Genomic DNA, 56,467 nt, shown 5'->3' with positions numbered 1-56,467 from the left:
ACGACCAGCGGATAGCCCGCGCGTGGGCCGAGCTCATGAGCCGGCTCGGCTACACGCGATACGGCGCGGTGGGCAACGACGGCGGATCGTCCATCTCGGTCGAACTGGGCCGTGTCGCACCGGACCGGGTCATGGGAATACATGTGGCCCAGGTGTATTCGTTCCCGTCGGGCGATCCTGCCGAGCTGACGGACCTGAATGCCGACGAGCAGCGATCACTGGAAACCCTGAACTGGTTCGTGGCGAACAAGATGGGTTTCAATGTGCTGCAGTCACAGCAGCCGCAGACCCTCGCGCACGCCCTCGCGGATTCACCGTCGGGTCTGCTCGGCTGGAACGGACAGCTCCTGGGCCCGGACCTGGACGACGAGTTCGTGATCGCCAATATCGCCGTCCACTGGTTCACCGGTACGACGGGTTCGGCGATCCGGCACTACTTCGAGAAGGACAAGGCCCCCGCTCCCACCGCGCCGTCGACGGTGCCGCTGGCACTGTGCGGCTCGACCGGCGATTTCCACGGCATCCGGCGGTTCGCCGAGCGGGACCACCACATCGTGTCGTGGCGTACGCACGAAGTGCACACCCACTACCTGCACCATGTCGCGGCGGATCTCATGGCCGCCGAGATCACCGCGTTCTTCGGCGAATACCGCGGCGAGTGAGCCGAGGCCGTGGCGATCCGCGCACCACGGCGGATCCGCGGTGCACGTTGTGCGCAACGCCTCAGGAATGCTCCTTCAGGTACTCCAGGTAGAAGCCGCGCAGCGCCTCGGCGAGTTCACCGTCACCGGCGTGAACATAGTCGTCGAGCATCGGTACCACCCATTTGATATCGGCCTCGCTCTCCCCGGCCCGGCCCGCGGTGGCCTCCGCCGCCGGGATCCGGGTCAGTAGCTCCCAGAGGAAGCGGATATCACCGTGGCGCACCGCGAGCCTGACCGCGCGGTCGTGCAGTTCCTTCGACGAGAGCTTGTCCAACTCCTCGTACTGGGTCATATCGCCGACTCTAATCCCGGCGCCGCGTTCCGGCCCGGTTTCGGGCAGGGCGACCGGGCCGTCGCCGCGTGGCGTACCCACTCCGGGCCGATACCGTGCTGCGATGACCCGATGACCGACGAAACCCTCACCCCACCGCCCGGCTTCCAGGTCAAACGCGTCTACGAGGCTCCCGCGGCCGACGACGGATACCGGGTGCTCGTCGACCGCCTGTGGCCGCGCGGCCTGGCCAAGGCCGCGGCCGAGATCGACGAATGGGCCAAGGAGATCACTCCCTCGACCGAGTTGCGCCGCTGGTTCCACGAAGACCCCGACGGCCGGCGCACCGAATTCGCCGACCGCTACCGGGCCGAACTCGCCGAGCCCGCAGCCCGCGAGACACTGCACCGGTTGCGGGAGCGCGCCGAGGGCAGTCCGCCGGTGACTCTGGTCACCGCGGTCAAAGAGCCGGGTCACAGCCACGTTCCGGTACTCGTGGAGCTGCTGGGCGGCTGATGGCGCCCGCAGCGGGCGACACGTCGGTGAACCCGGAGCGAACACGCCGCCCCGGCGCCGGGATGCCGCGAATTGCGCCGATACCTGATCCGAATCGGTCGAGGATGGTCGATACCATGGCTGACCTGCGTGAAACCGGCCGAACCGGGGCCAGTTCACAGCGAATTCACCAAAGCCTCCCGCATTTCTCCGAGCGCACAAGGGTGGTGAGGAGGTAGCTTCGGAGTGGCGGGTCGCACGTTGCGGTTCGCTCGGGAGGTCCTGACCGTGACTGAGAAACTCAGTACGAGGGGGCCGGCACCCGGTCCTCGTGGCCACTGACGCACTACGTCGGCAGCCATCCGGACCTACCGGCCCAGCGAGACTGTCTGTGTGGGTGCCGCGCAGACCATAGGAGCCTACCGTGACTGATAATCGCTCCGTATCCGCCCCTTCGGCGAATTCTCGCTTCATCAAGAAAGGTTTGAAAACCTTCGTCATCGACACCTCCGTGCTGCTGTCGGATCCCTGGGCAGTGACCCGGTTCGGCGAACATCATGTGGTGTTGCCGCTGGTCGTGATCAGCGAACTCGAAGGTAAACGACACCATCACGAACTCGGCTGGTTCGCCCGCGAGGCGCTGCGCATGCTCGACGATCTGCGGGTGGCCCACGGCCGGCTCGACGAACCGCTGCCGATAGGTACCGACGGCGGCACGTTGCAGGTGGAACTGAACCACACCGACCCCTCGGTGTTGCCGGTCGGTTTCCGCACCGAGAGCAACGATTCCCGCATCCTGGCCTGCGCGTTGAATCTCGCGGCCGACGGATGCCAGGTGGTGTTGGTGTCCAAGGACATCCCGATGCGGGTGAAGGCCAGCGCGGTAGGTCTACGGGCGGAGGGATATCACGCACAGGATGTGGTGACCTCCGGCTGGACGGGCATGGTCGAGATCGACACCGCCTCCGAAGTCGTCGACCGGCTCTACAGCGAATCGGCCGTCGATCTCGACGAGGCACGAGAACTGCCCTGCCACACCGGAATCCGGCTCCTCGGCAGCAGTTCCAGCGCTCTCGGCCGGGTGACACCGGACAAGCGGGTGCAGCTGGTGCGGGAACGGGAGGCGTTCGGGCTGCACGGCCGCTCCGCGGAACAGCGCGTCGCATTGGATTTGTTGCTCGACGAGAGCGTCGGCATCGTCTCGCTGGGCGGCCGCGCCGGCACCGGTAAATCCGCGCTGGCACTCACCGCCGGTCTGGAAGCGGTGCTGGAGAAGCGCACTCAGCGCAAGGTCGTGGTCTTCCGGCCGCTCTACGCGGTGGGCGGTCAGGAACTCGGCTATCTGCCGGGCACCGAGAACGAGAAGATGGGCCCGTGGGCCCAGGCCGTCTTCGACACACTGGACGGCCTGGCCAGCCGCGAGGTCATGGAGGAGGTGCTCAGCCGGGACATGCTGGAAGTCCTCCCGCTGACCCATATCCGAGGCCGGTCGCTGCACGATTCGTTCGTGATCGTGGACGAAGCCCAGTCACTGGAACGCAATGTCCTGCTGACGGTACTGAGCCGGCTCGGCAGCGGTTCCCGGGTGGTCCTGACCCATGATGTGGCGCAGCGCGACAATCTACGGGTCGGCCGGCACGACGGTGTCGCCGCGGTGGTCGAAAAGCTCAAGGGCCACCCCTTGTTCGCGCATATCACCCTCACCCGCAGTGAGCGGTCGCCGATCGCCGCCCTGGTCACCGAGATGCTGGAGGAATACGGGCCCAACGCGTAGGGCCCGGCGCACGACACAGCCGTTCGAGAGCGCTCCACGGCGCTCTCGAACGGCGTCCGCATCATCGCGACCCGGCAGATCAGCGGCCGAAAATCGCCTTCGCGACCCCGATCGCGGTACCGCGCAGAAAGTTCTCCCAGCTGAAATGGTCGTGCCACAGCACGATCCGGCCGTCGCGCAACTCGAAGGTGCCCATCACCCAGAACGAGATGCGCACCGGCCCGAACCGCAGCACATCGGTGCGATCGGTGAGCACCACCGATCCGTCCGCGGCGATATGGTGCATCTGCGCCGAGAACCCGAACTGCTCCCGGTCCAGGCCCCGTAGCAACTTCGCGACCCGCCGCGCCCCGCGCACATCCGGCAGCGAGGTGTTCTTCCAGACGATATCGGGATGCACCAGCTCCAGCGCCTCGTCGAGCGCGCCGATCTCCATCGCGGTGAAGAACTCGCGGACCGTGGTGACCGCTTCCTGACTCAGATCGGTATCCATTGCCCGAGCCTAGGGCAGTGTTTGTCGGCGCGCCTCCGGCGCGCGGGGTCGAGCCCCCCTGGTCCCGCTGTTCAGGCCTCGAGACTCGCGGCTTCGCCGCATGCAATGTGCGGTGGTCCGACCATAGAGCGCGACCGTTGAGCACTTTCGGCCAAGGGCGGGACGGGCCTCGACCCTTTGTGGGCCTCGCCGAACTCGGCACCGGGAGGATGTGGGAATTACACCAGGTTCCAGTCCTCCAGGCCCTGGTACAGCGGGAAGTCGTTGGCGAGTTTCTTGACCCGGCCGCGCAGGGCGTCCAGGTCGGCGCCGCCGGCGAGGGCGGTGGCGATGATATCGGCGACCTCGGTGAACTCGGTGTCGCCGAAGCCGCGGGTGGCCAGGGCGGCGGTGCCGATACGCAGACCGGAGGTGACCATCGGCGGACGCGGGTCGAAGGGGACGGCGTTGCGGTTGACCGTGATCCCGACCTCGTGCAGCAGGTCTTCGCCCTGCTGGCCGTCGAGGTCGGAGTTGCGCAGGTCGACCAGGACCAGGTGGACGTCGGTGCCGCCGGTGAGGACGCTGATGCCCTTACCCGCGACGTCGGCGCCGGTCAGGCGTTCGGCGAGAATCTTGGCGCCGGTCACGGTGCGCTGCTGGCGTTCGGCGAACTCGGGGGTCCCGGCGATCTTGAACGCGACCGCTTTCGCGGCGATGACATGCATCAACGGGCCGCCCTGCTGCCCGGGGAACACCGAACTGTTGAGCTTCTTGGCGTAGTCCTGCTTCGCCAGAATGAGGCCCGAGCGGGGGCCGCCGAGGGTTTTGTGGACGGTGGAGGAGACCACATCGGCGTGCGGGACCGGGGAGGGGTGCAGGCCGGCGGCGACCAGTCCGGCGAAATGCGCCATATCGACCCACAGGTAGGCGCCGACCTCGTCGGCGATCTCCCGGAACGCCGCGAAATCCTGATGCCGCGGGTACGCCGACCATCCGGCGACGATCACCTTCGGCCGCGCCTCCCGCGCGATCGCCCGCACGTTGTCCATATCCACGCGGTGGTCTTCCTTGGAGACCCCGTAGGAGTGGACGTCGTACAGCTTGCCCGAGAAGTTCAGCCGCATGCCGTGGGTGAGGTGGCCGCCGTGGGCCAGGTCCAGGCCGAGCAGACGGTCGCCCGGATCGAGCAGCGACATCAGCACCGCGGCATTGGCCTGAGCGCCCGAATGCGGCTGCACATTCGCGAAGTCGGCGCCGAACAGCGCCTTGGCGCGTTCCCGGGCGAGGTTCTCGACCACGTCGACGTGTTCGCAGCCGCCGTAATAGCGACGACCGGGGTAACCCTCGGCGTACTTGTTGGTGAGCACACTGCCCTGGGCCTGCAACACCGCGCGCGGCACGAAGTTCTCCGACGCGATCATCTCCAGGGTGTCGCGTTCGCGGGCGAGCTCACCCGCCATCGCGGTGGCGAGTTCGGGATCGAGTTCACCGAGAGACTGGGTATTGACAGAGGCGGTCGTCTGCGTCACCACGCCAGTGTATGAGTCACCTCGGGGCCGCGTTCAATTGCCCCGCCTTCGGCGGGGCGTGCCCGCAGCCCTCGTGACCCCGAACGCCTGCCGTCGGGAAATGACGGGGCCGGGCCTCACAGGTGCACATGATCGGCCTCGGTAACCCACGACTTCGTCAGTGTTCACGAGACGCCGTGCGCGGGGTGCCCGGTCAGGCGGCGCGGAGGGCGGAGGGGATCAGAGGTTCGTCCAGCAGACGGCGGAAGCGGTCGGCGCGGTCGTCCTCGTCGGTGGCGCGGTCGAGCCAGCCGCCCAGCAACCGGTAGCCCTCCACGTAGGTGCTGATGTAGGCCCGCCACAGCGGTGAGGACAGGAAGCGCAGCGACTGGCGGGCACGGTCGGGGGTGGTCAGCGACCAGCGCTCCAGGAAAGCGGCCACCTCGTCGGCGTCCTTGCCCTGGTCGTGCAGCATGAGCGCGGCGTCCTGCCGGACCCCGAGCAGCTGTCCGGAGGCCTCGGCGAGCCGTTCGGCGCGTTCACCGTCGAACCGCAGTCCGAGGTCGGCGTAGATCTCCTGAGCCCACCGGCCCCAGCCGGGCCCGACGATCGAGCGCAACGCCAGGTCTGCCAGACCTTCGGCCATCAGGCACTGCGGGGTGTTGACCAGGAAGATCGTCTGTTCGGCCTGCCCGGCGGCCACCAGGCCGGCTTCCTTGCGGCAGTGCTCGGTGTGGTGCCCCGGGTAGGACTCGTGCGAGATGAGCCGGGGCAGATTCGCCATGTGCTGGCGCAGATCGGAGTTGATGGCGACCGTCGAACGGTAGTTGCCGAGGTAATAGTTGAAACCGGACCACGGCTTGTCGCCGACCACCTCGTAGGTGACGTGTTCGTGGTCGGGCAGCGGGTACCGGGCACGGACCAGTTCGCGCAGCGCGCCGGAGAACGCTTCGACGCAGGCCTCGAGCTTTTCCGGCGGGATCTCGTCGGCTTTGCGATGGGCCGCCATCCGCTCCGTCAACGGCCCCGATCCGCCCAGGACCTCGTCGATCCTGCGGTGTGCCTCCTGGTAGTCGGCGGGATCACCGGGCGCGATCTCGACGTCGAAATAGGCGCGGACCTCGTCGACGAAGCCGATATCGTCGCCGGCGAACTTGCGGCCCGAGCATTCCAGCGCCCGCAGATGCACATCGATGAACTCGGACCGCTGGGCGGTCAGGCCGGCGTTCGGCAGTTCCGCACGCAACCGCGCCGCCGTCCTGGCCAGATCCCGGGGTTCGGGCTTCGGCGCGTTCTCGACCTCGCGCCGCAGCCGCGGGTCGGCGGTGTAGGCGTCGACGAATCCCTTTTCGATCCGATCGAATGCCAGACCGAGCCGCAGGTATTCGATCACCAGGGGATGGGCTTCCATGGCCTCGACCCTAATGGGCGGAGGCCTTCGGCGATCCGCGTACGGCCGCAATGAGACAACATATGGCAGGTCACCCGCGCGCCGTCCCCGGTGCGGATTCGGCCGACGGGTACCGGCCGCGCGTCCCGGTTACCACGGGCAGCAGTTGTTATACACGACGGTAATGGACCCCCCGATCCCCCTACTCCCCGCCGAGGGGCAGAATTCAGCCATGAGGGCACAGCCAGAGCGCCGGACCCGCCGGGGTCGCGACAGCCGCAGCGGCGGAATTCCACGCGCGAGGCACCGCGAGCGCGAGTGTCCGGCAGAGTGGAGCGCTGAGTAGATGGCCAAGGCGAGCGAGCCGAGTCCGTATGTGGAATTCGACCGGAAACGGTGGCGGGAACTGCGCAAATCGACTCCGCTGGTGCTCACCGAAGAGGAACTGATCGGACTGCGGGGCCTGGGCGAACAGATCGACCTGGAAGAAGTGGCCGAGGTCTATCTGCCGCTGGCCCGGTTGATCCACCTGCAGGTGGCGGCGAGACAGCGCCTGTTCGCGGCCACCGCCACCTTCCTCGGAGAATCACATCCGGACAAACAGGTCCCTTTCGTGATCGGTGTGGCCGGTAGCGTGGCGGTCGGCAAATCCACTACGGCCCGCGTGCTGCAGGCACTGCTGGCCCGCTGGGATCATCATCCCCGGGTCGATCTGGTGACCACCGATGGATTCCTCTACCCCACGGCGGAACTCACCCGGCGCGGGCTCATGCACCGTAAAGGCTTCCCGGAGAGCTACGACCGCCGCAAACTACTGCGCTTCGTCACCGAGGTGAAATCGGGGGCCGAAGAAGTGTGCGCACCGGTCTATTCGCATATCTCCTACGACATCGTCCCCGGCGAGTTCCACTGTGTCCGCCAGCCGGATATCCTCATCGTCGAAGGATTGAACGTCTTGCAGACCGGGCCACGGTTGATGGTCTCGGATCTGTTCGATTTCTCCATCTATGTGGACGCGCGAATCGAAGATATCGAAACCTGGTACGTACGAAGGTTTCTGAGCCTGCGGGCCACCGGTTTCGCCGATCCCAAGGCCCATTTCCATCACTACGCCAAATTCACCGACACCGAGGCGACGGCGGCCGCGAAAGATATCTGGAACTCCACCAACCGCCCCAACCTGGTGGACAACATCCTGCCCACCCGCCCTCGTGCGACCCTGGTCCTGCGGAAGGACTCCGACCATACGATCAACCGGCTGCGCTTGCGGAAGTTGTGATACCGGCGGAGGCGGCGCCGAAGTATCAGGTGCCGTAGCGGCGGTGGCGGGCGGCGTAGTCGCGGAGGGCGCGCAGGAAGTCGACCCGGCGGAACTCGGGCCAGTAGACCTCGGTGAACCAGATCTCGGAGTAGGCGCTCTGCCAGAGCAGGAAGCCGGACAGCCGCTGTTCGCCGGAGGTGCGGATCACCAGGTCGGGGTCGGGTTGCCCCGAGGTGTAGAGGTGTTGGCCGATAGCGCTGACCGTTATGGACTGGACCAGATCCTCGCCGGTTTCACCGGCCGAGATCTCCTGGCGGACCAGTTGGCGGACAGCGTCGGCGATCTCCTGGCGGCCGCCGTAACCGATGGCGACGTTGACGTGGGTGCCGGTGCGTTCGCGGGTTCGTTCGGTGGCGGTGCGCATTCGTTTGGCGACCAGCTCGGGCAGGCCGTCGAGCGTGCCGACGATACGGACCCGCCAGTTCTGTTCGGGGGCGGCGAGTTCCTCGACGACGTCGGTGATGACCTCGAAAAGGGTTTCCAGTTCTTCCTGGCCGCGGCTGAGGTTTTCGGTGGAGAGCAGGTAGACGGTGACCAGCTCGATTCCCTCGGCTTCACACCAGCTGACGAGTTCGGCGACTTTGAGCGCGCCGACACGGTGGCCGTGGGTGATATCGGTGAACCCGTTCTCCCGGGCCCAGCGGCGGTTGCCGTCGCACACCACCGCTACGTGGCGGGGATGCTGTTTGTCCGCGAGCTTCTTGGCCAGACGGGCCTCGTAGATGCGATAGGGAAAGCCCCGCAGCCGACTCGGAAATTCCACGACGACCAACAGTACGCCTCTTCCGGTCGGCGTCCGTAGTTGTGGCGCAATGCGGTGGCGGGGTCACGGCCGGGGCGGAGACCGCCCCTATCGGCGAGTGAAGCGGTACAGTGGCCACGAGACAAACCTACGCTGCCGTAGGTTACCCACGAGTTCAGTATCGGCCCCCAGCGGCCCGCGGAGATATCCGCAGGCCCGCCCCAACGGCGGCCGTCGCGCTCCCGGCGGAAGCCGGGCAGCGCGCACTCGAGCCAGGAGGCAATGTGTCCGACCCGTCCCCCGGCGGTCCCCCGAACCCCCTCGACCTCGAGCCCACCGGCACCCTCGCCGGTGCCGCGGTCGACCCACGGAGCGGTCCGAACAACGACGATCCGGTCCCCAACCCGGCCGACTCACTGGTCGCGCTGGTCAAACCCCGGATGCGCGGCTGGATCCACACCTGGGCCACCGGTATCGCCGCGGTGGCCGTGATCGCGCTGGTCGCGACGGCGGCCAGCATCTCGGCGACAGCGGTCGTCGCGACCCTCATCTACGGCCTGACCATCTGCGCTCTGTTCGGGATCAGCGCCACCTATCACCGCGTCACCTGGCAGACGGTCCAGGCCCGGCTGCGGATGAAACGCGCGGACCACTCGATGATCTTCCTCTTCATCGCGGGCACCTACACGCCGTTCGCGCTGCTCGCGCTACCCGCTCCGACCGGTCCGATCCTGCTCGCCGTGGTGTGGACGGGCGCGCTGGCCGGAGTCGCGCTGAAACTGCTGTGGCCGCTCGCCCCCCGGTGGGTGGGAGTGCCGTTGTATCTGCTGCTCGGCTGGGCGGTGGTGCCGGTGGGCGGGGAACTGTATCGATCGGCCGGCCCGGCCGCGGTTCTGCTGCTGGTCGCCGGCGGGTTGGCCTACAGCATCGGCGCGGTGCTCTACGCCACCCGCTGGCCGAACCCGTGGCCGAGCACCTTCGGCCACCACGAGTTCTTCCATGCCGCCACGGTGGTGGCCGCCCTCTGCCATTACGCGGCGGTCTGGCTGGTACTGCTGGGTTGAGGGAGCTCGTTCCCGGACCGCTGACCAGCTACGTCGATTAGGCTGCGGAGTCGTGTCCTCAGATACCGGCCGCCCGCGCTCCAACGGCCACCGCGGGTAGCTCCCCGATGACCTACAGTGTCGGATCCCGGCCCCGGGCCGGGGCGCTCACCCGGCTCGTGCAGTGGACGGTCCTCGCCCGCTGGGGGCTGGCATCGGTCGTCATCGCCGCCCACCTCAGCGGTCTCGCGGTCATCGTGACCCAGCTGGTGCTCATCGGCTTTCCCGGTCGCGTCGGCGCCGATCAACTCAGCGGGCTGCTGCTGGTCACCGTCTATCCGATCGTCGCGTCGCTGGCGGGGATCGCGCTGGCCGTCCGCGACCGGATGAGCTATTTCGCCTGGCTGGACAACTCCCGAAAACCGACCCCCGAGGAGGCGCGGCGGATCCTGCACCTGCCGCTCGCCATCACCCTGCGCTCGCTGGTGATGTGGGCGCCGGGCGTAGTGGTCTCGGCGGTCCTGCTGGCCGAACTCACGACCGAGAAGGACCTCACCGTCCTGGTCGCGATGTTCACCATCGGCGGACTCGAATCGGCGGGCCTGACCTACCTGATCGTGGACCGGGTCATCCGGCCCGTGGTGCCGATCGTGGCCGGAGTGCTCGGCGCGACCATGCACTGGAGTTCGTCGGTGTTCGTCCGGGTGGCGCTGGCCTGGGCGGTCTCGGGCGCGATGCCGCTCAGCGCTCTGATCGTGGTGCTCGCCGATCCGGCCACCTCCATGGAACACCGGATCCGCACTGGTATCTATCTCGCCGCGATCAGTCTGATCGTCGGGGTCCTGGCCACCTGGGCGCTGACCCGGGCGGTGGCCTCGCCCCTGCGGACGCTGCGGATAGCGGTGGACCGGATCACCCGCGGCGACCTGGATGTACGGGTATCGGTGGGCAGTGCCAGCGAGATCGGCCGGTTGGAACATTCGGTGAACGAAATGTCGGCGAACCTGCGCGAACGGTTGCGCATGCGCGACGTGTTCGGCCGACACGTGGGCGAGGAGGTGGCCGAGCGGGCACTCGCCGGGGGTATCGATCTCACCGGTGACGTGCGGGAGGTTTCGGCACTCTTCGTGGACGTCACCGGATCGGTGGCGATTTCCACCGGACTCCCGCCGCAGGAGTTCGTGGCCAAACTGAACCGGCTCATGGCCACCGTGGTCGCCGCGACCGAGGACAACGACGGCCTGGTGAACAAGTTCGAGGGTGACGCGGCCCTGTGTATCTTCGGTGCCCCTATCGCGCTGGCCGACAACGCTACTCCCGCTCTGCGCGCCGCCCGCCGGATCCGCGACGAGGTCCTGGCGGCGGGCGAACTCGATATCGGTATCGGCGTGGCCCGGGGCCGGGTGTTCGCCGGGGACGTCGGCACCGACACCCGCCGGGAGTACACGGTGATCGGAGACGCGGTCAACGCCGCGGCCCGGCTCACCAGCCGTGCCAAGGAGGTACCGCGGCGCATCCTGGTCTCCCAGAGTGTTGTCGATGCCGCCGCGACGGACGAGCGCGCGGAATGGGTGAAGTACGGGGCCGTCGCGTTACGCGGTATCGACGCACCGACCCCATCCTGGACCGATCGCGAACACGAGGCGCCGAGCTGAGCACTGAGGGGTGTCGTGCACACGGCCTACAACCGTCGCGGCAGCTACTCCTCGGCGATGGCCGTCAGCGGGAGAGCCGGGTGGCGACCTCCGCGACCAGCGCGGCCAGCCCGAACTCGAACACCGCGGCGGCCACCGCGCTCGTGCCGCGCGGCTCGGTCGCGCCTGCCATGGCGACAGCGGTCAATGCCGGAAATCGCTCGGGCCCATCGAATTCGGCGAAAACGACGGGATCCAGCACCGGTCCCACGTGGGTGGGCGAGTCACACCCTCGCGCCGGGTCGACCTCTAGGCGGGTGACTCCGGAGGTGAAAGCGCTGACCGAGAGCAAAGTATCGGTCACCAGATGGGCCGGCAGCCCGCCGTCCAGCAGTGCGCGGGTGGCAGCTTCGCCCCAGGCAGCTTCGTTGGGACCGAGATAGCGATTACCGGTCCCTACGGCCAGCACCCAGGGATGACGCGTGTAGAGATCCCGCATCGCGCGAGCCCAGTGGTCTATGGCCCCCGCCCAGTCCCTCGGCAGCGCGGGTGGTGTGCCCATGGCGGCATCGAGCATGAGCGCCACCAGATCGTCTTTGCTCGGCACGTGCCGATACAACGACATGGTGGCCGCGCCCAACTGCTTGGCGAGCCGTTGCATGGACAGCGCACCGATCCCGTCCGCGTCGGCCATCCTGATCGCTTCGGCGACGATCCTGTCACGGCTCAGCGCCGGTCGCGGCCCACGCCCGGAAGGTTGCTGCCCCGACCACAACAGCCGCGCCAACGGCGCCATCTCGTCGCTCACCAGCCACTCCTCAAACTATTGCGTATGCCATACGCTACGCGTACGTTATACGCAGCATCTCGTTTCCTCGGCTCTCCCGGATGGTCCCTCATGACTTTTTCGACCCGGCGATCACCGCGCTCTGTCCACTCAGAGCCCCGCCCCACCTGGTGGCGGCGCCCGTGGACGGGGCCGCTCCTGGTGCTGGTTTTGGCTTTCGTCGCATTCTCACTTCCCCCCTATCTCACCTTCGACCGGTCGCTGTCCCGAGTGCCCGATGCGGGTTTCGCCCTGCATTATCCACTGCTGGTGATCCACGTGATCTGCGGTTCGGTGGCCATCCTGACCTGCGGATTCCAGGTATGGCCGTGGTTTCGGTCGCACTACCGCCCGCTGCATCGGCACCTCGGCCGCTGCTACGTGTTCGCAGGCGTCCTCCCGGCCGGTCTCACCGGATTGGTCATCGGCGCGACCAGCCCGTTCGGCCCGGTCGCCCGGGTCAGCAATGTGATGCTGTCGGCACTGTGGCTGCTGACGACGATCGCGGGCCTGCGCGCGGCCCGACAGCGCCGTATCGGCGACCACCGCCGCTGGATGATCCGCAGCTTCGCGCTGACCCTGTCCATCATTCTCAACCGCGTTCTCGGCGCGATCCTGCTCGTGACGCTGGAGCCCCTCTCGGCCACCACGTTCCACGGTGACGAGGAGCTTCTTGTCCAAACCATCGCGGGGATCGGCACCTGGCTGGGCTGGACCCTGTCACTGCTGACGGCACAGTGGTGGCTCGACCGGCGGCCCCGCCCAACAGGTGCGCGATGACGCCGGGCCGACCGGGCCGCACGGCCGATCAGGAACGCGTTCATCGGCACTTGCTCCGGGGTCGCGGACTACCGGAGTCGCCGACGCGCGCCACCCGTGCCGTGCTCGCCGAACTGCGCGCTCTGGGATTGTTGCGCGACGACCTGACCGCCGTCGCGCCGGCCGAAGCTGTGGAAAAACTGGTCCGTCAACGCCTTTCGGACGCCTTGCACCAATTGTCGGGACTGGCCACCGCGTGGGAGGTGCTCCAGGATCTGGGCGAAGAACAGCGGACGGGCCGCCCGGTCGAGCCTGTCGAGGTCCTGGAGAGCTACGACGCGCGACGACGTATCCGCGAGCTGTTGCTCCGGGAGCCGGGGGAGCTGCTCGCCGCGTGGGGCAGACCAGGCCGGGAACCGATCGAGGCGGCGAGTGTCGAAGCGAACCTGGTCGCGGTCCACCGGGTGCTGGTGTCGCCCGAGGCGATGGAAGACCCGGGGCAGGCCGACTATGTGCGCCACGGTGCCGTGCTCGGTGTGTCACATCGGGTGTGCCCGCGGCCGTTCGGTCCGCTGGTGATCGTCAACCGATCGGTCGCCTACACCGCCATGGACGACGGGTCCGTGCTGCAGATCCGACAGGCCGGCCTGGCCGGATTCCTTGCCGAGGTCTTCGACCAGGCGTGGGACCTGGGTCATGAGATCACCGAGGCACCCTTCTCTCCCATCGAACGACGGGTGTTGCAGGCCTTGACCTGCCACGACACCGACGACACCGCGGCGCGATCGATCAATGTCTCGGTGCGGAAGTTCCGTTCGCACGTGGCGGCGGTGATGGACCGGCTGGGTGCGCGCACCCGGTTCCAGGCCGCGTTGGCGGCGAAGGAGAAAGGGTGGCTATGACGTCGCAGCCGGGTTGAGGGTGGTGCCGGGTGTGCGAGACAGCCGGAACACAGCGCGCTATCCGTGGTCGAAATGACAGCAACCGGGTAATCATGCTCGGTCTGCGCCGTCCGAATAGCGGCTGCGCCGGTCACATCGTCCGGGCGAAGTGGGCCGCGGCCGTGTCGACAGCAATCGTGACCTGGGGTTCCTGGTCATAGAAGTCGAATTGGGTGCCCTCGGTCCACAGGAAGTCCTTCGGTCCGGCGAGTCCGGTGTGGAAGCGTCGGGCGCCGTCGGGGATGGCCGCGTCTTCGCTGTGGACGAGTACGGTCGGCTGCGTGATGCGGGTGGCGGTCACGATCGCGTCATGGGTGAGCCAGTCGACCCAGGACATGACGGCGAATCGATTGTGCCAGGCCGGGATGCCGCCGCGCGCGGGATCGAGATAGAAATCGATCTCGTACGGCATGGCCGCGTTCTCCGCGGCGCTGCCCACGACAGGCACGTAGACGATTTCGCCGGTCTCTTCGAACCGTGCCCGGGCGCGGCGGCCTGCCTCGATCCGGGTGGTCACTTCACCGGCGCCGCCGTACGCCTGCTCGCACACCGCTGCGTCGTGCAGCCACGGGGCGACCAGCGCCAGCGATTTCACGCGGGGGTCCACCGCGGCATTGCCGGCCATATACATGGCGGCTGCGCAGATACCGAGCGCCCCGATGCGCCCGGCGTCGACGGCGTCGAGCGTGGCGAGGAAACCGACAGCATGGCCGATATCGTCGATCTTTCGCTGCGGCGACTCGACGTCGCGGGGTTCACCGGCCGATTCGCCGAACCCGGTGAAGTCGAAGGAGAGGGCCGCGTATCCCTTTTCGGCGAGCCGCTGGGCGTAGCGGTCGGCCATCATCTCCTTGACGCTGGTCCAGGTACCCGCGACCACCACGCCGGGCGCCGGCGCGGTGGTGTCGGGCAGGAACAGGTTTCCGACGAGTTCGACCCCATCGCTGACGAATTCGACCTTCTTCACACATCCTCCTCATTGTTGGGCACCGATCGCACCGACCGAGTCCGGTTCATGCGGACAGCAGACGCCTGTTGCCGTCTCCCCATGCCGCGGTCATCACCAGACCCCGGATCCGCCAGCCACCGGCGACGCGCACGAGGTCGAACCGGTAGCTGCCGCCCAGTGTCCACAGCGATGCGCCGAACTCGTCGTTGCCACGATGGGTCGCCTGGAAGGAGGCCGTGCATACGGCGGTGTCGCCGTCGATATCGACCAGATGGTTCGTCAGCAGATGCTGAGTGGCCTCGAACCCGCCGAGCGTGTCACGCCATGCGGCGGCGATCTGTGGTGGGGTGAGTACGACCGGCTCACCACCGTTGAGACTGGTGTAGTCCAGAGTCACTCGATCGGCGAAAACTCGTTCGAGAGCGGCCCATTCGCGGTGGTCGGTGTGCCAGGCCATGCGGGTGCAGGTGTCGATGATATCGAGGCGATCCATATAACGATCCTTGCTGTGAGATAACCGCTTCCGGAACGCGAATCGCTGCACGATCGGTTGCCGGAAGCTGCGGCGGTCAGAGACGGGCGAATGACGCGGCGTGCGCGGTCGCCCAGTCGGTGAAGGTGCGCGGCGCCCGGCCGGTCACCGTCGCAACGGTCGGATACACCACGGATTCGTCGAGCGAGCCATCGATGTAGAAGTCGGCGAACGCTGCGGCGTACTGCGCGGGAACAGTAGCGGCGAGCTCGGCGCGGGTCTCCTCGTCGGTGAGCTCCCGGCACACCAGCGGCCGCCCGAGGGTTTCGGCCAAGATCGCGACCTGATCGGCGGGATACAGTGCCTCGGGTCCGGTCAGATCCAGGACCTCGCCGGTCAGGTCCACTCCGGTGAGCGCCCGGGCCGCGACCGCCGCGATATCGGCCGGATCGATTGCCGCCAGCGCTACCCGCGGAAATTGCACGCGCACGACGTCGCCGGCCGCCAGCTGAGGCAGCCAGCGCAGGGTATTCGACATGAATGCCCGCGCGCGCAGCATCGTCCAGGCCAGGCCGGACTCGCGCACCGCGCGCTCGGAGTCGGCCATGGACCGGGCGATCACATTGCCGGGGTGGGCGATACCCGCCGAGCCGTTCGACAGCAGCACGACATGCTCCAAACCGGCAGCTTTGGCCATATCGAGCAGCGTGGACATCTGGGAGTACCCCGGCATCAGGTACATCGCGCGCACATTCTCCAGCGCCCCGGCCATCGACTCGGGATCGTCGAGGTCACCGACCACCGGCGTCACCCCTGATGGAAAAGTCGTCGAATCGTGTTTCCGTACAAGGACTTTGAGTGGCTGCCCGGCATTCGACAGTTGCGCTACCAGTTCCGAACCGACATTGCCGGTGGCGCCGGTCACCAGAATCATGAGCCTCTCCTCGTTCGTGCATCCCACCCGGGTGGTCGGGTTGTCCACCCACTCTCGCTCAGATCCGGCCCGTATCGAAGAGAACCACCTGCACGAAGCGTGCAGGAACCTGCACGCCGGAACCGAAAGCTGCCACTGCCGGCTCCGCACTCGTAACGGCCACCCACCGGAGTGCCGCACAAGAAGTCGTTCACGGCCCGGACCCTAGAGCGCTCCGTAGCGAGCGGCGATCGCGGCGGCGCGGTCGCGCAGACAGGTGCGCAAGGACGGCGGGGCCAGGACTTCCGCGTCCGTGGTGAGCTGCCACAGCGCCCATTCGGCGTGCCGCGCGTCCTGGAAGGTCACCTCCAGCCGCGGCCATCCGTCCGCGCCGGATTCCTCGGCGCGCACGGCCAGCGCGGTGCTCACCAACTCGTCCCGCCGCGCCGGGTCCACTCGCACCAGCACGTCGATCCGGTCTCCGCCGGTCCGGAATCGGGTGCTGCGTTCCTGCCAGACCCGGCCCAGATCGACCCGCTCCGAGCGCTGGGCCGGTTCGGGAAGTGCTTCTGCCGCCGATATCCGCGACAGCCGGTAGGTGCGTTCCGCGCCGGCTCGGGTGGCCAGCAGGTACCCCTGGCCGCGCACGGTGACCAGGCCGATCGGGTCCACCGTCCGCCACTGCGGGCTGCGGTCGGCTGCCGCGTAGTGGATACGCAGCTTGTTTCCGGCGAACACCGCGCGCCGGACCTCGGCCGATATGCTGCCGGGCACCTCCTCGGTGACCAACCGGCGCGACAGCAGATCGGTCTCCGGGTCGATGAGCAATCGCTGCGCCACCTGGGCCGCGATGTGCCGATGATTTTCGGGGAGCGCGTCGACCACCTTGAGCATGGCCGAAGCGAGCGCCGAGCCGAGTCCGAATGCCTGCGCGCCGCGTCGCGAACCGGCGACCAGCAGGGCGATCGCCTCGTCGTGATTCAGACCGGTCAGTTCGGTCCGGAACCCGGGCAGCAACGCGAAACCGCCGCGTCGGCCGCGTTCGGCATAGACCGGGACACCGGCGGCGGACAACGCCTCGATATCCCGCAGCACGGTGCGGGTGGACACCTCCAGCTCGTCGGCCAGCTCGGTCGCGGTCAGCCGCCCGCGCCCGCGCAGCAGCAGCACCAGGGACACCAACCGGTCGGCGCGCATCCGAAAACTGTATCGGAATACATGACACAGGATGTCGTGATTGGTTGGCAGGCTTCCCACCACGGCGGCCCGAACCACGGCTACCGCGCCGAGGGCCGTACGTACTTCACCGAATCGAACGGAGTAGATGTGGCAGTGGAACGAACAGCGATCAACCCGGTGGCATGGTCGACGGAGATGGGGTTCAACCAGGGCGAGCTCGTCTCCGGCCACAGCCGGACCCTGTACTGCTCGGGGCAGACCGCGATGAGCGGCGACGGCAAACCGCAGCATGCCGGTGATATGGCGGCCCAGTTGGCATTGAGCCTCGACAACTTGGCGGCCGTGCTCGACGCGGCCGGCATGTCCCTGGTGAACCTCGTCCGGCTCAACGTCTACACCACCGACGTCGATCTGCTCTTCCAGCACTACGGCGTACTCGCCTCGCGGCTGGGCGCATCCGGCGTGGCCCCGGCCACCACGATGCTCGGAGTCACCCGGCTGGCCATTCCCGGCCAGCTGGTCGAGCTCGAGGGGACCGCTGTCGGCTGATCCCGGTATCGCCGCCTTCGCCAGGGCCGCTCCAGGCGACGCGTGGCCGGTACCCGGCACACGCGTCGACGGGCCCTGGGCCCGGCGCGGACGCCGGAGCCCGGCTCGGCCCGCACGACCGGCCGCCCAGCACGACGCCTTCCCGGCGCGTCCTTGCCGTCGCCGGTGCCGCCGGTCTCCTACCGCGGGGTGGCGGCCGCGGGCCCGGCCAGGGCGGCGCGCAAGGCGTCCGGTGTCGTCACCGGCAGGTCGCAGACCGAGCCCCGGCACACGTAGGCCGCCGCGGTGCCCTCGATCGAAGGCCGGTCGGTGAGCAGTGGGACGGTGTCCACATCGGCCCGGATGACGACGGCACCGCCGGGCGCGTGGGCCCGCGCGACCTCCAGCAGTTCGGCATCGCCCACCGGTTGATAACCGGTGGTGGAGATGGCGATCTGCAGCGGGCCCTGGAGGGCGGCCTCGGCCACGGTCAGCCATTGGCCGGCCGAGCGCGGCGCTTTCGCCAGCACCATCGCGCCGCGGGCGAGGGTGTGCTCGGCCAGTTCCCGGTAGCGCGCGGCGCGATCGGGTTCGACGACAGCGGACGCGGTCAGCAGGGCTTCGGCCAACACGGACGCCCCCGCGGGGGTGGCGCCGTCGATGGGGTCGCGGGGGCGGGCGATCAGGGTTTCGGCGTCGTCCGCGGTGTCGAACCAGCTACCGGGCTCGTCCGGGTCGGCGAAATGCGCTATCGCGGCGTCCAGGACGCGATGGATATCCGGTAGCCAGCCGGCCGAACCCGAATACTGGTGCAGTGCCAGCAGGGCGGTGGCCAGCCAGGCGTAGTCCTCGAGTACGCCGGGCGCGCTACCGGCGACCCCGCCGAGCGAGGCGCGCAGCACCCGGCCGTCCACCACGTGCAGGTCCAGGAGCACCCGCGCGAGATCGTAGGCGGCGTCGAACCAGTCGCGCCGGTCGAGTGCGCGGGCGGCCTCACAGAGGGCGGTGATCGCCATGCAGTTCCAGGCGGTCACCGCCTTGTCGTCGCGTTCGGGCTGGGGGCGGCGCTGCCGGGCGGCGCGCAACGCGGTACGGGCGCGTTCGAACCGCTCACTGTCCTCCGGATCGGCGCGGCGGGTGAGCACCGAACAACCCTGCTCGAAGTTCCCGGCGGTGGTGACCCCGAGTACCTCCGCGGCCCAGGCGCCGTCGATGGGCCCGAGTTCGCCGACCAGCTCGGCGGGATTCCAGACGTAGGTCGCGCCCTCCACACCGGGTTTTCCCGCTTCGATATGGGTATCGGCGTCCAGCGCGGAGGCCAGGCCGTGCGCGGTGGACAGATCGTCCAGCAGGAACTGCACGATCTCCTCGGTGATCCGGCGCGGCAGCGGTTCCGCGGGACTCCGGCGGGCCAGATGCGCGTAGAACCGCAGCAGCTGCGCGTTGTCGTAGAGCATCTTCTCGAAATGCGGGATCACCCAGGCCGCGTCCACCGAATAGCGGGCGAAACCGCCGCGCAGCTGGTCGTAGATACCGCCACGGGCCATGGCCTCCGCGGTGCGGTCCACCACGGCCCGCACCGCCGGGTCGCCGGTGCGTTCCCAGCTGCGCAAAAGGCCCTCCAGCAGCGCGGAGGGCGGGAACTTCGGCGCGCCGCCGAAGCCGCCGTGGGTCTCGTCGAAATCGCGGAGCACCGCGGCGACGGCGTGGTCGAGCAGTTCGGTGGTGACGGTGAGCTCGGATTTCGGGATCCCGCCCGCCTGCTCGCGCAGGGCGGCGGCCACTTGCTCGGACGCCTTGTCCACATCGGCGCGGCGGTTACGCCAGGTATCGGTGATCGCGGTGAGCAGCTGGGTGAACGACGGCATCCCGCCGCGCGGCACCTTCGGGTAGTAGGTACCGCAGTAGAACGGTTCTCCCGCCGGGGTGAGGAAGCAGGTCATCGGCCAGCCGCCCTGACCGGTCATCGCGACCGTGGCGTTCATGTACACCGCGTCCAGATCCGGGCGTTCCTCCCGGTCCACTTTGATACACACGAAGTCCGCGTTCATCTGCGCGGCGGTGGCCTCGTCGGCGAACGATTCGTAGGCCATCACATGACACCAGTGGCAGGACGCGTACCCGATGGACAGCAGGATCGGCACGTCACGCGCCGCCGCCTCCGCCAAGGCCTCGGCATCCCACTGCCGCCAATCGACTGGATTGTCTGCGTGCTGACGCAGATAAGGCGATGTCGCCCTACCTAATCGGTTCACGATGCCAGCCTCCCAAATCCGGTGAGCACACGACACGATCTACAGTCTCCGCACGGCCGACAAGGTGTGTCGGTCCGAACACACCAGGGCCGATCGGCTCCGACTGCCAGCGTAGTGGGCCTGCCGCATGATGACCGGTGCGCCCGCAGCCGACGAGCACGCGATGCCGGACATAAGACCTCGCCGTGCTCATGTCTACTTCTCGATCAGTGATGGATATGGGGCGACAGCGTCCCGCGAGCGCTGTCGCACCCATGCCGAGCCACTGCGGCCAGGCCGGCAACTGCGATTCGGGCGTCCCTACGCGACCGGTTCCGCCGTGTCGGCGCGCTGGGCCCGCAGCAGCTGTGGCCGATGTTTGCCGTCTTTGAACCAGTGGTGCGATCCGGGTTTGCGCGCTTCGGTCGCCAGATGTTTGATACCTGCCTCACAGGCGAATTCCTTGAGCTTCTTGCCCGCGAACCCGCTGAAGTACAGCCGCATGGCGGTCTCGTCCTTGTGGCCGAGCTGGTAGATCCCGGCGCCCCGGCCGAAGCTGAGGCACATGGCGGGGAAGGCCAAGTCGATCGGGGTGGGCTGCTCACCCGCGATGCGGTGCAGCAGTGTGTCGGCGGCATGCGCGCCCAGGCAGTACGCGGTGTAGGCGCTCATCCGCAGCGGCAGATCCGACGGGGCCGCCGAATCGCCCGCCGCGACGATGCGTTCGTCGTCGACACTGGTCAGCGTCTCGTCGGTGAGCAGCCGACCGACTGCGTCGGTGCGCAACCCGCTCCGGGCGGCCAGGTCGGGGACGCCGAAGCCGGCTGTCCAGATCGTGACCGCACTCGCCAGCGTTCGGCCGTCGCCGAGTTCGACGGCGTCCCGGGTCACCGCCGTGACAGCCGCGTCGTGTCCTTCGATGACGTTCACCCCGAGCCCGGCGAAATACTTCCGAGCCGTGCGCCGGGCCTTCGGATGCAGGTACGGGCCGAGTACCCCGCCACAGACCAGGGTGACGCTGCGGCCCCGCCCGGCCAGTTCCGCGGCGGTTTCGATGCCGGTCGGGCCGCCTCCGATCACCGTTACCGGGGCCGTCATGGGGGTATCGAAGAGCACCGTCCGCAACTGCTGCGCCGCCTCCAGCGTCGCCACCGGGTAAGCGAACTCGGCCGCGCCCGGCACCCGCTGCCCGGCATTACCGCTACCCACCGCGTAGATCAGGTAGTCGTAGCCGATCGTGCCGCCCTCGCCCGTTGTCACGGTGCGCCCGGCCGCATCGATCCGCGTCACACCGTCGACCACCAGCCGGACACTCTCGGCCAGGATGTCCTTGTAGTCGACGACCGCATCGTGGGTCCCGCCCACCAACTGGTGCAAGCGCAGCCGTGGGACGAAGAACGGGCGCGGATTGATCATGGTCACCGTCACGTCGTCGCGCTGCGTCAAGCGGTTGGCCGCCATCACGCCGGCATATCCGCCGCCGACCACGATCACATCGGTGTTCTTGCTCATGGTGTCTCCTTCGCTCCGAGGGGCTCGAATACAAGACACCGCAACGCCGCAATCCCTGACACCTTGTGATGCAGATCACCCACGCCACCGGGCGGTTCACACTTCCACACCTCTCATGCCGGCCGCCACCCTGTCGTGCCCGCGCGCGTGGGGACTTCTACGGTGGAGCCGTGATCAGAACCGCCGCCCTGGCCCATATCCGCGACCGTCGACTGATCCAGACCCGTTCGACCGGGAAAACCGTCTTCTACATGGCCGGTGGGAAGATCGATTCGGGGGAGAGCCCGCTACAGGCGCTGCACCGGGAGGCCCGTGAGGAACTCGGCGTCGGCGTCACCGCGGTGCGTGAACTCGGCGTCTTCGAGGCCGAGGCCTACGGGCACACCGCCGGGACCCGGCTACACATGACCTGTTTCCTCGCCGAGGTCACCGCCGAGCCCAGCCCGCTCGGCGAAATCGCCGAATTCCGCTACTTCACCGGTGCCGAGTACGCCGCCATGCCCGAGGTCGCGCCCGGTTCACTACTGGTTTTCGAGCACCTGCACCGGCTGGACCTCATCGACTGGTAGCCCGCGCGACCACCCGGTCGCGGTCACCGGCGCCGCCCTCGACACCGCAGCGATCCTCGCCCCACCGGCGAGCGAGTTACCGCCGAGGGCACAGAAATCGTCGTCGGCCCCGACGCGTTCCCGGCCGACTGACTACATGCCCGTAGGCGCGGACCGCTTCGTTCTCCGGCCAGGACGCCGCTGCCGGCCTTCACCGACCGCGACTACGGTTCGCCCCGGCGGCACCGGGCGGGCACGGTCCCACCCGGTGCGCCGGCCGCTCACGGTCGCCGTACGTCACACCGGACGGTCGCGGCCTTCCTCGGTACCACTGTTCGGGGTGGACCCGGCCCGCCGCGGTACCCCGGGCTCGGTACCCTCGTCGGCCTCCTGGTCCGGTTCCGGATGTTCGGGTTCGAAGGTCTCCGGCAGGTTCTTCAGATGTTTGTTCATCGAACGGACCAGCAGGAACGTCCCCGCCAGCAGAATCAGCACGATCGCCAGGCCGAGCGGGGACGCCTTACCGAATTCCGGGCCGGTCGGCGTACCGGGCGTCTGCGCGAGCAGCGCGGTCACCGATACCGGGAGAGTCGCGGCCCACATCAGCGGTACTCGTCGGTGATACCGGCGAACAGGTCGGTCTCGGGGATATCGGTGCTGACCCGGGTCCGCGCCAGTTCGAACTCCTCGGTCGGCCACAGCCGCTGCTGCATCTCCAGCGGAATGGCGAAGAACGCGCCGTTCGGGTCGACCTGGGTGGCGTGCGCACGCAGCGCGTCGTCGCGGCGCGGGAAGTACTTACCGCATTCGACCTGGGTGGTGACCCGGGCCATGATGTCGCCGCGTTCCACCGCGTATTTGCGTGACCGGTCCAGCCACTCCTGCAGCGGGAACGGTTCGCCCAGCTTCTCGTACTCCTCGGCGAACACCTCCATCCGCCGGATCGTGAAGCCGTGGTCGTAGTACAGCTTGAGCGGTGTCCACGGCTCGCCCGCGTCGGGGAACTTCTCCGGATCGCCGGCGGCCTCGAACGCGGCCACCGAGACCTCATGGCACCGGATATGGTCCGGGTGCGGGTAGCCACCCATTTCGTCATAGGTGGTCATGACATGCGGTTTGAACTCGCGGACCACCCGGACCAGCGCTTCGGTGGCCTCCTCGAGGGGGACCAGCGCGAAGGAACCCTCCGGCAGCGGCGGCAGCGGGTCGCCCTCGGGCAGTCCCGAGTCGATGAAACCCAGCCAGGTCTGCCGGACGCCCAGCGCGGCGGCCGCGGCCGCCATCTCCTCGCGCCGGATCTCGTCCATCCGCTCCAGCACCCCGGGTGTATCCATGGCGGGGTTGAGGATGCTGCCGCGTTCCCCGCCGGTCAGGGTGACGACGAGGACGTCATGTCCCTCGTCGGCGTAGCGTGCGGTGGTCGCACCACCTTTGCTGGATTCGTCGTCGGGGTGGGCGTGCACCGCCATGAGGCGAAGGCCACTCACTTCTCGTTCACCGTCGCTCTCGGTCGCGGGTGTTCGGACTTCGTTACCTATAGTTCCATCTGGACCGATTCTGTTCCGACCTACCCCCCGGGAGCACGAAATCATGACCGAGCCCACGCCGGAACCCGGGCGCCCGGACTCCCCCGGCTCTGCCGCGGCGGCTGCTCCGGATACCGCCGCTTCCGCGCGGGACCGCAACGCCGACCGCTACGGCCGGCGCACCGCGCGGCCGAACCGCCGCTTGATCGGCGTGGTCCTCACGGCCGTGGTGCTGCTCGCCGGCATCGGGGTCGCCTATCTGGGCTGGGCGAAGTTCGGGCCGAAGGATATCGAATCCGAGGAGCTCGGCTACACCGTGCTCGACGACTCCTCGGTCGAGGTGCAGATCCGGCTCACCCGCGCCGATCCGTCGAAACCGGTGGTGTGCCTGGTGCGGGCCATGTCCCGCGACCTCACCGAGGTGGGCCGGCGTGAGGTGCTGGTCCAGCCCACGGCGGGCGAGAAGACGGTGCGGGTCTCCACGGTCGTGAAGGCCTCCGAACGGCCGGCTTCCGCGGCGATCTACACCTGCACCGACCGCGTGCCGGGATATTTGAAAACCGAGTGAGTGCCGGTTAGGACTCGGCCCGCGTGGGTATCGCCTGGGTGCCGGAAGCAGACCGGACCTAGTTGACCCGCTGGTAAAAACTCGCCCGACCTGCATCTTTGTGAATCATGCTAAAATGGCCTGACACACGGTTCCGGGGCTCGGAGCCGTGTTTGCTGCATTGGCGGCCGGCGCGGTCGATACCGGGGAGGGTCCCCGAGTCGGACTGTCGGGGTGTTTCGAACTTCCCGGGAGATCGCGATAGCCGTCTGCTGAAGCATGCCTGCCTGCGGGTGGGCCGTGCCGCAGTGATCAGGAATCCCGGCCTGCCGGGGACAACTACTAGGGAGTGATCGAGATGACTGAGACCCAAGTGACCTGGCTGACCCCGGAGTCGCACGACAGGCTCAAGAGCGAACTCGACGCGCTCATCGCCAATCGTCCGGTCATCGCCGCCGAGATCAACGAGCGTCGCGAAGAAGGCGACCTCAAGGAGAACGGCGGCTACCACGCGGCGCGCGAGGAACAGGGCCAGCAGGAGGCCCGGATCCGGCAGCTGCAGGAACTGCTGAACAACGCCAAGGTCGGTGTGGCGCCCACCAAGTCCGGTGTCGCGCTGCCGGGGTCCGTGGTGAAGGTCTACTACGACGGTGACGAGTCCGATACCGAGACCTTCCTCATCGCGACCCGCGAAGAGGGCTTGGGCAATCCCGATCTGGAGACCTACTCGCCCAGTTCCCCGCTGGGCGGGGCGCTGATCGACGCGAAGGTCGGCGAGACCCGCGAATACACCCTGCCCAACGGCAACCTCATGAAGGTGACGCTGGTCAGCGCCGAGCCGTACCACAGCTGAGACCACCGGTCCGGTCGCGGCGCATCCCGCCGCGACCGGACCGTATGACGACGCGAGCGGCCGCATCCGTTTTCCCGGATACGGCCGCTCGTTCATGTCCTGTGTGTCTCCCGAATCCTCGGTGGTGCCCCGGCTGGTTCAGCTCAGGGCTTGTTCGAGATCGGCCAGCAGATCGCTGATGTCCTCGATTCCCACTGACAGCCTTACCAGATCATCGGGTACTTCCAAAAGCGACCCTGCTGTAGAGGCATGGGTCATGGCCGCCGGATGCTCGATCAGCGACTCGATTCCACCCAGAGATTCGGCCAGAGTGAACACCTTCGTCCGCGAGCACAGATCGCGGGCGGCGTCGGGACCACCGGCCAAGCGCACCGAAATCATTCCGCCGAACCGCCGCATCTGCTTGTCGGCGACGGCGTGGCCGGGGTGTTCGGGCAGCCCTGGATAGATCACATGGCTGATCGCGGGATTGCGGGACAGGAACTCGGCCAGGGTTTCGGCATTGTCGCAGTGCCGGTCCATCCGCAGGGCGAGCGTTTTGGTGCCGCGCATCGTGAGGTAGGCATCGAAGGGGCCCGGCACCGCGCCGGCGCCGTTCTGCAGGAAGGCGAAGGCCGAGTCGAGCTGGGCGTCGTCGGTGACGAGCGCGCCGCCGATGACATCGGAGTGCCCGCCCAGGTACTTCGTCGTCGAATGCACCACGACATCGGCGCCGAGCAGCAGCGGCTGCTGCAGGTACGGGGTGGCGAAGGTGTTGTCGACGACCAATTTGGCGCCGGAGGTGTGCGCGATATCGGCCAGCGCCGGGATATCGCCGATATTGAGCAGGGGGTTGGTGGGCGATTCCACCCAGATGAGTTTCGTGTTCGGGCGGATGGCGGCGCGCATCGCGTCGATATCGGTGACCGCGGCCGGGGAATGCTCGATCCCCCATTCGGTGAACACCTTGTCGATCAACCGGAAGGTGCCGCCGTAGGCGTCGTCGGGAATGACGATATGGTCACCGGGCCGCAACATCGCGCGCAGCGCACAGTCGGTGGCGGCCATCCCCGAGGCGAACGCCCGGCCGTAGCGGCCGACTTCGAGGGACGCCAGATTGGCCTCCAGTACCGTCCGGGTGGGGTTGCCGGTGCGGGCGTATTCATAGCCGTCCCGCAGTCCACCCACCCCGTCCTGGGCGAAGGTGGAACTGGCATAGATGGGCACGTTCACCGCGCCGGTCCGGGGATCGGGATCGTAACCGGCGTGCACAGCCCTGGTGGTGAATCCCAGTTCGCTCATACCCCCCACCCTAGAGGTCGGACGCGCCGTGACCGCACGCCGGGCGGCCTTCCTGTGAGCAGGCTCGCGCCCTGGTCCGAGCCGTCCGTGCGACAGCCGCCGGCGATTACCCTGAGGCCATGCTGACCGTCGCCGAACTGTTCGCCACCGATTCACTGCTGTCCGGGGAGGAACGGGAGATCCGCGATACCGTCGCGGCCTTCACCGACCGGCATATCCGGCCGCATATCGCGGAGTGGTTCGAGGCCGGGGAATTCCCGGTGCGCGATATCGCCCCGGAACTCGGGAAGCTGGGCGTATTCGGGATGCATCTGGAGGGTTACGGCTGCGCCGGCCTGCCGGCCACCGCGTACGGCCTGGCCTGCCAGGAGTTGGAGGCGGCCGACTCCGGACTCCGGTCACTGGTATCGGTCCAGGGATCGCTGGCGATGACCGCACTGCACAAGTACGGCTCCGAGGAGCAGAAGCAGCAGTGGCTACCGGATATGGCGGCCGGGCACACGATCGGCTGTTTCGGTCTCACCGAACCGGATTTCGGCTCCAATCCGGGCGGGATGCGCACGCGGGCCCGCCGCGAGGGCGGCGACTGGGTGCTCAACGGATCGAAGATGTGGATCACCAACGGGTCGGTGGCCGATATCGCCGTGGTGTGGGCTCAGGTCGAGAGCGGCGGAAAGAATATCGTGCACGGTTTCCTGGTGCCCGCGGGTACGCCCGGGTTCACGGCCCGGGAAATGAAGGGGAAGCTCTCACTACGCGCCTCGGTCACCGCCGAACTCGATTTCGACGAGGTGCGGCTGCCGGCCGATGCGATGTTGCCGGGCGCGTCCGGTCTGTCGGGCCCGCTGTCGTGTCTGGGTGAGGCACGGTTCGGAATAATCTTCGGCGCGCTCGGTGCCGCCCGCGACTGTTTGAGTGCGACGATCGAATATTCGCGTACCCGCGAGGTTTTCGAGAAGCCGCTGGCCGCCTATCAACTCACCCAGGCGAAATTGGCGGATATGGCTTTGGAATTGGGCAAGGGCCAGCTGCTGGCCCTGCACCTGGGCCGGCTGAAGGATCGCGGCGAACTCACCCCGGAGCAGGTGAGCGCGGGCAAATTGAACAGCACCCGCGAGGCGCTCGCGATCGCTCGCGAGTGCCGCACAATATTGGGCGCCAACGGCATCACGCTGGACTACCCGGTGTTGCGGCACGCGAACAATCTGGAATCGGTCCTCACCTACGAGGGCACCGCGGAGGTCCACCAGCTGGTGCTCGGCAAGGCGCTCACCGACGCGTCGGCGTTCCGCTGACGCCGCCAGTGGGTCGGAGCCACTTGCCATTTCGCGCGCATCCACATTCCGTTCCCGGCGAATACACTGCCTCACGCCGGCACGGCGACCCGCTGGCGACAGCCGGAATAGACTGCCGCCGAGCCGAACTCGTCGCGCTGATCGACCGATGGATCAGTACCGAGCCGACCGGACGGCAGGTCCGGCGACAGCGCGACGATTCCTTCGGCGCCACGATCGACCGCATGGCGGCCGCCCACTTACACGCCAACCATCTGCTGCCTCACGCCGAACGCGTCTCCGACGAGCGAGTGCACGCGGCGTGGTACCGGCTGGCACTACTGGCCGACGCATGGACCGATCTCGTTGCCGGCGCCGAGCCGGTCCGGCGCCGGACCTGAGTCGCGCCCAGGGCTACCACCTGCGGAGATGCGCGATATATCACAGTTCGATAAATAGCGGCGCGTTGTTACCATCGGGTTATGTTCGCCCTGGGTCCCCGTGTGTTCGAGATCTCCGCCCGCCGCTATCTGGAGGGTATCCACCGGACCCACGGGGCGCCGGCTTTCGCGGCGGCCGCCGCGCTGCCGGGGCTGTCCGCGCAACTGGATCAGCACGCCGCCGCCGTCCGCGACATTCTGGACCTCGGGATCGATACGGCCGGGCAGGTCTCCCCGGTCGTCCTGCTGGCCGGTTACATGCGCGGACTGCTGGAGGGCCGGACCGCGCCTCTCACCGAACCCGCCGATTGGGCGACCGCCGAATGGCTGCACCTGCGGCTGGCCGGAGCCTGCCTGCAGGCCGGACACTCGGCCCGATGAACGACTTCCGCCGTGCACCGGGGGCTCCGGTGCACGGCGGAAGAAAACCGGGAAACGACGCTCAGCGCAGGTGGCGCGGTTCGCCGCCGCCGTAGGGCGACCGACCGCCCTCGTCGTAGCCGCCATAGGGCTGTTGGCCACCGCCCCCGTAAGGAGTCTGGCCGCCCCCATAAGGGGCCTGACCGCCGCGGTAGGGGTTACCGAACTGCCGGTACTCGCCACCGGACATCTGCTGCCCGTGACCGCCGGGCTCATCGGGTTCCCGCCGGAAACCGCCACCGTGCGCGGGCTGCGGTTCGTCCCACTGTTCCGGGTCGCGTCCGGCGGTCGCGGCACCGCGGCCCGCCTGCTGGGCACCCATCCGCTCCCGCGCGGCGTCCTCCCGGCCACGCTGATAGGCCTCGGCGTGACCGCGCACGGACGGCATCTCCTCCTCGAGCCCGCTCAGCCAACCCTCCCAGCGCTGCTGCATCGGCCGCACGAGACCACCGCCGACACCGACGACCAGAATGCCGCCCAGGGTGGCGAGCACCGCGATCAGCACCGGTGTGGTGACCGTGGTGGCCACCCCGATCTGATTCAGGGCGGCGACGATACCGATACCCCAGATGAACACCGCCGCGATCCGGCCGATCATCGGTCCATAACTCAACCCACCCAGCGCGTTGCGCACCAGATCGCTCACCGCGTGCGCGATGGCGCCCGCGACCACCACGATCAGGATGGCGACCGCCGCACGGGGCAGCCAGGCGACGATCCCGTTGATCAGGTTGCTGACCGGGTTGGGTCCGAAGACCCCGAAACCCATCTGCAGGGCGATCAGCAGGATCGCGTAGAAGGCCAGCCTCCCGAGGAGATCGGACGCGTCGTACTTACTCCGCTCCAGCATCCGCTGGATTCCGCCCCGCTCGACGAGCCGATCGAAACCCACCCGTTCGAGCACTTTGTCGACGATCTTCTCGGCCACCTTGGCGATGATCCAGCCGACGACCAGGATGACCAGGAAGCCGATGAGCTTGGGTACGAATGTCGCGATCGAACTCCACGCATCAGAGAAACCCTGCTGGAAATCGATTGCCAAACTTGAGGTTTGCACAAGCCCTTCCCTTCGCTCTCCGATCGGACGCAGCGTTTGCCGCGAACGGCACTACACCCCGTTATACCCCGGTAGAGCAGGTTGAACCTGTGATTGCAGAATAATTGCTAATGCGCCACGCGATCGGTGCTGACGAAGCCCAGCAGATCGTGGCGGGTGATCACGCCGACCGGTTTGCCGTCCTCGACCACCATCAGCGCATCGGTATCCGAGAGCGCCTTGGTGGCCGCGGAGATCGGCTCGCCCGACCCGATCAGCGGGAACGACGGGCTCATATGCTGCGCCACCGAATCGGTGAGGTTCGCCCGACCGGTGAACACCGCCGAGAGCAGATCCCGTTCGGAGACGCTGCCGGCCACCTCGCCGGCCATCACCGGCGGTTCCGCGCCGACGACCGGCATCTGCGACACGCCGTACTCCCGCAGGATCTCGATGGCGTCGCGCAGGGTTTCCGAGGGGTGGGTGTGCACCAGATCCGGCAGTTCGCCGGACTTACCGCGCAGCACGTCGCCGACCAGCACTTCCGCGGTCGACCCGTCGAGCGGGGTGCGCAGGAACCCGTAGGAGCTCATCCACCGGTCGTTGAAGATCTTGGACAGATAGCCGCGCCCGCCGTCCGGGAGCAGCACCACTACGACGGCATCCGGGTCGCGCCGGGCTACCTCGAGCGCCGCCACCACGGCCATCCCGCACGAACCGCCGACCAGCAGACCCTCCTCCCGGGCCAGGCGCCGGGTCATATCGAAGGAATCCGCGTCGGAGACCGCGATGATCTCGTCCGGGATCGCCGGGTCGTAGGCCGAGGGCCAGAAATCCTCGCCGACCCCCTCGACCAGATACGGGCGCCCGGTGCCACCGGAGTACACCGATCCCTCCGGATCGGCGCCGATGATCTTCACCTTGCCGCCCGATACCTCCTTGAGGTAGCGACCGACGCCGGTGATGGTGCCGCCGGTACCGACACCGGCGACGAAATGGGTCACCGTGCCCTCGGTATCGCGCCAGATCTCCGGCCCCGTGGTCTCGTAGTGGCTGTCCGGACCGCCGGGATTGGAGTACTGATCCGGTTTCCAGGCGCCCTCGATCTCATCGACCAGCCGGTCGGAGACGCTGTAGTAGCTGTCGGGGTGCTCCGGCGGCACCGCGGTCGGGCAGACGACCACTTCGGCGCCGTAGGCACGCAGTACATTGCGCTTGTCCTCGCTGACCTTGTCCGGGCAGACGAAGACACAGTGGTAGCCGCGCTGCTGGGCCACCAGCGCCAGGCCGACACCGGTATTGCCCGAGGTCGGTTCGACGATGGTCCCGCCGGGACGCAGCTGCCCGGACTTCTCCGCGGCCTCGATCATCTTCACCGCGATACGGTCCTTGGAACTGCCGCCCGGGTTCAGGTACTCGATCTTGGCGGCCACCAGGCCGGCGCCCGAGGGCACCACCGAGTTCAACCGGACCAGCGGGGTGTTGCCGATGAGGTCCACGACATGATCCGCAATGCGCATACCCCCATCGTTGCAGAGACGTTGCCGGAAGGCTGCGTGTGGTCCGCCACCCCGCCGCGTAAATCCGGCGGAGCGACTGCCGAGCCATTAATATCCGGGACCTATGAGGCTGCCGAAGCTCGCACGTGCCACCGCGCTCCTGGCCGGGTCCGCCTTCGCGCTGGTCGCCGCGTCCGGGGCCACGGCCGGTGCCGCCACCATCGCGTTTTCCGACGTCCCCACGCTGACCTACGGCGGGCTGTGCGGGACGAGCATCCGCACCTGGGCCGACACCAGCCCGCAGTGGCCGGGCCGCGCGGTACTGAATGTCCGGGCCAATCCCGTCGCCGGCATCGGGCCGGGTGAGTACCCGCTGGCGCCGCTGTGCGAGGTACTGACCACGGTGACCTGGCGCAACCTGGACACCGGGGCCACCGGTGCCTACATCAACAATGTGGTGACCGGCATCTACGGCAGCATCCAGTACTCCCTGTTCCAGGACACCGGCCCCGGCCGAGTGGACGTGGTGGTGACCACGAACCACGCGAGTATCCCGGCGTACGGCAGTTTCGTCGTCCCGGCCTGATACCTGCCCGGGCGCGACCGGTCCCGGCGCGCACGCCGCGCACGAGATCGTTCCCGCTCGTAAGATCCGGGCCCATGGGCGAAACTCGGATCGGATGGCGGACGGCCGCGGTGGCCGGTGCCGCCACGGTTCTGGTCGGCTCCGGGGCGGGAACCGCGTCCTGGGCGGCCTACCGGCTGCTCACCACCCAGGCGGGCACGGCGCGCGGCATGATCGGCCGCGACACCTCCAAGCCCCCGGAGGCCGACGGCATCTACTCGCCACTCGGATACCAGCCCGGGCGCACCGGCGAACATGCCGACCTGCACCTGATGATCTTCGGTGACTCGACCGCCGCGGGTCTGGGCTGCCACAGCGCCGCCGAGGTGCCCGGGGTCCGCATCGCGCACGGTCTGGCCGACGCCACCGGGCAGCGCATCCGGTTGAGCACCAAGGCGATCTCCGGCGCCACCTCCAAGGGGCTGGCCGGGCAGGTGGACGCCATGTTCGTGGCGGGCCCGCCGCCTGACGCGGCGGTGGTGCTGGTCGGCGCGAACGATGTCACCAAGAAGCATTCGATCGCCCGGTCCGCCGAACGCCTCGGCGCGGCGGTGAGCCGGTTGCACGGGGCGGGCAGCGTCGTCGTGGTCGGTACCTGCCCGGACCTCGGCAGCGTCACCGCCATCCCGGAACCGCTGCGCTCGGTGGTGCACCGGTGGAGCGTCCGGTTGGCGCGGGCCCAGACGGCGGCCACCCGGGCGGCCGGCGGCCACACCGTCGCCATGGGGGACCTGCTGAGCAAAGATTTCCGGGCGGCCCCGGAGCAGCTGTTCTCCGCCGACGGTTTCCACCCCTCCGCCGACGGTTACGCGCTGGCGGCCACCCATCTGCTGCCCGAATTGATGAGAGCGCTCGCTGAACGGGATATGGCCGCGGCGGATATTTCCTAGTAGCCGGGCGCGACGTAGATTCGAAGGGATCGTACCCGCGAGTAGTGTTCGGCCCGGCCGTGCACACTCCCCGACAAAGGAGTCCTCATGCCAGAGGCCGTCATCGTTTCCGTAGCTCGCTCCCCCATCGGCCGGGCCAACAAGGGGTCGCTGGTGAGCATGCGGCCCGACGACCTGGCCGCACAGATGGTGCGTGCCGCACTGGACAAGGTCCCCGCCCTGTCACCCGCCGATATCGACGACCTGATGCTCGGCTGCGGCCAGCCCGCCGGTGAATCCGGTTTCAATATGGCCAAGGTCGTCGCCACCCAGCTGGGTTACGACTACATGCCCGGTACCACCGTGAACCGCTACTGTTCCTCCTCCCTGCAGACCACCCGGATGGCGTTCCACGCCATCAAGGCCGGCGAGGGCCACGCGTTCATCTCCGCGGGCGTGGAAACCGTCTCCCGCTTCCCGAAGGGCACCGCCGACGGCTGGCCCGACACCCACAACCCGCAGTTCGCCACCGCCGAGGAACGCACCGCCACCACCGCCCAGGGCGGGGTGAGCTGGCGTGACCCGCGCGAGGACGACAACATCCCCGATATCTACATCGCCATGGGCCAGACCGCGGAGAACGTCGCCTCGTTCACCGGGATCTCCCGGGAAGACCAGGACCACTGGGGCGTGCGGTCGCAGAACCGCGCCGAAGAGGCCATCAAGGCGGGTTTCTTCGAACGCGAGATCACCCCGGTGACCCTGCCCGACGGCACCGTCGTCTCCGCCGACGACGGCCCCCGCGCCGGCACCACCTACGAGAAGATCTCCCAGCTCAAGCCGGTCTTCCGCCCGGACGGCACGGTCACCGCCGGTAACGCCTGCCCGCTCAACGACGGCGCCGCCGCCCTGGTCGTCATGAGCGACACCAAGGCCAAGGAACTGGGCCTGACCCCGCTGGCCCGGATCGTGTCCACCGGGGTCTCCGGCCTCTCCCCCGAGATCATGGGCCTGGGTCCGATCGAGGCGGTGCGCAAGGCGCTGAAGCTGGCCGGCAAGACCATCGGCGATATCGACCTCTACGAGATCAACGAGGCCTTCGCGGTGCAGGTCCTCGGTTCGGCTCGGGAACTGGGCATGGACCTGGACAAACTGAACGTCTCCGGCGGCGCCATCGCGCTGGGCCACCCGTTCGGTATGACCGGCGCCCGCATCACCGCCACCCTCATCAACAACCTCCAGACCCACGACAAGCAGTTCGGCCTGGAGACCATGTGCGTCGGCGGCGGCCAGGGCATGGCGATGATCATCGAACGCCTGAGCTGATTCGTCTCCAGTGCGGCCCCTCTACGGATTCAACCCGTGGAGGGGCCGTTTCTGTGCGCTGTCACAGACCACGAAGCCGCATCCGGCACAACGGAAGCCGGGTCGGATGGTCTCGACCGAGACTTGCTCAGCCCGCAGTCCCTCGAGACACAATCCACTCCATCGGCTGGCCGGTAACATCGCCGATCAGGTCGAAGTCACGGTCGTAGTGCAACACTGTGAGCTCAGCGAGCTCCGCGGTGGCAGCGATTATGAGATCCGGCAGCGGTCGGCGGTGTTGCCCGCGCTGAGCGAGTCGCCGTTGCACATCGAGAGCTCGTTTCATGGCGGCACCATCGGTTGCAGCCCATGGCAGTGCCTGTAGTGCTGCATTCAGGCGTAGATAGTCGCTGCTGTTACGCGCCGAGTAGAGCAGCTCGAGAGCAACCATCTCACAGATCGCGAGGCGTCCTGCGGCCATCTCACGGTCCAACCGCTGAGCCGCCTCTTCGGAGTTGTATCGCTGGGCATGGGCAGATTTATCGGCCAGATAGACCGGAGTGCTCACTCCCACGCTCCGCGCATAGTCTCCGGATCGAGATCGAGTTGCAGGCTTCGGAACGTTTCAACGGCCTGACTGCGCCGCCGCTCATCGAGCACATGCGCCAAGGCACGGTTTACCGTCTCCGTCTTGCCGTGTGTGCCCAGCACTCGCGCAGCCTCTTCCCAATTGTCATCTAAGTCAATGGTGGTACGCATCTTCCCACCTCCAATCTGATGCAAAATAGACTTTCCCATGATAGCAATCATGGCTGTAATGAAGCATCAGCGCAGGTAGAATGGATTACTTCCGACCAGTCCTACCAGCTACTTCTCCTGTTGGCGACGAACCATCTCGGTGATCCAGACGGGTGCGAACGGGGAGGTACAGCCCGGAGAGGTCGGGTAGTCCTCGAGCACCTTCAGCCGCTCACCGATATCAACCGCCCGGGCGCGGTACTCGGGATGCTCTATCCCGATCCGGGCCAGGCAGGTGTTCATCGCCCATTGCAGGCGCTCCGGGGCATCTTTCATCCGCGCTTCGATGATGTCGAGCAGGCCGGGGAGGTCGAGACCGCCGGGCTTCTTGCCCACCCTGTCGGCGGTCAACGCCCACCCGGCGCTCGCCACCCCGGGGTCCGGATCGTCGAACCAGGTCACCCGGAGTTCTTCGACGTGCGGATTCTTCTTCACCACATAGTTCACGAGCCAGTCGTGCACCTTGGGGGTCCGCGCGTCCCGCAGCATGGCATCCAGCTCGTCGCGTGCGAAGTCTTTCGGGCGGCAGATCAGCAGCGCCAGCAGGCGCGCCGAGGTGTCCCCGGACTCCCACAGTCCGCGCGCGAGGTCCTGCTGGGTTTTCAGCCGTTTCGCGACCGCACGCAGCCGGGTGAGGTTCACGCCGTGATCGTCACCTTGCTTCTCGTTCACCGCGCGGATCTTCGGGTCCGCGAGGCCGGCCAGCTCGGCCAGCACCTCGGCCACGGTCGTCTCGGTAGGCGTCGTCGGGGCCACCTCGGTCTCCTGCCTGTCGGGTGCGGGATACAAGAAGACTAGGGCCGGACGGGCCCGTTTCCTCGCCCTGCGGCTCAGGCCCGGCCGTACCGGGTTCCACATGTGGTGGCCGGGCCGAGGCGACGACACCGAACTCACGCGTTCGGGCACTCCGGAGCCCGGCGATCTCCACGTCGAGGTTGTTCGGAGAACCCCTCTTCGACTACTCCGGTCGCTGTCACCAGATCCGCGAACCACACGAGCGGCCGCCACGCCGGCAGTTCCCTGGCCTCCCGTGCGGTCAGGTACGGGATCACGACCACCTCGGCGGCGTAGTCGAGGGTGTACTGGACGGCGATCCGCGCCGCGAGCTCCGGCCCGGTATCGGTGTACACCGTGTACATCACCCGGAGGTCGTGTGCCCGGGACAACCGCTCGATCTCCGCGCTGTCGCAGCCCGGTCGGCAGAGCACGACCGCGCGTCTGCCGAGGCTCACCGGCGCGCCGCGGCCGCATAGTCCGCCGCAGCCACGTAGCGCGGACAGCGATGTGCCGCGTGGACGTCCATCACCTGGTGTGCGTGCGCGTAACCGCGAATCGGTTCCTGCGAGCGGCAATGCGCGGTGGGGTGGTCGGCGGGTAGCGCTCGGAGCCCGTCCACGACCCGGCGCAGAATCGCCGGGTCGTCGGTGACCCAATGACGGCCCGCCTGCCAGAGCCGTAGCGTGGCGGCCATGGCGAGATTGTGCGGAGCCCGGGTGGGCAGGGACGGTGACTCCTGACGCATGGGCACCTCTTCGGTGTTGTTGTCAGCGGGCTTGATTTCGCCATAAGGCTCGTAGCGCCCGACCTCCCGAAGGGACAAAACCTTTGGCACCATGAGAACGAGGGCCGATGCAGGATGTGATAGCTATGAGCACCGAGCAGAAAAACGACGGCGTGGGGGCTCGCGTTGCCGAGGAACGCAAACTCGTCGGCTGGACCCAGGCCCGTCTGGCTTCCGAGGCGAATGTCTCGACATCTCTGGTCAAAGCTGTGGAGCAGGGACGGGCGCCCGCCTCGCCCGCTTTCATCTCCGCCTGTGGGCGCGCGTTGAAGGTCGGCGTCACCGCACTTCTCGAACAACCGTATCCGCGCACTACTCGTGACGAGCAACTCGTGCACGCCGGCATACCGGACATCCGGCGGGAGCTGGCGGTGTACCGGATTCCGCCCGACGATATTCCGGCTCGCGCTCTGAGCGATCTGGCCGCGGACGTGGCCCGGGCATCCGAGATGCGGCATATGGTCAGGCTGGGCGAACTGGGCACGCTCCTCCCGTCGCTGCTGCACGATCTGCGGGTTGCTCGGCACTCTGCCGATACCTCGCACCAGGAACGGATATTCGGTCTGCTGGCCGAGACCTACGCCGCGACCTCGCAGGTGGTCTACAAACTCGGCTACATCGATCTCGCTTCACTCGCCGTGGACCGATACGAGTGGGCGGCGGCCCGGTCGGGTGACGAACTGGCGGTGCTCGCGGGGGATTACCAGCGCGCCGGTGAAATGATCGGCGTGGCCGACTGGGCGGGGGCCGAGCGCTTCCTGGAGGGCAGCCGCAAGGCGATCGAGCCGAATATCGGTAAGGGTGACCCGGCGACTCTGGCGATGTGGGGCAACCTGCATCTCAAATCAGCTCTCGCCGCCGCACGCGCCGGGCGAAGGGATACCGCGGACGCCCACCTCGCCGAGGCAACGGAGGCCGCCGCGCGAATCGGTGTGGATCGTGACGATTACCGGCTGTGTTTCGGCCCCACGAACGTCCGGATCTGGTCGGTCGGCCTGGCGGTCGAGATGCTGGATGGCACCGAGGCGGTGAAACGGTCCGCGAAGGTGGTACTGCCCGCGAGCACTCCGCGGGAGCGAGCCGGTCACCACTACATCGACCTGGCCCGGGGATACCTCCTACACGGCGATAGGGAAAAGGCATTCTCGGCGTTGCAGTCGGCGCGGCGTGTCGCACCGACACAGACGCGGTACCACCCGATGGTGCACGAGACAGTGCGTGCCCTGGCACGGCAGGATGCGCGTTCCACGGAAACGTTGCGCGGGTTCGCCGCTTGGTGCGGGATCGGAAACAGATAGCCCGATAGGACTACTCGGATCACGACTGCCATCCGTCTGCCTGCAATTCACCGAAGCCCGGTACGTAAGTCCGCCAATGGAATAGGTAGAGGTCGATCCGACAGCGTGCGGGATAGCTCTGGAGACTATCGCCGAACCGCCGGTTGACCGTCGGTGAATTCGGTATACCGGTGGCGTTGAACACCCAGGTCATCTCGGATTCGAAAACATATACCACTCGCGCGATCCGGGCCGATCGACGACCATTGGAGAGGTGATCTGCCCGCACTGCGCCAAGAGTCTGCTGCGCCGCGAGCGCACCGGACGGCGATGTCCGGCGTGCCGGCGGGAGTTCGCGCTGGAGCCCAAAGAAAGCCCGGCGCGGATGCACGACCTGCGGATGCGGCGCCTGGCCGAAAAGCTGAGCGACGAGCGCGGTCTGCGCTACACCCCCACCCAACTGTGGTACGCGGCCACGCGCCGGGATGTGCCGAGTGTGGACCGCGATTACCACGCGACGCTGGGTTGGGCGTGCGGGATCATCGTGGTGGGCGGGTTCATCTGTGTGGTAGCCGGGTTCGTCCCGGCATTACCGGGGATCGGCACCGGGGTGCTTCTCCTGGTCGTGATTCCGCTGCTGCTGACCTTTACGAAACCGTGGTTCCGGCAGCGTACGACGGTCCGGATACCGGTGACACCGCGGGAATTTCGCACCGGGGTGTACGACCGCTGGGCACAAATCTACGGCGGGCCGCCGCCCGGAATGGTGACCGAGGACATCGCGCTGCCCGCCGTGCGGCAACCGCGACTGGCCCTGTTGTGCGCAAATCGTTCGGTACTCGCCTGTCTCGCCGCGAACAACGCCGCCGAGGTATGGGAGATGACGCTGGCCGACCGGCTGGACCGGTTGCCGCCGGAGGTACCGGTCCTCGTCCTGCACGACGCCGGCCTGCCCGGCGTCCTGTTCGGTTCGCGCGCCCGGGACGCGTTGGGCGCCCGGGCGATCCTGATCGGGCTGTCCGCGAAAGCGGCGCTCGCGGCCCGCTCGGCGGTGCGGTTACGGGAGCTGCCGGACCCGGCGGCGCCACCCGTGCCGGAGTGGGCGGCCGGATCCGCGGCCGAGCGCGACTGGCTGGCCGACGGCTGGTGGTCACCGGTCGCGGCGCTGCCGCCCGCGACGCTGCTGGGCGTGGTGGAGCGCGGGGTCGAACGAGTCCGGGAAGCCGCCGACCCGGACCGGCAGCGTGCCCGGGAGATAGGCTTCCTGACGTGGCCGAGCAGTTGACACCGGCCCGGTGGACACAGCGGATAGTCGATCGGTTGCTACCGGTCGCGGTGTCCCGGGCCGCCGCGCCGAACGGCATCCGGTTCACCGAACGCCAGCTCTATTACGAACTCTGCCGGCTGCTCGCCCCGGTGCCCCGGCTCCCACGCCGGATCGCGTTCACCGTCCCGGCACCGCTGTCCCTCGCCACCTTTCACGCCGCCCTCGCCCGGCACCGCGAGATCCCCGGCCTGCTCACGCCGGCACCGCCCCGGACCGCACCCCCTGGAGCGCACACTCCCGAACCCGACCTGTTCGACTACGGCCTGCCGCGTCTGCTGATCTGCGAATCGCACACCGTCGCGCATATGCTGCGCGCCAACGGTCTACCGATGGAATCGGCGACACCGGTGCTCAGCGCGGCCGAACTGCCGCTACACCCCGGTGTGACGGCGATGCTCGCGCGCGGCGCGGGTGAGGTCTACGTATTGCACGAAGCGAGCGCGGCGGGCCTCGCGTTTCCCGCCCGGCCGAGCGAACTCACCGGGATTCCCGCGGGGCTGCGCGTGGTGCCGCTGGGGCTGCGGCCCCGGCAGGTGTTGGGACTGCACCTCTTTCACATCGACGGCCCCGCCGTCGATTCGGGGCAACTACCCGACGGTCCCTCGGCGCCGGATGCGCCGGGCCCGGCATTCGGCGGCCGAGGATCGCGGCGGCGGGGTCCGGGGGTGATCGCACCGCCGGAAGTGACCGGCGGAGAACCGCCGGCGCGGCTGCTCGCCGACTATCACCAGGGCGACGGGCCGGGCCCCGGCTTCCTGGACGAGCGGGAACAGGCCTGGCTGCGTCGCGGCCGGATCGTCGAGCTCGAGGCGGTCCACCCCGCTGTCCTGCTGCGCTCGGTGCATCGCCTGGTCCGCGGAGTACGCACCCCGCCCCCGCCACTTGCGGAACTGCGGCGCGCCCGCCGCAGCGGCTTCCTGACCTGGCCCGCCGCCTGAGCATTCGTCGCACGAGAGGAGGCCACTGTGTCCCGATACCAGCACCTCGCCTATACCGATGAGCTGCTCGCCGACCACACCGTGCACCGGCGCTACGCCGACGGGAGGCAGGAGTGGCGGCGCCGCGGTCCGGGCGCCACGGTCACCTGGCAGGACGACCGGGGTGGCTCCGGGGTCGACGAGCCGCTGGGCCGACGGATCGTCAAACGGACCCTGCACGACGGCTCGGTCCGTTACGGACGCGAATCCGGATACGGCCGCACCCTGTGGAGCGACAGCGTGCTGACGGTCAACCGCTCGTCCTTCGGCGGCCGGCTCGGCACGATCCTCGCCGGCGTCGCCGGTGGCGCCCTGCTCGGCGCGCTGGTGCTGCCGCCGATGTCGTTGAGCCCGGAGGAGGAAGAGGAACTGCGCAACCAGGCGACGCAAACCGGCAGCGGGGGCGGCGAAAGCGACGGCGACTACGGCGACTGGAACGACGGATACGGTGACGACGACGATTTCGGGTGAGTACTGAATGTCTCGATGGTGTGCGTTCCTGAGCGGCGACGATCCGTCCGCCCACCTGCGGGCCGTCGGTGGTGAGCCGGTCACGGTCCGCGGTGGCCACGCCCTGGGCCTGCTCGACGGGCCGGGTACCGCGCACGGGCCCTTCGTCGCCGGGGAGCTGAGGGCGGTCGGCGAGGTCACGCTGTTCAACGCCGACCGGCTACGCGCGCGCCTCGGCACCGAAGCTCCACCGCCCGGCGGGCCCGACGGTGAACTGCTCCTGCGCTGCTACGCCCGTTTCGGCACCGCGGGCCTCGCCGCCGCCGAGGGGATGTTCGCCCTCGCCATCGCCGACGGACCCGATCTGGTGCTCGCGCGCGATCATCTGGGCACCCGAACCCTCTTCCACGCCCGTTCGGCGGCGGGCTGGGCCGCTTCGACCTCCTTACGTGCGCTGCACCGCTGGCCCGCGCTACGCACAGGTCTGCACCTCCCCGCGGTGCGGTCCTTCCTGACCTTCGCCTACCTGCCCGGACGCGAAACCCTGCTACGCGATATCCACGAGGTGCTCCCCGGCCGCTGTGTGCGGCTGCGCCCGGACGGCACCTCCGACGAGCACACGTTCTGGGAACCGCGCGAGACCGCGGACGAGCGGTCTGTCGACGAACACATTTCGGCGCTCCGTGCCCTGCTCGAAGACGCCGTCGCCCGGCGGCTTCCGTCCGGTGAACCCGTAGGCGTGCTGCTGTCCGGCGGGATCGACAGCAGTCTGGTCACCGCGCTCGCCGCGAAAGCGCACGACCGGGCGGTCCATACCTATTCGATCAGCTTCGGCGCCACCGCCCCGGACGAACTCGGCTACTCCGGGCTCGTCGCGGCGCACTGCGGTACCGAGCACCGGGTGCTCACGGTGCCCGGCGAGACGATCGCGGCCCGGCTGGCGGATACGGTGGGCCTGCTCGACTGCCCGGTCGGTGATCCGCTCACCGTGCCGAACCTGATGCTCGCCGAAGCCGTCGCCGCCGACGGAATCCGCGTCGCGCTCAACGGAGAGGGCGGCGACCCGGTGTTCGGCGGCCCCAAGAACCTGGCGATGCTGATCTTCGAACTCTCCCGTGAGGACCCTGATCCCGATGCCCGCGCCCACGCGTATCTGGACAGCTACCGCAAATGCTATGGCGATCTACCGACCCTGCTGACCCCGGAGACACTCGCCGAACTGGCCGGAGCGCCGTCTCCGGCCGAACACGTCGCTCCCTACCTGCGCGGGGGCCGGATGAGCAGCCTGCTCAACCAGCTACTCCACACCAACCTGCGAACCAAGGGCGCCCACCACATCCTGACCAAGGTGGAGCGCCTGACCGCCGCCAGCGGCATCGAGGGCCGCGCACCACTGTTCGACCGCGCCGTCGTCGACCACTCCTTCGCCGTACCGCCCACCGCGAAACTGGCGGGCACCAGCGAGAAATGGATTCTCAAGGAGGCTGTACGGGATCTGCTGCCGCCCACCATCGTCGACCGCCCCAAAAGCGGTATGCGGGTACCGGTGCAGCAGTGGCTGGACGGCCCGCTTCGCGATCCGGTCCACGATCTGCTGCTCGGCCGCGCCGCGCGCGACCGCGGACTCTTCCGGCAGGACGCCGTGCGCGCCTGGTTGCGCGGCGAGGGGGCGCTGCTTCCCCGGCAGGGCGGCAAACTGTGGCTGGTGCTGTCGCTGGAATTATGGCTTCGTTCGTTCGAGGTGGGGCCGTGACCGCCGGCCGCACGTCCAGTACCGAGGAGTCGGCCCGATGACCGAGCCACGCATCAAGAACCATGCCGACGACGAGAACGAGATCCACGACCTCGCCGAATTCCAGGACGCGGGCCGTAATGTCGTGACACCGGTGGCGCGGTTCGCGCCCGAGGTGGCCGAGGTCGTGGTGGACGCGTTCGCGCAGATCGTCCGGACCGCCAAAGCCACCCACGCGGCGAGCACACCCGACGCCCAGGGCGTCGTGCGCGCGCAGACCTTCGAAGAAGGCGATGTCTACCTGCTGGAAACCCCTTTCGAAGGTTTCTTCGCCGACCGCTACCTCATGGATTTCTACGACGCCGGCGAACGCGGTATCTGCTCGCGGATGCACCTGCACACCGGGCTGCGTTTCGTCCGCATGATGACCGGTCCCGGCACTCATATCCGGGTCGGCGCGCTGTCCCCCTTCGTTGTCACCGATATTCCCGGAGTGACGCCCTTCCGGCCGGAGTGTTTCACCGACAACCTGCCCGACACCCCGCCCGGCGTGCACCGCACCCGCTACAACCTGATCGTGCCGCCGTGCTCGTTCGTGGATATGCAGATCCCCCGCGGCGTCAGTCATCAGTTCAACGCCGTGGGCCCGAACGCGGTGATCGATTCGGTGCACCCGGAGGAGTCGATCGAGATCCTGCGCGAAGGAATGGCGGGCTACAGGATGATGGCCCAGACCGTCTTCCTCGCGCGGGCACTACCGGACGCCGCCACCTGCACCGATCTCACTCCCCGCGGGTCCTGAGCGGTTTCCGCGAACTGTGCCGTACCGGGTCGGCTCCCGGTCCGACCGGCACCGGCGCTGCGCTGTGCCCGCCCGCCGGGCCGGCGCGGGCGGTCGGCCCCGCGTATCACCTGATCACGATGAACAATCGCGCGATACTCGGTCCTGATCGCCGTACGCGCCCCACCCGAGGACGCTGGGCCCGCGATGGGGTGCCGTATGTTCGGTCGGAAATGATGACTCTTCTGCTGGCCATGGCGGGGCTGGCGTTCCTCGACTCCCTCGACGTGCTACTCATCGGAGTCACCACCGCCGTCATCGTCGACAGCCGGCTCGCCCGGCGCTCGCCGCTACCGGGCGGATTGGCCTTCCTCGGCGGTGTCTTCGTCCTCACCACCACCTTCGGCCTGGCCACGGTCCTGGGACTGAACTGGCTCACCGAACTCCTCGACTTCCAGCTCACTGCCACCCTCCGCTTCTGGGGCGAACTCGTCGCCGGCGCCGTGCTGATCGCCCTGGCCTGTGTGCGCACCACCGGCACGGCCGACCCACCGGAGTGGACCATCACCCTGCGCCGGCGTCCCGCGATGCTCGCAGTGGCCGGAATGGCGATCGGCTTCGCTCAGGCCCCGACCGCCATCCCCTATCTGACCGCGCTGGCGATGCTGTCCTCCCACCGGCCGCCGCCGGCGGGCTGGCCGATGATCGTACTGGTCTACTGCGCCCTGGCGCTGCTTCCACCACTGCTGGTGCTGGCACTGGCATTGCGGCGCACGCCGCGGGCCCAACGGATCTACCGGCGGGTGGTACGGGCCCTGGCCCGCTTCGGGCCCGTCACCGTACGGGTGCTGTTCGCCGCGCTCGGCACCGCACTGATCGTCTACGCGCTGGTCTACGCCAGAGCGGAACTACCCCGCTGAGCTCCGCCCTCAGCTCACCGGCCGGGCTGCGCCGCCGTGTTCTGCCGGCCGGGCACCGGAAGGGCGTTGCGCCGACTCGGCTGCGGTCCGCGCGTATCGGGGCGCACGCTGATCACCGCACCCCGGGATCGGCGGAACCTGCCGACTCGGAGCCGGGCCGGGCAGGCTCGGCGACCGGAAAAGATGTACGGGTCGACTTCTCGGAGATCTCCCAAATGCGTTTCGCGTGGTCCTCGTTGCGCAACCGGGAGTAGAGGGCCTGTTCGGCGGGCGGGCCGGACAGTTGCCGGAAACCGCTGGGACCGTACAGGCAGGCGCCACGCGCGTCCGGTGCGGTGGCTGCCAGCAGGGCCGGAAGCAGTGCGGTCTCCACCGTCCCGAAAAGGATGCCGCGGCGGGACAACGCACGGATGGCACGCACCGCGACGGTGTCGCGTGCCCGGCCGACCTCGGGGCGGGCGGCCAGCAGGCTGGTGGGGACGACACCGGGATGGGAGAGGTTGCTGGTGATCCCCCAGCCCGCGGCCCGGCTCCGCCGATCCAGTTCGAGCCCGAACAGACCGAAAGCGATCTTGGACTGACTGTACGCGCGCCGGCCGTGGTAGGACCGCTCCCAGTTCAGGTCCTCCCAGTTGATGGCGTTCTCGTTCGCGGCGACACTGATCTGGGAGGTCACGCGCGCACGTCCCGCGCGCAGCAGGGGCAGCAGATGGGCGATGAGAGCGAAATGTCCCAGGTGGTTGCTGCCGAACTGTAGCTCGAATCCGTCGGCGGTGGTCTGCCGGTCCGGCGGGGTCATCACGCCGGCGTTGGCGACCAGGATGTGGATCGGCCGGTTCTCGCCGCGCAGAGTATCCCCGAGCGCGGCCACCGAGTCCAACGACGACAGGTCGAGGTCGCGCAGGGACACGACCGCTTCCGGATGCCGCTGCTCGATCTTCGCGACCGCCGCTTCGCCCTTGCGCGGGTTACGGACGGGCATGAGAACCTCGGCGCCGGCGCCGGCCAAGCGGGTCGCCAGCGCCAGCCCGACGCCGTCGCTGGCGCCGGTGACGACGGCCAGCTTTCCGGAGAGATCGGCAACGGTGAGGTCCGGTCGGGTGCGTGCCATGCGCTGCTCCTGGTTTCGTGGACAGTGGGTATGAACTCAGAGTGCGGGCGGGCCACGGTGATATCCACGGCCTCTCGATCCCAGGCAGGCGAGACCGGGGCGCCGTCACTCGAAAGGGGGATCGACGAGCCCAGGTAGCGATCCGTCGCCGACGGCAGACTGAACATCACCGGACCGGAGGAGGAGCAGCTGTGATCGATCGAGCGGGGCTCGCCGAGTTCCTCCGCCGCCGTCGAGAGTCACTTCAACCCGAAGACGTCGGTCTCCCACGCGGGCAACGGCGTAGAACCGCCGGTCTGCGCCGCGAGGAAGTCGCCACGCTCTGTCACATCTCCGCCGACTACTACAGCCGGCTCGAGCGGGCCCGCGGACCACACCCGTCCGAGCAGATGATCGCCTCGATAGCGCAGGGCCTGCATCTGTCCCTCGACGAACGCGACCACCTGTTCCGCCTCGCCGGGCACAACTCACCCGCGCGCGGCGCAACCAGCGAGCACATCGGTCCCGGCCTGCTCCGTATCTTCGACCGGCTCACCGATACGCCCGCCGAGATCGTCACCGAACTGGGCGAGACCCTGCGGCAGACCCCGCTCGGCGTCGCGCTCACCGGCGACACCACCCGATACACCGGTCCGGCCCGCAGCATCGGCTACCGGTGGTTCACCGACCCCGCGACCCGGGCCCTGTACCACCCGGACGACCACACGCTGCACTCCCGCGTCTTCGCGGCCGGACTGCGCAAGATGGTCACCCTGCGCGGACCCGGATCACGGGCCGCCCAGCTCCTGGACCTCCTGCTCGACCGCAGCGAAGAATTCCGCGCCGTCTGGGACCGGCACGAAATCGGCATCCACTACAACGGCGTCAAACGCTACGCACACCCCGAGGTCGGCGCCCTGGAACTGACCTGCCAGACACTCCTGGACCCCGAACAGTCCCACCTGCTCCTCGTCTACACCGCCGTCCCCGGTAGCGAAAGCTACGACAAACTCCGGCTTCTCTCCGTAATCGGTCCCCCAGCGGATCGTCCCGGGACCGCCGCCGGGTATGTGACCGAGTAGAACAGCGGAATCCGCGCGGTTATCCACCGGTTGCCCGTTCGCCTTCGTCGAGGATTTGTGGAAGATGGGCGTTGTCGACGGGCAACTGGTAGATCATGTTCTCACGCGATGGAGGCATGCAGGAGAATGAGCGGGTGAGGAAGGAAAGCGTTTCACAGGGTCCGGGGCCGATGGTGCCGGTGCCGCAGCGCACGGGCATTTTCCGGTTCTGGCTGGCCGAACAGCGCTGGGAGTGGTCCGACGAGGTCGCGGCCCTGCACGGCTACGCCCCCGGCGAGGTGGAACCGACCACCGAGTTGCTGCTGGCGCACAAGCATCCCGAGGACCGCGGCGGGGTCGCCGACACGTTGGCGCTGGTGGTGAGCGCCGGTGCGCCGTTCAGCAGCCGCCACCGCGTCATCGATACCGCCGGCCGGATACACCATGTACTGGTTGTCGGGGATCAGATGTTCGACGACACCGGCGCGGTGACCGGCACCACCGGCTACTACATCGATATCACCGACACCCTCGGCGAAGAGCGCCAGGAAGCCCTCGACGCCGCGATACCCGGGATGGTCGCGGCACGGGAACTGATCGAGCAGGCCAAGGGCGCGGTGATGATGATCTACGGGATCTCCGCCGAGCAGGCCTTCCGGGTACTGATCTGGCGGTCGCAGGAGACCAACACCAAACTCCGCGATCTGGCCGCCAAACTGGTCGCCGCGGTAGGCGAGTTCGGCGGCGCCGAAACACCCACCCGTACCCGCTTCGATCACCTCCTGCTCACCGTCCACGAACGGCCCGAGCCCTGACCGCAGCCGGTTCGCGCCGGTATCCGGCCGATCGGTGTCCGGACGTGGATGCGGCCCCGACCGGAGCCGACTGCCGGGATGCGGCCTCGGCAGCAGCCCGGTTCCCGCGCCTGCACCGGTCGCCGGTCTCTCGGCTCGTCTCGTCCGAGTCAGCGGCCGACCCCTCTCGGTGATGCCGAAAGCGAAGGCACACAACATTATCGGCGTTTCGGCCGTACTCGCGAGTTGCGTCGGAAGCCTGCGAGGATATCCGGCATGTCCGCGTCAGGAACAGTTCCGCCCGCAACCCCGCAGCGGCGCCGGAAGAAAAAGCACTACTGGATGCCCGCCACGGTGATCACGCTGCTGGCAGGGTTTCTGTTCACCGGCAACACAACTCTGCCCGCCGGCGCCGAGCCCGGTGGCCGGCCGCTGGTGCTCGCGCATCGTGGCATGGCACAGACCTACCCGATGGACGGCGTCGATGCCGATACCTGCACCGCCTCACGGATCAACCCACCGGTGCACGACTATCTGGAGAACACCGTCGCCGGGATCCGAGCCGCGTTCGACGCGGGCGCCGATCAGGTCGAGTTCGACGTCCAGTGGACCGCCGACGGCCAGTTCGCGGTCTTCCACGACTGGACTGTCGACTGCCGCACCGACGGCACCGGCACCACCCGTGATCACACCATGGACGAGCTGCGCGCACTCGATATCGGGTACGGCTACACCGCCGACGGCGGCAAAACCTACCCCTTCCGCGGCAAGGGCGTCGGCCTCATGCCCACGCTCGACGAGGTGCTCGCCGCCTTCCCCACCCAGTCGCTGCTGATCCACATCAAGAGCAACGATCCCGCCGAGGGCGCGGCCCTGGCCGACCGGCTGGCCGTCGAGAAATCGGACCGGCTCACCGTTTACGGCGGCGACAAGCCGATCGCCGCGCTCCACGCGCGTCTGCCGGACGTGCGCGTCATGTCCAAGCAGATCATGATCGACTGCCTGGGACGGTACGAGGCAGTGGGTTGGACGGGCGCGGCACCCGATGCCTGTCACCACACCCAACTGCACATTCCCGAAGGCTACGCGCTCTGGCTGTGGGGATGGCCCGAGCAGTTCGCCGAGCGCATGGCCGACGCGGACGCCCGGATCGTACTGGTGGCCGGTTCCGGCGATTTCTCCGAGGGCTTCGATACCCTCGAATCCCTCGAACGGATTCCCGCCGGATTCACCGGTCTCGTCTGGACCAACCGAGTCGACACCATCGCGGATGCCCTTCGGTGAGTAACCGGATCTTCCGTGAGCACAGGTGGGACGGCGTTCCCATAGACACCGCCCAGGGACGCCACCGAGCTCGTAGAGGTGTTCGCCCACCTCGGTCGGCCCTTCACCCCCGTCGTGAGCGACGAACACATCGCTCATGACTCCACGACCGCCCACGCAAAACGCTCGGCCGGGCTTATCCCGGCCGAGCGTTTTCATGATCTACCCACCACCTGAACACTTCGGGCAGTGTTCCGACGACCCCTCGCCTGGCGAGAAGTGCCGGTGCCACGCAGTGGCGGTCGCTACTAGTCGCTCTGGAAGTAGCTCAGCAGTCGCAGGATCTCCACGTAGAGCCAGACCAGGGTGACGGTGAGACCCAGGGCCACACCCCAGGCGGCCTTCGGCGGCGCCTGGGCGCGGATGAGCTGGTCGGCGGCGTCGAAGTCCAGCAGGAAGCTGAACGCCGCGATGGCGATGACGACCAGGCTGAAGATGATGGCGATGGGGCCGCCGTCACGCAGGCCGAAGCCGCCGTCGGTGAAGAAGCTCGCGATCAGGTTGCCGACCACCAGGACCAAGATGCCGATCATGGCGCCGATCAGCATGCGGGTGAACCGCGGGGTGACCCGGATGGCGCCGGTCTTGTAGACGACGAGCATGCCGGCGAACACACCGAAGGTGCCCAGGATGGCCTGGCCGATCATGCCCGCGCCGCCCGCGCCACCGAAGCTGATATCGGTGAACATGAACGACAGGGCGCCGACGAAGACGCCTTCGGCGACCGCGTAGGAGAGCACCAGCGCCGGGTTGTCGGCCTTGTTGCCGAAGGTGGCGACCAGTACCAGGACCAGGCCGATCAGACCACCGCCGATGACGAACAGCGGCGCGAGGCCGGTGTTGGCGCTGGTCAGCAGATAGGTGACCAGCGCGGACAGCGCGAGGACACCCAGCGTGATACCGGTCTTGGTGACCACGTCGTCGATGGTCAGCGACCGGGTCGGCGCCTGCGGATAGGGCTGCTGATACTGCTGCGGGTACTGCTGCTGGTTGCCGTACTGGTAACCCAGCTGCCCCGCGCCGGCGGCCGCCGAGCCGAAGCTCGCGTAGCCGGTTTCCTGCCGCGGCAGATTCTTGAATACCGGATTGCTTGTGGCGCGCACCGCAAATCCCTTTCTCGGAGTTCGTTGGCCATACCGGAGCACGACCGTCGGCTCGAGCTGTTACTCGATATCCAACTGTCCGTCCAACGATCACGACCCCCGGTGGAGTTCCCGGGCGAGACGACAAGACAGACAAACCGGACCTTACCGCCGGTCGGGCCCGGATGGACCACGGACCGTAATACCGGTCGGTGGCCCGACGGCGCGCACGACCTCGCCGGATACCGATACCGGCTGATCACAGGGTGTCGAACCCCATTACGCGGGGGCCTCACCTATCACCGGAACGCCATATCGGTGGCGTACATCTCCCCCGCGGCGGCGCGCTACATCACCACCACAAGGATCACGATGAGGATGAGCAGCCCGATCAACAGTCCGATGGTGACGGCCACGGTCGGACTGAGCTGCCGCGAAGCGGGCCGCGGAGCCGGCGCCGCGACCGCGGCGGGGCGGGGTGGTTGCGGCTGCGCGCGCCGGGGCAACGGGCCGGAGCGAGGGCTGCGCAGGCCGGCGGCGGAGTTGCGGGCCGCCCAGGCGGGGATGGTTCCGTCCTCGGTCCGCACCGGGGCGCCGAGGATATTGCTCGCGGCGCCGGGACCGAAAGCGGCGGCGAGGATCTCGTCCCGCGCCTCGGCCATCGTGGGCCGGCGCTGCGGGGCCGGTTCCATCATGTGCAACAGTGCCCGGGTGAGCACACCGCTGCGACTCGGCGGAATGATCTGCGCCATGGCGGCGCGCTCCACGATGGCGCCGGTGTCGTCGTCCATCCCGAACGGCGGCTGCCCCTCGATGGCGGTGTAGAGGGTGGCGCCGAGGGAGAACACATCGCTGGCCGCGGTGGGCCGGGCGCCGCGCGCGACCTCCGGCGGCAGATAGGCGGGGGTACCGGTGATCATCCCGTCCGGTTCGTCGGCGGCCTCGGTGATATTGCGAGAGATGCCGAAATCGCTCAGCTTCGCCATCCCGACCCCGGGGCCACGATCGGCGACGAGGATATTGCCCGGTTTGATATCGCGGTGCACGATCCCGACATGGTGCGCGGCGGCCAGCGCGTCGGCGACCTGGGCGCCGATCTGGGCCACCTCGATGACCGGGAGGGCGTTGACCAGGGCGAGCGCGCGGGCCACACTGCGCGAGGGCAGATGCTCCATCACCAGCCAGGGTTCACCGGCCTCGATCACCACGTCGTATACGGCGATGGCGTGCTCATGGGACAGCTTCGCCGCGACCCGGCCCTCATGCACGATCTGATCGCGGACCCGCCGGGCCTGGGCCTCGTCCATACCGGCGGTGGACAGCACCTGCTTGATGGCGACGTCGCGGTCCAGCAGCCGGTCACGGGCCTCCCAGACGGCTCCCATACCGCCACCGCCCAGCTTGGACTGCAGGCGGTATCGGCCGGCCACCAGATAGTCGGGGCCGACGATGGGACGGGCGCGATCGATCATGGGTGTGAGACTAGCCGAATTCGGTGGTAGCTGGCCGGATTCGGAGCCGGACCGCGCCATACGCGACTCCGTTCACCACAGCGGGCCGCCGCGGCGCCGGCGGTACTTCCGGGGGCGGGTTTCAGCCGATAGTCTGTCGAATGTATGTTCGAACCAGGAGTTAGCTGGATCGGTGCCGGCCACTTCGGTGCGACCGGCCCGTCCGTCCGGCGTCCGTCGCGGAAGTGGGTGGAAGTATGACGGCACGGCCCCCGAAGGCGAGCGGCGCCCAACTGCGGCAACTGGCCCAGTTGCGGCGCGCCCGGGCGGCGAGCGGCGGCTGCGTACCCGGCCCCCCGGCCGGGCCACGCGGCGAACACGGCCTGTCCGCACCGGTGACGCCGGCGACGGGCCTGCGGCCGGAGATCCTGCCCGTACCTCCGGCCCTGGCACCCCTGCTGCCCGAAGGCGGCCTGGTCAAGGGCAGTGTGGTGGCCTACACCGGCGCGGGATCGTTGCTGGCCGGATTGCTCGCCGCCGTCACCGGACCGGGCGGGCACGCGGCCACCGTCGGGCTGCCCGGACTCGGTCTGCTCGCCGCCGCGGAGATGGGCGCCCGGCTGGATCGGATCGCGGTGGTCGCCGACGCCGGCCGGGACCCGGCAGAGGTGGCGGCGGTGTTGCTCGACGGTATGGATCTGGTGGTGCTCGGCCTCGGCGGCGCCGCGGTTCCACCGGCCCGCGCCCGGGTACTCACCGCGAAAGCACGCGGAAAGAACGCCACCCTGATCGTCACCGGCGGCTCCTGGCCGGCTCCGGACCTGAACCTGGAAGCGAAGGTTTCCGGCTACACCGGGCTCGGGACGGGCAGCGGGCGTATCCGTTCCATCAGCCTCGATGTCGAGGTCCGCGCCAAAGGTGGGGTACCGCACCGGGGCCGGTTGGCCGCTCGCCCGCTCGCCGGCCGGGTGGAGTGGATCGCGCCGGCCGGCCCGGAAGCCGGCGAGAGCCGCGCAACCGAACGGCAGGAGCGGTCGGTTGCCTCCTGACCGGCCCACACCGGGCGCCGCCCGCGGCGGCCCCCGGGTCCTGGCGGTGTGGTGCCCGGACTGGCCGGCGGTCGCGGCGGCGGCGAGCGCGGGATTGCCGCCGGAACAACCGGTGGCGGTACTCCACGCGAACCGGGTGGTCACCTGCTCGGCCGCCGCCCGCGAGGCGGGGGTGCGACGCGGTATGCGCAAACGCGAAGCCCAGGGTCGCTGCCCGGAACTCGTGGTGGCGCAACAGGACCCCGACCGCGATGCCCGGCTGTTCGAACCGGTCGCCGCGACCGTGGACACCCTCGCCTCCGGCGTGGAAGTGCTGCGCCCCGGCCTGCTGGCCCTGTCCGCCCGCGGTGTCATCCGCTACTTCGGTTCCGCCGAGGCCGCGACCCGCCGGGTGCTCACCGCACTGGCCACCGCCGGGGTGGAGGCGCGGGTGGGTATCGCCGACGAACTACCCACCGCGATCATCGCCGCCCGGCACGGGGCGATCGTGGCTCCCGGAGGCGACGCCCGGTTCCTGGCCCCGCTACCGATCGCGGAGCTGGCGGCCGAACCGGGCCCGGCGGCCGCGGAACGGGCCGCGCTCATAGATCTGCTGCACCGGCTGGGCCTGCGCCGGATCGGGGATTTCGCCGAGCTGACGCCGACCCAGGTGACCTCCCGGTTCGGCACAGACGCGATCCTCGCGCACCGCGCCGCCCGCGCCCTACCCGAACGGCCACCCGCGCCGCGCCGGCCCGCACCGGATCTGGAGGTCCGGCTCCCCTGCGATCCGCCCATCGACCGGGTCGACCGGGCCGCGTTCGCCGGCCGGCTACTGGCCACCCGCCTCACCGCGGCGCTGTCGGCCGCCGCGCTGGCCTGCACCCGGCTCGAGATCCGCGCCGAAACCGAAACCGGCGAAAACCTGTCCCGGGTCTGGCGCTGCGCCGAACCGCTGACCGCCGACGGGGTCGCCGACCGGGTGCGCTGGCAGCTGGACGGCTGGCTGACCCGTCCCCCGGACGGCCGCGCAGGCGGCCCGATCATCCTGCTGCACCTGGTGCCGGTGGAGGTGGTGCCGGCCGGTGCCCTGCAACTGGGTCTATGGGGCGATACCGGATCGGGCGACGAACGCGCGCTACGCGCACTGGTCCGCGTCCAGGGCCTGCTCGGTGGAGACGCGGTGCAGGTGGGAGTGCTCAGCGGCGGACGCGGGCCGGCCGAACGGGTCACCATGGTCGCATTCGGCGACGAACGCGCCCCGCACACCGATCCGGCACCCCCCTGGCCGGGCCGGATCCCCGAACCCGCCCCCGCCGTGATCATGCTCGACCGTCCACCGGTCACTCTGGAATCCGCCGACGGCGCTCCGGTGCGGATCACCGAGCGCGGCGGGTTCAGCGGGCCCCCGGCGCGACTGCGCTGGGGACGATCGAGCTGGCGGCTCACCGCCTGGACCGGCCCCTGGCTCCTCGACGAACTGTGGTGGTCGCCCGGTGCGGCGCCCAGTGCCCGCGCGCAGGTGGAACTACCCGGCCCGCACAGTCTGCTGCTGTTCGCCGAGAACGACCGGTGGTATGTGGAAGGGCTCTACGAATGAACGGCGCGCTCAGTACCCGTCGCAGGCGTCGAACGCCGCGTCCTTGTCCGCGTTGAATGTATCGATCTGCCCGTTCACCTCTTCGACCGAGGCATTGCGTTCCAGCAGGTCGGCCAGCGACTTCAGATTGTCGCGGTAGGTGCGCATCGGAATGGAGACATCGCCCGGCACATCGGGGTTCAGGTTCTGATCGATCTTGTTGGCGGTATCGCGCAACGCGGTGATCGCGGCCTGCTTCTTGGGCTCGAGATCGGGCGCCTTCGCGTCACTGGCGTCGATATAGGCGTTGAACGCGTCGACCGCGGGATTGTTGTTGTCGCGCAGCGCCTCGCACACATCGGTGGCGGCGGCCGCCGCGGCGGCGGCGCGCGAGGAGGAGGCCGCGGCCGATGACGATCGGACCTCGGAGGTGTACAGCTGCAACTCGGACTGGTTCACCTGGGCGGTACCGGTCACGGTATTCGAGCAGGCAGCGATGAAACCACCCGCGATGAGCACGGTCACAGCGGTGGCGAGACCGGCTCGTTCGAGTCGTCGCATAGGTGTTGAACTCCCCTCGGATGCCCACGACCCCGTATTCTCGCCCCGGCGCGCCGGACATCTGAGCCGCCGGTGCTGTCAACCGTACTGCGTCGGGTCGTATTTCGACCGACCAGCCTCGTCATTGATCATCAACCGATACCGGGCGCACCGTACGCTACCCGGTGGCGATATCGATGACCAGGCGATTCGGCATGGTAGCGGTGGATACCGTGAAGCCCGGCCGGTCGCCGGCAACCCCGATGAACGATTGCGTGACCCCCTCGAAAACCGTGGTCCGATACACCCCGGCGATCCCGGGAACCGCCGGATCGGTGGCCGGGTCGGGGCCGGAGTAGGGCGCCACCCGGCTGTCGAAGGGATAGGCCGACCCGGTGATCCGCACCTCGAGCACCGACTCGCCGGCCACCTCCAGTTCCCGGCCGCTGCCGTCCTGGACCGCCCGGCCGGTGTACCACACACTCCAGCCCGGGCTGCCCTCCCCGCCGAGGTCGTATTCCACGCGATCGAACCCCGGATGCCTGCTCAGCCGGATATCGGTCACGGTCAGCGCGGCCCCCGGCGAGGCCTCGGCCTGTTTGGGGACCGTATCGTCGGGCGCGGGCACCGCCTCGCCCGGCAACGGCACAGGTGGCGCCGGTAGGCCCGGGGTGTCCACCGCCGAACTCGGCACCGCCGGTACCAGCTCCGGAGAGCTAACCGGTGGTGTGGACCCGGAGTCGGCACATCCCGCGAGAAAACCCAGCATTGCCACCACTACCAGAACCCGCCCGGTACGCATGCGGCCGATGCTAACCGGCGTAGCCGCTGTCCTGCGGGAACATGCTCACTCCCGGTGCGCCGTGAATCCCCGGCTTCCCGGCCGGGCCACCCGGGCGCACGCAGCGAGCCCACCGGCCGTCCGCCGGGGCGGCCGGCGGGCCGCGGCAACGATCTAGCACACTTGACCTGTGCGAGATGTGGAGGACCTACTGGAACGGTTGCGCCGCCATCCGGATGTGGAGGCCGCCAACCTGTACGCCGTCGATGCCGCCGACCGCCTGATTCTCGACGTGGCAGCGGAAGCGCTCACCGAAGCCGCCGCCGCCCGGGAAACGGTCGCGGTGATCGGTGACGGTTACGGCGCCCTCACCCTCGGCGCCGCCGCCGCCCACGACCTGCACGGAATACGCGTCCATCAGGATCTGCTCACCGGCGAACTCGCCCTGGCCGCCAACGCCCGGACACTCGGTCTCGCCGACCGCTACACCTCCCACCCGCTGGACGAGACACTGCTGCGCGGTGCGACCGTCGTACTGCTGCGGCTACCGCGCGTCCTGGCCGGCCTGGCCGAAATCGCCGAGGTCATCGCCCGCTACGCCCATCCGGCGGTCCGCGTCTTCGCCGGCGGTCGCGACAAATATCTGACCAAGGCCATGAACGAGGTACTGGCCGAATCGTTTTCCGAGGTGCGCGCCAGCCGCGGCAGGCAGAAATCGCGCACCCTGCTGGCCCGCGGCCCGAAACCGATGGGCGCGCCCCGGTTCCCGGTGCACGAGCACATCGGCGAGATCGGTATCGAAGTGGTCGCGCACGGTGCCGCGTTCTCCGGCGCCCGCCTCGATATCGGCACCCGGTTCCTGCTCGAACATCTGCGCGCGATGAAACCCGATGCCCGCGACGCCGTCGACCTCGGCTGCGGTACCGGGATACTGGCGGTGGCACTGGCCAGATCGCGGCCCGGACTCGCGGTGATCGGCACCGACCAGTCCGCCGCCGCGGTGGCCTCCGCCGCCGCCACCGCCGCCGCCAACCAGGTCACCGACCGGGTCCGGGTGGTCCGCGACGACGCCATGTGCGGCGCCCCCGACAACAGCGCCGACCTTGTCGTATGCAATCCGCCGTTCCATGTCGGCGCCGCCGTGCACACCGGATCGGCCATCAAGATGTTCACCCAGACCGGCCGGGTACTGCGCCCCGGCGGCGAGCTGTGGACGGTCTACAACAACCATCTCAACCATCGCACCGTGGTCGAACGCATGGTGGGACGCACCGAAGTCATGGGCCGCAACCGGAAATTCACCGTCACCCGCTCGGTACGCGGTCTGCACGACCCCACCCGCCCCTGACGCCGCCGCTCAGTCGATACGTCGCCGATGCGCCCAGCGAGTGAGCGCGTTCCGGTTGGACTGCTGCGTTTTACGCAGCACATTCGACGCGTGGGTCTCCACCGTCTTCACCGAGATGAATAACTTCTCGGCGATCTCCCGGTAGGTGTAACCGCGCGCCAGCAGACGCAACACCTCCAGCTCACGCGGGGTCAGCGAATCCAGCTCCGGATCCAGCGGCGGCTCGGGCACCGGAGATCTCCCCGTGAACGAATCCAGGACGAAACCGGCCAGCCGCGGACTGAACACCGCGTCGCCGCCGGCCACCCGGCGGATCCCGTCGGCCAGTTCGGCACCGGAAATCGTCTTGGTCACATAACCCCGGGCACCGGCACGGATCACCGCGATCACATCCTCGGCGGCATCGGACACACTCAACGCCAGACATACCGGACCGCTGTCGATACCGTGCAACACCGCCACTCCGCCGCCGTCGGGCATATGCACATCCAGCAACACCACATCGGGTTTCGCGCTGTTGATACCCGCCACGGCCTCGGCCACCCCACCGGCCTCGCCGACCACCTCCATATCCGTCTCCCGGCTCAGCTCGGCCCGCACTCCGGAACGGAAAACGGCGTGGTCATCGACCAGAAAAACCCGCACGCCCACCCTCTCTGTGTTTATTTGCGGCG

Annotated in this window: 59 protein-coding genes (1 of these 59 cut by a window edge); 31 read left to right on the top strand and 28 right to left on the bottom strand. The window is 68.4% G+C overall.

Annotated features, from left to right (window positions below; all coding sequences use genetic code 11):
- A protein-coding gene (locus NS4_RS17615) for an epoxide hydrolase family protein (protein WP_063060616.1) crosses the window boundary here: on the top strand, positions 1–662 show its 3' portion. The gene continues 424 nt to the left of window position 1, outside the view; only the last 662 of its 1,086 coding nucleotides appear in the window; the start codon falls outside the window, past its left edge; it ends in the stop codon at positions 660–662.
- Between the two features lie 61 nt (positions 663–723).
- Here the strand turns inward: NS4_RS17615 and NS4_RS17610 are convergent, their stop codons facing one another.
- Positions 724–1,077, bottom strand: coding sequence for a hypothetical protein (locus NS4_RS17610; protein ID WP_245665486.1), 354 nt, complete (start codon positions 1,075–1,077; stop codon positions 724–726).
- Positions 1,078–1,107: 30 nt separating this feature from the next.
- On the opposite strand from NS4_RS17610, the gene NS4_RS17605 reads away from it, so the two are divergent.
- Both NS4_RS17605 and phoH2 read left to right on the top strand, forming a co-directional pair.
- Positions 1,108–1,491 (top strand): DUF488 domain-containing protein, encoded by a 384-nt coding sequence (locus NS4_RS17605; RefSeq protein ID WP_063060615.1) that lies wholly within the window; start codon positions 1,108–1,110, stop codon positions 1,489–1,491.
- Between the two features lie 403 nt (positions 1,492–1,894).
- On the top strand, positions 1,895–3,244 hold the full coding sequence (phoH2, locus tag NS4_RS17600) for an RNA 5'-3' helicase PhoH2 (RefSeq protein WP_063060614.1): 1,350 nt from the start codon (positions 1,895–1,897) through the stop codon (positions 3,242–3,244).
- A gap of 79 nt (positions 3,245–3,323) precedes the next feature.
- Here phoH2 and NS4_RS17595 read toward each other — a convergent pair whose 3' ends face one another.
- The 3 genes from NS4_RS17595 to NS4_RS17585 all read right to left on the bottom strand — a co-directional run bounded on the left by NS4_RS17595 (position 3,324) and on the right by NS4_RS17585 (position 6,638).
- Positions 3,324–3,737: a limonene-1,2-epoxide hydrolase family protein gene (locus tag NS4_RS17595; protein ID WP_063060613.1), complete on the bottom strand. Its 414-nt coding sequence runs from the start codon at positions 3,735–3,737 to the stop codon at positions 3,324–3,326.
- 218 nt (positions 3,738–3,955) lie between these two features.
- Positions 3,956–5,248, bottom strand: coding sequence for a serine hydroxymethyltransferase (gene glyA, locus NS4_RS17590; protein ID WP_063060662.1), 1,293 nt, complete (start codon positions 5,246–5,248; stop codon positions 3,956–3,958).
- 193 nt (positions 5,249–5,441) lie between these two features.
- Entirely contained in the window at positions 5,442–6,638 is a 1,197-nt protein-coding gene (locus NS4_RS17585) for a hypothetical protein (RefSeq protein ID WP_063060612.1), read from the bottom strand.
- 325 nt (positions 6,639–6,963) lie between these two features.
- Here NS4_RS17585 and coaA point away from each other — a divergent pair, with 325 nt between their 5' ends.
- Entirely contained in the window at positions 6,964–7,896 is a 933-nt protein-coding gene (gene coaA / locus NS4_RS17580; protein ID WP_063060611.1) for a type I pantothenate kinase, read from the top strand.
- A 25-nt stretch (positions 7,897–7,921) separates the two neighbouring features.
- Here the strand turns inward: coaA and NS4_RS17575 are convergent, their stop codons facing one another.
- Positions 7,922–8,710: an isoprenyl transferase gene (locus NS4_RS17575; protein WP_084487440.1), complete on the bottom strand. Its 789-nt coding sequence runs from the start codon at positions 8,708–8,710 to the stop codon at positions 7,922–7,924.
- A gap of 386 nt (positions 8,711–9,096) precedes the next feature.
- Between NS4_RS17575 and trhA the strand changes: the two genes are divergently transcribed.
- Positions 9,097–9,744, top strand: coding sequence for a PAQR family membrane homeostasis protein TrhA (gene trhA, locus NS4_RS17570; protein WP_369690218.1), 648 nt, complete (start codon positions 9,097–9,099; stop codon positions 9,742–9,744).
- A gap of 107 nt (positions 9,745–9,851) precedes the next feature.
- Positions 9,852–11,378, top strand: a complete 1,527-nt coding sequence (locus NS4_RS17565; protein ID WP_063060609.1) for an adenylate/guanylate cyclase domain-containing protein — start codon at positions 9,852–9,854, stop codon at positions 11,376–11,378.
- Positions 11,379–11,442: 64 nt separating this feature from the next.
- Here NS4_RS17565 and NS4_RS17560 read toward each other — a convergent pair whose 3' ends face one another.
- Positions 11,443–12,165 (bottom strand): TetR/AcrR family transcriptional regulator, encoded by a 723-nt coding sequence (locus tag NS4_RS17560; protein ID WP_084487438.1) that lies wholly within the window; start codon positions 12,163–12,165, stop codon positions 11,443–11,445.
- Positions 12,166–12,345: 180 nt separating this feature from the next.
- On the opposite strand from NS4_RS17560, the gene NS4_RS17555 reads away from it, so the two are divergent.
- Together NS4_RS17555 and NS4_RS17550 are read left to right on the top strand one after the other, a co-directional pair.
- On the top strand, positions 12,346–12,963 hold the full coding sequence (locus NS4_RS17555; protein WP_245665484.1) for a DUF2306 domain-containing protein: 618 nt from the start codon (positions 12,346–12,348) through the stop codon (positions 12,961–12,963).
- The gene (locus NS4_RS17550) at positions 12,960–13,844 is read left to right on the top strand and encodes a helix-turn-helix transcriptional regulator (protein ID WP_157106100.1); all 885 of its coding nucleotides are present in this window, start codon (positions 12,960–12,962) and stop codon (positions 13,842–13,844) included. The genes NS4_RS17555 and NS4_RS17550 overlap by 4 nt, the downstream gene beginning before the upstream one ends.
- Positions 13,845–13,974: 130 nt before the next feature.
- On the opposite strand, the gene NS4_RS17545 is transcribed toward NS4_RS17550, so the two are convergent.
- The 4 genes from NS4_RS17545 to NS4_RS17530 form a co-directional block, all read right to left on the bottom strand.
- Positions 13,975–14,850 (bottom strand): alpha/beta hydrolase, encoded by an 876-nt coding sequence (locus NS4_RS17545; protein ID WP_063060606.1) that lies wholly within the window; start codon positions 14,848–14,850, stop codon positions 13,975–13,977.
- A gap of 46 nt (positions 14,851–14,896) precedes the next feature.
- The gene (locus tag NS4_RS17540; protein ID WP_063060605.1) at positions 14,897–15,325 is read right to left on the bottom strand and encodes a nuclear transport factor 2 family protein; all 429 of its coding nucleotides are present in this window, start codon (positions 15,323–15,325) and stop codon (positions 14,897–14,899) included.
- Positions 15,326–15,401: 76 nt separating this feature from the next.
- On the bottom strand, positions 15,402–16,238 hold the full coding sequence (locus NS4_RS17535) for an NAD(P)H-binding protein (protein WP_063060659.1): 837 nt from the start codon (positions 16,236–16,238) through the stop codon (positions 15,402–15,404).
- Positions 16,239–16,442: 204 nt separating this feature from the next.
- Positions 16,443–17,414, bottom strand: coding sequence for a helix-turn-helix transcriptional regulator (locus tag NS4_RS17530; protein ID WP_063060604.1), 972 nt, complete (start codon positions 17,412–17,414; stop codon positions 16,443–16,445).
- A 135-nt stretch (positions 17,415–17,549) separates the two neighbouring features.
- Here NS4_RS17530 and NS4_RS17525 point away from each other — a divergent pair, with 135 nt between their 5' ends.
- The gene (locus NS4_RS17525) at positions 17,550–17,945 is read left to right on the top strand and encodes a RidA family protein (protein WP_063060658.1); all 396 of its coding nucleotides are present in this window, start codon (positions 17,550–17,552) and stop codon (positions 17,943–17,945) included.
- Positions 17,946–18,124: 179 nt separating this feature from the next.
- Here the strand turns inward: NS4_RS17525 and NS4_RS17520 are convergent, their stop codons facing one another.
- Together NS4_RS17520 and NS4_RS17515 are read right to left on the bottom strand one after the other, a co-directional pair.
- A complete protein-coding gene (locus tag NS4_RS17520) occupies positions 18,125–20,179 on the bottom strand; it encodes a thioredoxin domain-containing protein (protein WP_245665482.1) in 2,055 nt (684 codons plus the stop codon).
- Between the two features lie 300 nt (positions 20,180–20,479).
- Entirely contained in the window at positions 20,480–21,670 is a 1,191-nt protein-coding gene (locus NS4_RS17515) for an NAD(P)/FAD-dependent oxidoreductase (protein ID WP_063060603.1), read from the bottom strand.
- Positions 21,671–21,840: 170 nt separating this feature from the next.
- Between NS4_RS17515 and NS4_RS17510 the strand changes: the two genes are divergently transcribed.
- On the top strand, positions 21,841–22,239 hold the full coding sequence (locus NS4_RS17510; protein ID WP_063060602.1) for an NUDIX hydrolase: 399 nt from the start codon (positions 21,841–21,843) through the stop codon (positions 22,237–22,239).
- A 276-nt stretch (positions 22,240–22,515) separates the two neighbouring features.
- Here the strand turns inward: NS4_RS17510 and NS4_RS17505 are convergent, their stop codons facing one another.
- The gene (locus NS4_RS17505) at positions 22,516–22,821 is read right to left on the bottom strand and encodes a hypothetical protein (protein WP_063060601.1); all 306 of its coding nucleotides are present in this window, start codon (positions 22,819–22,821) and stop codon (positions 22,516–22,518) included.
- Positions 22,821–23,687 carry a mycothiol conjugate amidase Mca gene (gene mca / locus NS4_RS17500; protein ID WP_030522181.1) on the bottom strand — a complete coding sequence of 289 codons (867 nt, stop codon included), beginning with the start codon at positions 23,685–23,687 and terminating at the stop codon, positions 22,821–22,823. Before mca ends, NS4_RS17505 begins: the two co-directional genes overlap by 1 nt.
- A gap of 121 nt (positions 23,688–23,808) precedes the next feature.
- Here mca and NS4_RS17495 point away from each other — a divergent pair, with 121 nt between their 5' ends.
- Complete coding sequence (locus NS4_RS17495; RefSeq protein ID WP_063060600.1) at positions 23,809–24,312, top strand: DUF4307 domain-containing protein; 504 nt, start codon at positions 23,809–23,811, stop codon at positions 24,310–24,312.
- Between the two features lie 337 nt (positions 24,313–24,649).
- Positions 24,650–25,144 carry a transcription elongation factor GreA gene (greA, locus tag NS4_RS17490; protein ID WP_039826568.1) on the top strand — a complete coding sequence of 165 codons (495 nt, stop codon included), beginning with the start codon at positions 24,650–24,652 and terminating at the stop codon, positions 25,142–25,144.
- Between the two features lie 138 nt (positions 25,145–25,282).
- Here the strand turns inward: greA and NS4_RS17485 are convergent, their stop codons facing one another.
- The gene (locus tag NS4_RS17485) at positions 25,283–26,425 is read right to left on the bottom strand and encodes a cystathionine gamma-synthase (RefSeq protein ID WP_063060599.1); all 1,143 of its coding nucleotides are present in this window, start codon (positions 26,423–26,425) and stop codon (positions 25,283–25,285) included.
- Between the two features lie 119 nt (positions 26,426–26,544).
- Between NS4_RS17485 and NS4_RS17480 the strand changes: the two genes are divergently transcribed.
- The 3 genes from NS4_RS17480 to NS4_RS17470 all read left to right on the top strand — a co-directional run bounded on the left by NS4_RS17480 (position 26,545) and on the right by NS4_RS17470 (position 28,520).
- Positions 26,545–27,720 carry an acyl-CoA dehydrogenase family protein gene (locus NS4_RS17480; RefSeq protein WP_063060598.1) on the top strand — a complete coding sequence of 392 codons (1,176 nt, stop codon included), beginning with the start codon at positions 26,545–26,547 and terminating at the stop codon, positions 27,718–27,720.
- Positions 27,721–27,743: 23 nt separating this feature from the next.
- Entirely contained in the window at positions 27,744–28,100 is a 357-nt protein-coding gene (locus NS4_RS17475) for a DUF4254 domain-containing protein (RefSeq protein WP_174552104.1), read from the top strand.
- Positions 28,101–28,181: 81 nt separating this feature from the next.
- A complete protein-coding gene (locus NS4_RS17470; RefSeq protein ID WP_063060597.1) occupies positions 28,182–28,520 on the top strand; it encodes a DUF6401 family natural product biosynthesis protein in 339 nt (112 codons plus the stop codon).
- Between the two features lie 61 nt (positions 28,521–28,581).
- Here the strand turns inward: NS4_RS17470 and NS4_RS17465 are convergent, their stop codons facing one another.
- Complete coding sequence (locus NS4_RS17465) at positions 28,582–29,601, bottom strand: mechanosensitive ion channel family protein (RefSeq protein WP_245665481.1); 1,020 nt, start codon at positions 29,599–29,601, stop codon at positions 28,582–28,584.
- A 122-nt stretch (positions 29,602–29,723) separates the two neighbouring features.
- Positions 29,724–31,115 (bottom strand): cystathionine beta-synthase, encoded by a 1,392-nt coding sequence (locus NS4_RS17460; RefSeq protein WP_063060595.1) that lies wholly within the window; start codon positions 31,113–31,115, stop codon positions 29,724–29,726.
- A 103-nt stretch (positions 31,116–31,218) separates the two neighbouring features.
- Here NS4_RS17460 and NS4_RS17455 point away from each other — a divergent pair, with 103 nt between their 5' ends.
- The 3 genes from NS4_RS17455 to NS4_RS17445 all read left to right on the top strand — a co-directional run bounded on the left by NS4_RS17455 (position 31,219) and on the right by NS4_RS17445 (position 33,914).
- Positions 31,219–31,680: a hypothetical protein gene (locus NS4_RS17455; RefSeq protein ID WP_063060594.1), complete on the top strand. Its 462-nt coding sequence runs from the start codon at positions 31,219–31,221 to the stop codon at positions 31,678–31,680.
- A gap of 74 nt (positions 31,681–31,754) precedes the next feature.
- The gene (locus NS4_RS17450) at positions 31,755–32,609 is read left to right on the top strand and encodes an SGNH/GDSL hydrolase family protein (RefSeq protein WP_063060593.1); all 855 of its coding nucleotides are present in this window, start codon (positions 31,755–31,757) and stop codon (positions 32,607–32,609) included.
- Between the two features lie 87 nt (positions 32,610–32,696).
- Positions 32,697–33,914: an acetyl-CoA C-acetyltransferase gene (locus tag NS4_RS17445; protein ID WP_063060592.1), complete on the top strand. Its 1,218-nt coding sequence runs from the start codon at positions 32,697–32,699 to the stop codon at positions 33,912–33,914.
- A gap of 127 nt (positions 33,915–34,041) precedes the next feature.
- On the opposite strand, the gene NS4_RS17440 is transcribed toward NS4_RS17445, so the two are convergent.
- The 5 genes from NS4_RS17440 to NS4_RS17420 all read right to left on the bottom strand — a co-directional run bounded on the left by NS4_RS17440 (position 34,042) and on the right by NS4_RS17420 (position 36,213).
- Positions 34,042–34,461, bottom strand: a complete 420-nt coding sequence (locus tag NS4_RS17440; RefSeq protein ID WP_063060591.1) for a PIN domain nuclease — start codon at positions 34,459–34,461, stop codon at positions 34,042–34,044.
- Entirely contained in the window at positions 34,458–34,652 is a 195-nt protein-coding gene (locus tag NS4_RS17435; RefSeq protein ID WP_157106099.1) for a type II toxin-antitoxin system VapB family antitoxin, read from the bottom strand. The genes NS4_RS17440 and NS4_RS17435 overlap by 4 nt, the downstream gene beginning before the upstream one ends.
- Before the next feature lie 108 nt (positions 34,653–34,760).
- Positions 34,761–35,447: a DNA alkylation repair protein gene (locus tag NS4_RS17430; protein ID WP_063060656.1), complete on the bottom strand. Its 687-nt coding sequence runs from the start codon at positions 35,445–35,447 to the stop codon at positions 34,761–34,763.
- 134 nt (positions 35,448–35,581) lie between these two features.
- On the bottom strand, positions 35,582–35,923 hold the full coding sequence (locus tag NS4_RS17425; protein ID WP_157106098.1) for a hypothetical protein: 342 nt from the start codon (positions 35,921–35,923) through the stop codon (positions 35,582–35,584).
- On the bottom strand, positions 35,920–36,213 hold the full coding sequence (locus tag NS4_RS17420; RefSeq protein ID WP_063060588.1) for a hypothetical protein: 294 nt from the start codon (positions 36,211–36,213) through the stop codon (positions 35,920–35,922). Before NS4_RS17420 ends, NS4_RS17425 begins: the two co-directional genes overlap by 4 nt.
- 125 nt (positions 36,214–36,338) lie before the next feature.
- Between NS4_RS17420 and NS4_RS17415 the strand changes: the two genes are divergently transcribed.
- The 7 genes from NS4_RS17415 to NS4_RS17380 all read left to right on the top strand — a co-directional run bounded on the left by NS4_RS17415 (position 36,339) and on the right by NS4_RS17380 (position 43,716).
- Positions 36,339–37,550 (top strand): helix-turn-helix domain-containing protein, encoded by a 1,212-nt coding sequence (locus NS4_RS17415; RefSeq protein WP_063060587.1) that lies wholly within the window; start codon positions 36,339–36,341, stop codon positions 37,548–37,550.
- A 253-nt stretch (positions 37,551–37,803) separates the two neighbouring features.
- Positions 37,804–38,814: a hypothetical protein gene (locus tag NS4_RS17405; protein ID WP_063060585.1), complete on the top strand. Its 1,011-nt coding sequence runs from the start codon at positions 37,804–37,806 to the stop codon at positions 38,812–38,814.
- Positions 38,799–39,794 (top strand): hypothetical protein, encoded by a 996-nt coding sequence (locus NS4_RS32820; protein ID WP_084487433.1) that lies wholly within the window; start codon positions 38,799–38,801, stop codon positions 39,792–39,794. Before NS4_RS17405 ends, NS4_RS32820 begins: the two co-directional genes overlap by 16 nt.
- Before the next feature lie 27 nt (positions 39,795–39,821).
- Positions 39,822–40,304, top strand: coding sequence for a hypothetical protein (locus NS4_RS17395; RefSeq protein WP_063060584.1), 483 nt, complete (start codon positions 39,822–39,824; stop codon positions 40,302–40,304).
- A gap of 7 nt (positions 40,305–40,311) precedes the next feature.
- Positions 40,312–42,036 (top strand): asparagine synthetase B family protein, encoded by a 1,725-nt coding sequence (locus NS4_RS17390; RefSeq protein ID WP_063060583.1) that lies wholly within the window; start codon positions 40,312–40,314, stop codon positions 42,034–42,036.
- 37 nt (positions 42,037–42,073) lie between these two features.
- On the top strand, positions 42,074–42,817 hold the full coding sequence (locus tag NS4_RS17385) for a hypothetical protein (RefSeq protein WP_063060582.1): 744 nt from the start codon (positions 42,074–42,076) through the stop codon (positions 42,815–42,817).
- 212 nt (positions 42,818–43,029) lie between these two features.
- Complete coding sequence (locus NS4_RS17380; protein ID WP_063060581.1) at positions 43,030–43,716, top strand: GAP family protein; 687 nt, start codon at positions 43,030–43,032, stop codon at positions 43,714–43,716.
- Positions 43,717–43,828: 112 nt separating this feature from the next.
- On the opposite strand, the gene NS4_RS17375 is transcribed toward NS4_RS17380, so the two are convergent.
- Complete coding sequence (locus NS4_RS17375) at positions 43,829–44,827, bottom strand: SDR family oxidoreductase (RefSeq protein ID WP_063060580.1); 999 nt, start codon at positions 44,825–44,827, stop codon at positions 43,829–43,831.
- Positions 44,828–45,018: 191 nt separating this feature from the next.
- On the opposite strand from NS4_RS17375, the gene NS4_RS17370 reads away from it, so the two are divergent.
- From NS4_RS17370 to NS4_RS17360, 3 genes are all read left to right on the top strand, one after another.
- On the top strand, positions 45,019–45,888 hold the full coding sequence (locus NS4_RS17370; RefSeq protein ID WP_063060579.1) for a helix-turn-helix transcriptional regulator: 870 nt from the start codon (positions 45,019–45,021) through the stop codon (positions 45,886–45,888).
- A gap of 170 nt (positions 45,889–46,058) precedes the next feature.
- Positions 46,059–46,682, top strand: a complete 624-nt coding sequence (locus tag NS4_RS17365; protein WP_245665492.1) for a PAS and ANTAR domain-containing protein — start codon at positions 46,059–46,061, stop codon at positions 46,680–46,682.
- A gap of 255 nt (positions 46,683–46,937) precedes the next feature.
- Complete coding sequence (locus NS4_RS17360; RefSeq protein ID WP_063060578.1) at positions 46,938–47,945, top strand: glycerophosphodiester phosphodiesterase family protein; 1,008 nt, start codon at positions 46,938–46,940, stop codon at positions 47,943–47,945.
- 287 nt (positions 47,946–48,232) lie between these two features.
- On the opposite strand, the gene NS4_RS17355 is transcribed toward NS4_RS17360, so the two are convergent.
- Together NS4_RS17355 and NS4_RS17350 are read right to left on the bottom strand one after the other, a co-directional pair.
- Entirely contained in the window at positions 48,233–49,087 is an 855-nt protein-coding gene (locus tag NS4_RS17355) for a Bax inhibitor-1/YccA family protein (RefSeq protein WP_063060577.1), read from the bottom strand.
- A gap of 326 nt (positions 49,088–49,413) precedes the next feature.
- Entirely contained in the window at positions 49,414–50,538 is a 1,125-nt protein-coding gene (locus NS4_RS17350) for a serine/threonine-protein kinase (RefSeq protein ID WP_063060576.1), read from the bottom strand.
- A 236-nt stretch (positions 50,539–50,774) separates the two neighbouring features.
- On the opposite strand from NS4_RS17350, the gene imuA' reads away from it, so the two are divergent.
- Both imuA' and NS4_RS17340 read left to right on the top strand, forming a co-directional pair.
- Positions 50,775–51,566, top strand: coding sequence for a DnaE2-dependent mutagenesis accessory factor ImuA' (gene imuA' / locus NS4_RS33445; RefSeq protein ID WP_245665480.1), 792 nt, complete (start codon positions 50,775–50,777; stop codon positions 51,564–51,566).
- Positions 51,556–53,145: a DNA polymerase Y family protein gene (locus NS4_RS17340; RefSeq protein WP_063060575.1), complete on the top strand. Its 1,590-nt coding sequence runs from the start codon at positions 51,556–51,558 to the stop codon at positions 53,143–53,145. Before imuA' ends, NS4_RS17340 begins: the two co-directional genes overlap by 11 nt.
- Before the next feature lie 9 nt (positions 53,146–53,154).
- On the opposite strand, the gene NS4_RS17335 is transcribed toward NS4_RS17340, so the two are convergent.
- Together NS4_RS17335 and NS4_RS17330 are read right to left on the bottom strand one after the other, a co-directional pair.
- Positions 53,155–53,685, bottom strand: a complete 531-nt coding sequence (locus NS4_RS17335; protein ID WP_063060574.1) for an Rv2240c family protein — start codon at positions 53,683–53,685, stop codon at positions 53,155–53,157.
- Positions 53,686–53,842: 157 nt separating this feature from the next.
- Entirely contained in the window at positions 53,843–54,466 is a 624-nt protein-coding gene (locus NS4_RS17330; RefSeq protein WP_063060573.1) for an AMIN-like domain-containing (lipo)protein, read from the bottom strand.
- A 169-nt stretch (positions 54,467–54,635) separates the two neighbouring features.
- On the opposite strand from NS4_RS17330, the gene NS4_RS17325 reads away from it, so the two are divergent.
- Entirely contained in the window at positions 54,636–55,793 is a 1,158-nt protein-coding gene (locus NS4_RS17325; RefSeq protein WP_063060572.1) for a class I SAM-dependent methyltransferase, read from the top strand.
- A gap of 9 nt (positions 55,794–55,802) precedes the next feature.
- Here the strand turns inward: NS4_RS17325 and NS4_RS17320 are convergent, their stop codons facing one another.
- Entirely contained in the window at positions 55,803–56,438 is a 636-nt protein-coding gene (locus tag NS4_RS17320) for a response regulator (protein WP_063060571.1), read from the bottom strand.
- Positions 56,439–56,467: the final 29 nt, after the last annotated feature.

It is taken from the genome of Nocardia sienata NBRC 100364, assembly GCF_001613205.1.
In the GTDB taxonomy this organism is placed as follows: Bacteria; Actinomycetota; Actinomycetes; order Mycobacteriales; family Mycobacteriaceae; genus Nocardia; species Nocardia sienata.
Note: the sequence above shows the minus strand (reverse complement) of the source record. Positions and strands in the feature narration are given on the sequence as shown.

Bases quoted from the DNA above. Each gene is read 5' to 3' on its own strand.
- NS4_RS17515 (WP_063060603.1), bottom strand. From the start codon at position 21,670: ATGAGCAAGAACACCGATGTGATCGTGGTCGGCGGCGGATATGCCGGC.
- NS4_RS17335 (WP_063060574.1), bottom strand. From the start codon at position 53,685: ATGCGACGACTCGAACGAGCCGGTCTCGCCACCGCTGTGACCGTGCTC.
- mca (WP_030522181.1), bottom strand. From the start codon at position 23,687: ATGGCGGTGCACGCCCACCCCGACGACGAATCCAGCAAAGGTGGTGCG.
- NS4_RS17420 (WP_063060588.1), bottom strand. From the start codon at position 36,213: ATGCGTCAGGAGTCACCGTCCCTGCCCACCCGGGCTCCGCACAATCTC.
- NS4_RS17380 (WP_063060581.1), top strand. From the start codon at position 43,030: ATGATGACTCTTCTGCTGGCCATGGCGGGGCTGGCGTTCCTCGACTCC.
- NS4_RS17450 (WP_063060593.1), top strand. From the start codon at position 31,755: ATGGGCGAAACTCGGATCGGATGGCGGACGGCCGCGGTGGCCGGTGCC.
- NS4_RS17455 (WP_063060594.1), top strand. From the start codon at position 31,219: ATGAGGCTGCCGAAGCTCGCACGTGCCACCGCGCTCCTGGCCGGGTCC.
- greA (WP_039826568.1), top strand. From the start codon at position 24,650: ATGACTGAGACCCAAGTGACCTGGCTGACCCCGGAGTCGCACGACAGG.
- NS4_RS17535 (WP_063060659.1), bottom strand. From the start codon at position 16,238: ATGATTCTGGTGACCGGCGCCACCGGCAATGTCGGTTCGGAACTGGTA.
- NS4_RS17375 (WP_063060580.1), bottom strand. From the start codon at position 44,827: ATGGCACGCACCCGACCGGACCTCACCGTTGCCGATCTCTCCGGAAAG.
- NS4_RS17390 (WP_063060583.1), top strand. From the start codon at position 40,312: ATGTCTCGATGGTGTGCGTTCCTGAGCGGCGACGATCCGTCCGCCCAC.
- NS4_RS17595 (WP_063060613.1), bottom strand. From the start codon at position 3,737: ATGGATACCGATCTGAGTCAGGAAGCGGTCACCACGGTCCGCGAGTTC.
- coaA (WP_063060611.1), top strand. From the start codon at position 6,964: ATGGCCAAGGCGAGCGAGCCGAGTCCGTATGTGGAATTCGACCGGAAA.
- NS4_RS17365 (WP_245665492.1), top strand. From the start codon at position 46,059: ATGGTGCCGGTGCCGCAGCGCACGGGCATTTTCCGGTTCTGGCTGGCC.
- NS4_RS17330 (WP_063060573.1), bottom strand. From the start codon at position 54,466: ATGCGTACCGGGCGGGTTCTGGTAGTGGTGGCAATGCTGGGTTTTCTC.
- NS4_RS17530 (WP_063060604.1), bottom strand. From the start codon at position 17,414: ATGCGCGCCGACCGGTTGGTGTCCCTGGTGCTGCTGCTGCGCGGGCGC.
- NS4_RS17360 (WP_063060578.1), top strand. From the start codon at position 46,938: ATGTCCGCGTCAGGAACAGTTCCGCCCGCAACCCCGCAGCGGCGCCGG.
- NS4_RS17445 (WP_063060592.1), top strand. From the start codon at position 32,697: ATGCCAGAGGCCGTCATCGTTTCCGTAGCTCGCTCCCCCATCGGCCGG.
- NS4_RS17565 (WP_063060609.1), top strand. From the start codon at position 9,852: ATGACCTACAGTGTCGGATCCCGGCCCCGGGCCGGGGCGCTCACCCGG.
- NS4_RS17540 (WP_063060605.1), bottom strand. From the start codon at position 15,325: ATGGATCGCCTCGATATCATCGACACCTGCACCCGCATGGCCTGGCAC.
- NS4_RS17470 (WP_063060597.1), top strand. From the start codon at position 28,182: ATGTTCGCCCTGGGTCCCCGTGTGTTCGAGATCTCCGCCCGCCGCTAT.
- NS4_RS17605 (WP_063060615.1), top strand. From the start codon at position 1,108: ATGACCGACGAAACCCTCACCCCACCGCCCGGCTTCCAGGTCAAACGC.
- NS4_RS17385 (WP_063060582.1), top strand. From the start codon at position 42,074: ATGACCGAGCCACGCATCAAGAACCATGCCGACGACGAGAACGAGATC.
- NS4_RS17505 (WP_063060601.1), bottom strand. From the start codon at position 22,821: ATGTGGGCCGCGACTCTCCCGGTATCGGTGACCGCGCTGCTCGCGCAG.
- imuA' (WP_245665480.1), top strand. From the start codon at position 50,775: ATGACGGCACGGCCCCCGAAGGCGAGCGGCGCCCAACTGCGGCAACTG.
- NS4_RS17480 (WP_063060598.1), top strand. From the start codon at position 26,545: ATGCTGACCGTCGCCGAACTGTTCGCCACCGATTCACTGCTGTCCGGG.
- NS4_RS17435 (WP_157106099.1), bottom strand. From the start codon at position 34,652: ATGCGTACCACCATTGACTTAGATGACAATTGGGAAGAGGCTGCGCGA.
- NS4_RS17485 (WP_063060599.1), bottom strand. From the start codon at position 26,425: ATGAGCGAACTGGGATTCACCACCAGGGCTGTGCACGCCGGTTACGAT.
- NS4_RS17585 (WP_063060612.1), bottom strand. From the start codon at position 6,638: ATGGAAGCCCATCCCCTGGTGATCGAATACCTGCGGCTCGGTCTGGCA.
- NS4_RS17550 (WP_157106100.1), top strand. From the start codon at position 12,960: ATGACGCCGGGCCGACCGGGCCGCACGGCCGATCAGGAACGCGTTCAT.
- NS4_RS17460 (WP_063060595.1), bottom strand. From the start codon at position 31,115: ATGCGCATTGCGGATCATGTCGTGGACCTCATCGGCAACACCCCGCTG.
- NS4_RS17415 (WP_063060587.1), top strand. From the start codon at position 36,339: ATGAGCACCGAGCAGAAAAACGACGGCGTGGGGGCTCGCGTTGCCGAG.
- NS4_RS17350 (WP_063060576.1), bottom strand. From the start codon at position 50,538: ATGATCGATCGCGCCCGTCCCATCGTCGGCCCCGACTATCTGGTGGCC.
- NS4_RS17495 (WP_063060600.1), top strand. From the start codon at position 23,809: ATGACCGAGCCCACGCCGGAACCCGGGCGCCCGGACTCCCCCGGCTCT.